Raw genomic sequence first — 57,671 nt, forward strand, 5'->3', positions numbered from 1 at the left:
AAGATGCGGGTTGGGCACCATGGACAAAATATTGCCACGCGCTTTCTGGTTCTCTTCTTCATTGGTCGTGACGCAACCGGTCATGTAATAGCTGAAAGAGATGTAATCAACCGTGTTCTGCAGGTCGCGTTTATCGGCATCAGTGATGGTGATCGAAATATCGCGGTCGGCAAAAAAGCGTTTCATGTAGGCCGGATAGGCTCCGCGCACTTGTACATCGCCAAAGAACAGCCATTCACGATTCTGTTGCAGCGTCTCCAGCACATCCGCCGGGCGACAGCTCAATGGGTAGAGCAATGCCCCCAGCAGCATGTTGCCGATTTTTCCGTCCTGGACGATTTCGTGGCACGCTTTCACCGCACGTCCACTCGCCACTAGTTGATGATGAATAGCCTGATAAATAGCTTGCTGTTTGCTCTCTTCCGGCAAACCCACGCCGGTAAACGGCGCGTGTAACGACATATTGATTTCATTAAAAGTGAGCCACAGCTTCACTTTATGCTGGAAGCGGGTAAACACCGCGCGCGCATAGCGTTCGAAACAATCAATAGTGATGCGATTGCCCCAGCCACCGTATTGCTTGATCAATCCGTAGGGCATTTCGTAATGCGACAGCGTCACTAATGGCGTGATGTTATATTTCGCCATCTCGTCAAACAGGCGATCGTAAAATGCCAGACCCTCTTCATTCGGCTCAGCTTCATCACCCTGAGGGAAAATACGCGTCCAGGCGATTGAGGTCCGTAGCACGGTAAAACCCATCTCAGCGAACAGCTTAATGTCTTCCGGGAAGCGATGATAAAAATCAATCGCGGTGTCCTTGATGCCAAAATCATCACCGCTGCGCTCCACGCGCGCACCGAATATCCCTTTAGGTTGCAGATCTGAGGTCGACAGCCCTTTGCCGCCCGCCTGCCAGGCACCTTCAACCTGATTGGCAGCAACAGCGCCACCCCATAAGAATGCGTCTGGGAAACGTGTAGTCATTTTCTTGCTCCTTGGTTATTTCAGTACGGCCAGCAACGGCGAGCCTTCACTCACCGCTCGGTTGTTAAGGGTCAACACATCAATGAAGTCATCACTGTTACTCACCAACACCGGCGTGGTGAGATCGTATCCCGCGGCTTTGATTGCCTTGATATCGAACTCCAGCAGTACGTCGCCTATTTTCACCTGCTGATCGTTTTTGACCTGCGGATGAAAATACTGTCCGTCGAGTTTTACGGTATCGAGCCCAACGTGAATCAGCACCTCTGCGCCTTGAGCGGACGTCAGACCAATCGCATGACCGGTTCGAAACATCGATGACACCACGCCATCTACTGGTGATACGACGCGCCCGACTTGTGGAATGATGGCTGCGCCTTTACCCAGTAAGCCGCTGGAGAAGGTTTCATCTTTTACGTTGTTCAGCGGAATAACCTCGCCCGTTATCGGGCTGAGCACGCTTTCACGGCGCGTCAGTGGCGTTGCCGCGGGCACAACGGTAGGTTCCGGGACGGTGACTGTCGGCATCGAGTCTTGCATTCCGAACAGATAGGTCGTCAGGCAGGCAAACAACAAGGCAACCGCCGCGCCGCCGAAGGCGGCCAGTACGCTAGCGTCAATACCGCTGCCGGGCACAACCTGGATAAAGGTGAAGATGCTGGGAAAGCCGAACGAATAAATGGTGGTGTGCCAGAAGCCGAGAATGGCAGCGCCCAAGGCCCCACCAATACAGCCAAAAATAAACGGACGACGACGCGGCAAAGTGACGCCATAAACGGCGGGTTCCGTAATGCCGAAAATACTGGCAGTGAAAGCTGAGCCTGCCATTGCTTTGAGTTTCACCTCACGGGTGCGCAGGAAAATGCCCAGCGTGGCACCGGCCTGACCCAACACCGCGGGCATCAACAACGGCAACAGCGTGTCGTGACCAAAATTGGCCAGGTTGTTGAGCATGATCGGCACCAATCCCCAATGCAGACCAAAAATCACGCACACCTGCCAGATGGCTCCCATTACCGCGCCAGCCATCATTGGGCTGAGACTGTAAATCCATAAATAGCCTTCTGCCAGCATGCGGCTCAACCACGTAGCGGCTGGGCCAATGGCGAGGAAGGTTAACGGTACCGTGATCAGCAAGCAGACCAGCGGCGTGGTGAAGTTTCGTACCGCACTCGGTGATCGCGGATGGACCCAACGCTCAACCCGACTGGAGACCCATGCGGCGAAAATAATCGGAATCACCGATGAGCTGTAATTGAGGATCTCTAATGGAATGCCAACAAAAGTGAGTGGCTGACCTGCCTGCTGCTGTTGCAATGCTTCCAGAATCAGCGGATGCACCAGCGCCGCGGCAATCGCCATACTGACAAAAGGATTGCCGCCGAATTTTTTCCCAGCGCTGTAACCCAGTAGAATCGGCAAGAAGTAGAAAAGGCCATCACTGGCGACAAACAGCACTTTGTAACTGCCGCCGCTTACCTCCATCACACCTAACACTAACGCCAGCGCCAGCAGGCCTTTAATGATGCCCGTGGCGATCATCACACCGATAAACGGGGTAAAAATCCCGGAAACCAGATCGATAAAGCGGGCAAACAGGTTTTGCGGTGCACCATCTTCGGCATCAGGTTGATTATCCAGTGCATAGCGCGTAATCAGCGCACGATATACTTCTGCCACCTGGTTGCCTATCACCACTTGATACTGACCGCCACTTTCCACCACCATGATCACGCCGGGATTGTTTTTCAGCGTCGCCGTGTGCGCTTTTTGGCTCTCTTTCAACTTGAAACGCAAGCGGGTCGCACAGTGCATCACACTAAGGATATTCTCTTTGCCACCCACGCCTGCGACGATGTCATCTGCCAGTTCCTGATACTGCATCACTCTTTCTCCTGCAAAACGCCCCGAATTTCATGCAAAAAAAAACCTGAGGCGCGCCCTCTCACATCGAGAGAGGGCGCGCCTCAGGTTTTGCCTGCCGAACAGTAACAATCCTTAACGCTGGCTATCTTGCTTAGCTGCAATAAAAAGTAGCAAGGAGTTTTCTAAAAAATGCACTGAAAAATGTGAGATACATCAACTCTCATTCAGGAGTGAAGCAAATAACCGGCACGCTGCAACGCTGATAGCGCCAGTGCAGTGAGTAATACGCCGATAACGATTAAGAACTTATAACTCATTGCCTGAAGCAGCAAAATACCGAGCACACCACCGGCGAGAAAGGCCAGCACGGTGAAAAAGTGCAGCTTAAGACGCTCAATATAGAGTGGTGCGTCCTTAGGGGATTCCTTACGGCGCAACACATCCAGCAACATCGCCAATTCAATGCCAATATCCGTTGCCGTACCGGATACATGGGTGGTGCGGACACGTGCATTGGATATGCGTGTTACCACAGCATTTTGCAATCCCATCAGAAAGCTCAGACTTAAAATCAGTAAAACACCAGATTCACTGAACCGAAACCAGCTTTCAACCACGCCAAGTGCTAATAGTGCCACCCCTTCCAGCAGAATATTGATGGCGTAAATACCCTGAATTTTCCGCCTCCGCCCCGAGTTAATGATCATCGTTGATACCGACGAACCCGCAATAAACAGCAGCACGATCAGCAGAAAAAACAGGCCGACGTGGAAATTTGCTTTTGCCAGATGGTCGGAGAGAGAGGAGACGTTGCCGGTCATGTTGGCGGAGAAAAAACCCACCGTCTCAAATGCAGCAGTATTAAGCGCACCCGCTACCGCCGCTAGCGTACAAGCCAGACGAATATCAGTATTAAATGTACGCGTGCTCTCAGAAGTGATCAGCATGACAATTCCCGGCCCTGGTAAAAGAGGATATTTTCCTCCTGCGAACGGAAATTCTCAAGCTTCAGGGATACATGCTTTTTTCTCGATGAGACTAACGGTGTGCGCGGCAGATTTTTCAAAAGAAAAGGTCATCGCGATATTTAAACAATTCCAGATCGCTGTTGATACCCAGTTTTTTCATTCCTGCTTGTTTGTGCCCACTGATGGTCTTGCGGCTGCGCTTGAGTTTTTCTGCGATTTCGCTATTTCTCATGCCATCAAGAATGCAACGAATCACCTCCGCTTCACGTGGAGAAAGCATGCTATCCAGTCGTGATATCAAAAGATCATTCTTCTCTGCTGCCGGCATATCTAATACAGTTCCGTCGCATTTACGCATTGGAATTTTGGCTAATTCGATCCCAATGTGTTCCGGGATAAAGCGCTGACCACGACACACCACACGCAATGCCTGTAAATAGGTTTTCGCGTCTTCTCTCTTAGAAAGGTAGCCTTTTATGCCGCGCTGAAATGCAGCACGTATCACTGCCAGATTTTCCATAGAGGAGTAGAGAAGAATATTTAAATGAGGGTGATGCGTGAGAATCATTTTAATCAGTGATAAACCATCCAGTTCATCGTGCCCAAGAATATAATCCAGCACCAACACATCAACCTGATGCTGCTGCAACCAGTGCAACAGGTCCCGGCTATGGCCAAAACTCCCTACGATCTGCATATCATGTTGGTTACTGACTGCCATCTCCAGAGATAACCGAATCATTGGATGGTCATCCAGCAGCACCACTGCCATTTTTTCACCTACCGGATAGCTCATCACATTCACCCCGTCAAAGACCTGTTAAACGGCAAATGATCCTGATTTATGCTCAACGCGCATAGCGCGGTATCCGCACATTCTGAGTCAGCACTTTCCTTTTAACAGGTAGGGATTCACTGACTGAGCGGAAATCAGTAAAGGCACAGAACATAACCAAAGATTGATTATTATAAAATATTCCGATTAAAACCATATTTCATCAAACAATCATGAAACTGAACATTATTACCGCAATGCAACTTTAAGGAAATGGAGCGTTTATAATGACTGATGGTTTTATTGTTAAGATTAAGACGCTTCGCGATTTCTCGCTGACTGCTGTATTGTGAAAACCACTTCAACATATTGAATTCCTGCGGTGACAATGAAGAATCCCCTCCTCTAAAACGGATATTCCCGTTGTTCTCACCTGACAGGTTCAAACCCTGAATGATCTTTTTCAAAGCAATAGCTTTAGACAAAATAATGACAGAAGACAGGCCGTTAGCAAAAAAGTTGAGCAATGCTGAATCCGTTATTTCTGTCAAAATCACCACGTTAACATGAGGATACAACGCCTGTAGCAGACGCAGGAAGACATAAGTGGCCTCTACATCATCAACCTCGGTTTTGAGTTCAAGAATTAACGCATCAACATGCTGATATATGAGCACCTGCTTCGCTTCACTAATAGAAACACAAGCCAGTAACTGATGCCCCTTGTCATTCAGCAATGCTGATAATCCCTGCGAAGCCCAATAGTTTGCATCGATATTTAAAATATTCATGATGATTATCAGAAGAGTAAAAAAAACATTAAATCGTGAACACTGTTTTTTTTAAATCGGAGAGTAACGTTTTTTTTGTACGATAAAGCTTACAAATCAAAAATTGCGTTGCCGCTCACTGGCGCAGCGGCAGCAACACACTAAAATTATGGCGTGACTAGCTAGTCCTCAAATCTCTTGGAACATTGATACGAGGTCTTCCTATGAAACAACAGAGCTACAGAGGCGGTGCAGGGAATTTTGCTAACGATCCTGCTCGTGCGAGAGAAGCGGGCAAAGCAGGAGGCAAAGCCAGCGGAGGCAACTTCAGAAACGATCCTGAACGCGCCGTTGAAGCGGGTCGGAAAGGAGGCAAAATAAGTCGCCGTCCTCCAACGAAGTCTGAATAAAGCGCTTTAGGATGTTATCGGCCAGGGACTGGCTTCTCCCTTTTAACGAATAAAACTCCCCTGACAATCTCGTCATCCCGTTTGCTATTAACCTTGCCATGTCTTCGGCGTGGTTGTTCCTGCCAATTTTTTCTTTGCACAATGCAAAAATGCACGTAACCTATATACAAAACATATGTGTTTCATATACGGACTGGATAATGGGTATCGTTAAAATATCGGACCTGATGCATGAGAATCTCCGCGTTGCCAGCACCGCGCTGAGCCGTTCGATCAATGCGCAGGCTGAACACTGGATGAAAATCGGTATGCTGGCCGAACTTTATCCCCATCTGAGTCATCATGAGTTGACGCGCCTGCTGATGCGCGTCGAACGCGACGGCGGCGCTGATTTAGCGCAGTTGCTCGACCAGCCTACTTACACTTCGCAAGGAATCGCGCAATGAGCATCAAAATACACACCGCTGCAGAAATCGAACTGGCACGTGCCGCCGGACAGGCCGCAGCAAAAGTGCTTGAAATTATCACCCCTCACGTCAAACCGGGCGTGACCACCGATGAACTGGACGCCATTTGCCACGACTATATCGTTAATGAGCTGAAAGTCGTGCCCGCGAACATTGGCTATCACGGCTATACCCGAACCACCTGTACCTCGGTGAATCACGTGGTGTGTCATGGTATTCCTGGCGATAAAAAACTGAAGCAAGGCGACATCGTAAATATTGACGTCGCCATTATCAAAGACGGTTGGTACGGTGACACCAGCCGCATGTATTACGTCGGTGAGCCCTCCGTTCGCGCGAAACGCCTGGTCGAAATCACCTACGAATCGATGGTGGCGGGCATTAAGGTGGTGAAACCCGGTGCCACGTTGGGTGATATTGGTGCCGCCATTCAGCAAGTGGCGGAGAAAGCCGGCTTCTCGGTGGTTCGTGAATATTGCGGTCACGGTGTCGGTCAGGTTTATCATGATGAACCACAAATTCTGCACCATGGTACACCGGGCACCGGCCTCGAACTGAAAGCCGGTATGATTTTCACCATCGAACCGATGATTAACGCAGGCAAAGCGGGCACAAGCGTGCTGTCTGATGGCTGGACGGTGGTGACCAAAGATCGTTCGTTGTCTGCACAGTGGGAACACACCGTCGCTGTCACCGAAACGGGGTTTGATTTGTTAACCCCCTGGCCAGAGGGAACAGGCGATTACGCGGCAATTTAAAAGCCTTTGCTAACAGTGACGCGTCTACAATTACCCGCTGTGTTCTTGTAAGATGCGCACCATTATTTTCTGCGTTCAGGGATTCAAGCTTATGCGTGAACAAGCTATTTTTGCCGGCGGCTGTTTTTGGTGTACCGAAGCGATTTTCCAGTCCATTGATGGCGTGTTAAGCGTGGAGAGTGGTTATATCGGTGGCCATCTGCCTTCGCCGACTTATGACCAGGTTTACAGTGACACCACCGGTCATGCGGAAGCGGTTAAAATCGAATTTGATCCGGCGATTGTCAGTTACGACGACTTACTCGATATCCATTTTGCCACCCATGACGCGACGCAGGAAAATATCAAAGATGGCGTCGTCCGCTCCCGGTATCGTTCCTCCTTGTTCCCCACCAGCGATGCGCAGCGCATCGCCGCAGAACAAGGCATTGCCCGCGCAGCAGCCGAACTCGGGAAACCGCTGGTGACGCGCCTGGAACCCTTGGCAGAGTGGTATGCGGCGGAAGATTATCACCAGAATTTCTGGGAAAAAGAGGGTCAAGAAAACGCCTTCTGCATGATGAACATTCCGGCAAAGCTGCAAAAATTGCGTAATAAGTTCCCGAAGCAGGCCACTGACGCTTAACGCCCCATCTGATCAATCACCAGCGTGATGCGCTGAATCACGTTCTGCGCCGCCCGTGACAACTGACGCGACGGCGCAGTACAGAGTGCCAGCGTCAGCGGGCGCATCACGCTGTTTTTTAAGCGGCACAAAACAGAGCTGCTTCTCTTGTACTTCCGTCATCACATCCAACAAACTCAGCACGCATACCCCCGTGCCCTGCGCCACCAAACTTCGAATCAACCGAATATCATTGCAGGCGATACTGTTATCCGGTGCCATGCCCTGTTTTCGGTACAACGCCGCCACACGCTCACGCACCACCAGTGAATCACCGGGAATGATGTGACGTTCCGTGCTCAGCTGGCTTAGTGACAGCGAACCTTGTTTGCTCAGCGGATGGGAAGGTGCCATCACTATGCCCATCTCCAGTTCGGCAAACGCCAGCACATCCAACCCACTCTGTCCCGCCGGGTCGAGAATGAGACCAAAATCGATCGCCGACTGGCGGATCAATTGACTAATGGCATGGCTGTTATCCACGGTGAGTTCAAGCCGGAGCCACTGGTGCTCACGTGCAATGTCACCGATCGCATCTGCTACCGGTCCTTTGGTCAGTGATTGCACCAAACCCGCGCTGACATTGCCGCGTTTTAAACCCTGAATATCGTCGAAGCGTTGCCGCGTAACGCGAAATTCCCGCTGCCAGCGCATCACATCGTCGTACAGCAACTCTCCGGCAGTAGTCATGCGCAGCCCTTCTGGCAAGCGTTCAAACAGCGGCGTGCCAAAGCTTTCCTCGGCCTGCAATATCTGCCGGTTAATCGCCGATGCTGAGACATGCAGTTTCTCCGCGGCTTTACGCAAACTTCCACTGCGCGCGACTTCCGCAAAATAGATTGAAAAACGTGAAAACGGACTCATGCGCCACCTGTACTGATTTTTGCAACAGTTTAGTGAATTCTTGCTGATGGATTTGTACAGGACTAATTATTCACAATGTCCTGACAAAAATGAAGTCTTTCAGCAGCGCCTTTTGTGAGCCACTAACAGGAACATCGCCATGCATACACCGACTCCTCCTGCACACTGTACCTTCGAGCCCGATGACTGGCTGCGCCTGGCGCGTCAGTGGCACCCTGTGGCGCGTTCTTGCGATATCACTGGCGCGCCGGGTAAAGCTGTCCTGCTGGACGAACAATTAGTGGTCTATCGGATTCATGGCAAAGTCGTGGTTGCGCGGGACGTCTGCCCGCATCGCGGCGTTCCATTAACACTCGGCTTTCATGATGAAGAGGGCGTGGTTTGCCCTTATCACGGCTTGCGCTTTGGTGAAGATGGGCGTTGCAATCGCATCCCCTCCAGCCCAGGCCAGCCGATTCCTGCCAAGCTCAATTTGATCAGTTATCAAGTAGAAGAGCGCTTCGGGTTGGTCTGGGTGTGCATCGCGCCCGATACGGATAATCCGTCACCTTTGCCGAGTATGCCTCACTGGGATGACGTCGGTTTTCAGCAGATTAACTGCCCCGGTTTTGAAGTAGATGGGTTCGCTGGCCGTCAGGTGGAAGGTTTCCTGGATGTGGCACATTTTGCGTGGGTGCACACTGAAACCTTTGCCGACCCCAATAATCAGGTCGTGCCGGCTTATAACCCCGTTGAAACCGACACCGGTTTTGCCGTGGATTACTGGAGCTCTGTGAGCAACTTTGCCGCCGACAGTCCGCAGCAAGCCCCTGAAGGATTTGAATGGTTGCGTCATTTTGAAATGCATCTGCCCTTTACCGCCACACTCACCATCCATTTTCCCGGTGAATCACGGTTGGTGATCATGAATGCGGCTTCTCCGGTATCTGCCCGGAAAACACGGATGTTTGCCCCCATCGCGCGTAATTTCGATCTGCACGTGCCAGTGGAAGACGTGCACGCCTTCAATCTAAAGGTGTTTGAAGAAGACCGTTTGATGGTCGAAACGCAAAAACCGGAACGTTTGCCATTGGATCTGGCGCTGGAAGCGCACATTCCGGCAGACCGCAGTTCCATCGCCTATCGTCGTGGCCTGAAACGCATGGGCTTTGGTGAATTCTTCCTGGTGTAGTGGAGGCGGCCATGAAAACAGAATTGAAGGTTATAGTGGATGGTATCTACCGTCAGGGTCGTCATAACCTGAGCGTCAATCTGGTCGCGGAAAATGGTCAGCCACTGCCCGAATGGCAGCCGGGTGCACATATTGATGTTCATTTACGTGATGGTTTGGTTCGTCAATACTCGCTGACCGGTCAAAGCCGCATACGCAGCCATTATCAAATCTGTATTGCGCGCGATCGTCAGTCACGTGGTGGATCGCGTTACGTGCATGACTCGCTGAGGCCGGGGCAGGTGCTGAGTATCTCGGCACCCCGCAATCTGTTTCCCCTGCAACCCGCAGGCAAAGTGATATTGATGGCCGCCGGTATTGGCATCACGCCGTTGTATGCCATGGCGGAAGCGCTGGAGCTGTCGGGCGTGCCCTTTGTGTTGCACTACTATGTGAAACAGCGTGGCGATGAAGCCTTTCTGGCGCAGCTATCAAAGTCCTTTGCGCACGGTTTTTGTGAAATCTGGTACAGCAGTGAAGGCCACAGTCCACGCGACCACCTTCCCGCCGAGTTGCTGACGTTCGCTGAGGATACCCATCTCTATTTGTGCGGTCCGCAAGTGTTCATGACGCAGGTTTCGCAGCAGGCCACAGCTCGCGGTTGGCGCAGTGAGAATATTCACACCGAAGCGTTTAAGCCAGCGCTTCCCACATCAATGTCTATTGATGAAGGTTTCACTGTCACGATTGCCCGTACCGGGCAGCAATGCATCATTTCCCCTGATCAAACCATCGCCCGTGTGCTGCTGGAAAACGGTGTCGATGTGCCGCTCTCGTGTGAAATGGGCATGTGCGGCGCGTGCCTGACGCGTGTCACTGAAGGCGAGATCGATCACCGCGATACCGTTCAGTCTGACGCCGAAAAATCCGGCGCTGAGCAGTACATTGCATTGTGCTGCTCACGCAGTAAGTCAGCGAACCTGGTGATCGATTTGTGACTTATTTAGTGCGCCACATGCGATACTGGCCCCAGAACCCAACTTCGGTGGCGTATTCCTGTGGCGTGCCATCTGCAATGATGTCGAGTGATTTGCGCATGCCCAGGCTCATCACGGAACAGTCATTGCTGACGCGTAATTTGTGCAAACCATTTTCCAGATAGGTAGTGACGAACTGATTTTGACGCAGCATCGCGACATCGTGACCATCTACATTCACGACAAATTTGCATGTCCCGCCGCTGGCACTGCCAATAAATTGTTTTAAGCGCGTGACGGTAACTGGTGTTTGTTTCTTACTGGCATCCGGTGTCACCAGTTGCTGATTAATGATGGTATCCGCTGATCCATAAGGTCTGGCACATCCCACCAACGTTAGAACGGCTAAAGCTAACAACACCTTTTTCATTATTATTTCCCTTAATTATGCTGCTCCATGCAGCATCAGGCATTATCGGCTATCGACTCAAGATCTTCAGTTATCGCGGCAAGGGTATAATGCGACCCATTCAAGCAGAGAAGTGGATAGGTATGTTGGTGCGTATTGATAAGTGGCCTTTCTTTTCTGTGCGGGCTCTGCCGCCACTACTGCCCCCTCTGGGCCGTCCTCGCGCCGCTAAAGCGGTACCTTCGACTTCCACGTCGTGCCGGACGGACCGTTCGCGGATGACCATCCATGGTCGGCCGCGAACTGCCCCACGCCTCCCCGCGTGCGGCTCCTGGCCCAACGTAAAAGTCTCAGCGCTGCGGATAACCCTGAGGGGGCAGCAGAGGCGTCAGAGCTTCAGACTTCGTGCCCTTTTTGACAAGTCGCACTGAAGCTAATGAGCCGTCTGGAGCCGCACCGGGGCTGGCATTTCGCAGCGCTGAGCTGAGCGAGTATGCCAGGAGAGCCCGCAGGACGCGGGCGAAAGGTGGCGCTGGAACATGGATGTTCCATCGGCACCGGTCCGTAAGGCAGACGAGTGAAGTGAAGGCACCGCGTAGCGGCGCGAGGACCGCCAGCCCCGGTGCGGCCCCAGACGGCGTTATCGTCAGTCGCTTAACGGACAAGCATTACGGCAAGATCACGTGTTTCGCAGAGTAAAATCGCTGACGCTTTGCACCATATTGGCTGCTTGCTCGCTCAACATGGCCGAAGCTGCCAGCGACTGCTCGACCAGAGAGGCATTCTGCTGAGTGGTGATGTCGATTTGGCTGATCGCGGTATTAATCTGGCTGATACCGTCAGCCTGTTCAGTGCTGGCCTGGTTAATTTGTGACAACACTTCTTTCATGTTCACCACGTTCGACATCTTCTTCTGCATTTGCTGAATGGCATAAATTATTTCTCCCATTTAGCGAAGCGATAAGACTGCCTTAGTAGGCTCCCCTATTAACCTATGGAGGACAAGTAAACACACCAGCGAACTCAAGCTGCTTTACTTTTAAGATTAATAACAGACAAGCTACCGCTTCGCTTATATTCCCCTACAACTTACTTTACTAGCACTATGAAATGAGATAACAATAATTTATCTTAATCTCGCACATCAAAAACAGGCTTTAATTGACTCATAGTTAAACAACAAAACCCGAGATATTAAAACTTAAGATTAATCCTGGCTTGATTATGGTAAAAACAACACTACATTTATTTTTGCTTTACGTTGGTATGAATATAACGAGGAGAACGCATGACGGACCCTAACAAGCATCCTGAAGAGGAAGAGAAAAAGACGCAACGTCGTGGGGGCACAGGGAACTTCGCCGAGGATAAGGAACGCGCAGCTGAAGCAGGCCGCAAGGGAGGCCAGGTGAGCGGCGGCAATTTTAAAAATGATCCTAACCGTGCCGTAGAGGCCGGCAGGAAAGGAGGAAAGATCAGCCGCCGTAAATAACACGCTATCTGAGATAATACAGGGTTAGTCTGGCTAACCTTCTTCACAACACTCTCCTGTCGTGTATTAGCGCTTCGCTTAAGTGCAAGATTAGCTTCGCCAGGAGAGTTATTCCCATCGATCCCATCAAAAAATCGATCATTTCTTGATCGATTTCTCACTAATTACCGCTTCGCTTATTAATGATTTTCTCTTTATTTATTAATGATTATTTAAAATTCCTGATTAAATAAGCAATCAATAATTAACCAACATATTTGTACAGACACCAACAAACTGTACACCTTAAAGGTAATTACAGTGTCGGTAGTTTAAATAATTACTAAACTGCAATAGTAAAATCAGCAGAACAGCACTCCCCTGCAGCCAACAAAAAAGGCTGCCACCTCCAGAGAGATGGCAGCCTTTATCAGTTAACTCACTCAGTGTGATGCCATCTGCTCCGGGAGTGCCAGTTGAGCACGTGCTTTGGCAACCTCTTCAACGCTCACCGGTTTAGCTGCGTTCCCCCAGCTATTGCGTAAATACGTCGCTGCCGCCGCCACCTGCTCGTCAGAGAGCTTCCAGGCGAAGGACGGCATCGCACCGCTGGTAGGGTTACCGGCCGTCACTGCGCCGCGACCACCCTGCAATACCGTGGTGATAATAGAAGAGGTGTCATCGGCTAACAGCCCAGGATTGCCCGCCAGGCTTGCTGCCAGATTAGGGATCCCTTTACCGTCGCTGTTGTGACAGGCGGTACAGTTGGCCGAGTAGACGTTCTCCCCCATCTTCATCTGCGCATTATCCAGAGAGAGTGGCTGAGGCAATGTGGTGGTAGATGCAGGCACCTGTTTCAGATACACCGCGATCGCCCTGAGATCATCATCCGTCAGGTGCTGCGTTGAATTGGTCACCGCTTCAGCCATGGGTCCTGACGCAACGGCAACGTGGTTACTGCCGAGCCTGAGGTAGTCCACCACCTGTTGCTCGGACCAGCTACCGATGCCGGTATGCGGATTTGGCGTGATATCAGGCGCATGCCACTCGCCCAGATTGCCGCCCTGCAGATAATCGCTACTGTCGCCACCAATCAGGTTTTTCGCCGTATGGCAGGCAGCACAGTGTTCTGGCCCTTCAACCAGATACGCACCGCGGTTCCATTGCGCCGACTGGCTGTTATCCATCTGGAATCCAGCGTTTTTGAAGAACAACAGGTTCCAGCCCATCATGGCCAGGCGAATGTTATACGGGAAGCCCAGATTCGTTTCCGGCACCTGATAATGGACTGGCTTCACCGAACGCATATACATCCACAGATCATGCATATCCTGATCGGTCAGCTTCACGTAAGCGTTGTATGGCATCGCAGGATAAAGATGTTCGCCCTCTTTACCTTTACCGTGACGCACCGCGCGGAAGAAATCACGTTCTGTCCAGCTACCGATCCCGGTCTCGCTATCCGGCGTAATGTTGCTGGCATAAATGCCACCAAACGGGGTGCTTATCTTATAACCCCCAGCCAATGGCAACTTGCTCTCCGGCATGGTATGGCAGGCGGTACAGTCGCTGGCGATGGCGACGTAGCGTCCACGTTCAATAGCGGCACTATCTGCTGCCGTGGGCGGCTGGCTGGTCAATATCTTGTCGCTGGCGACGTTATCTGCTGAGGTATCGCCGTTGACCCACAGCATACCCGCTGCGACAGCCGCAGCCACCACCGCCACGCCCGCAATCAGTTTGGTCTTTTTCATCTCACACCTTTACCAACGGACCTGGATTTTTCAGGTATTGCTCAATAATGGCTTTCGCCGTCCACAAGCTCAGTGCTCCAATCGTGCCGGTCGGGTTATATCCGGCATTGTTGGGGAATGAAGAGGCCCCAAGCACAAACACGTTGTGGGTATCCCAGCACTGCTGGTAGCGGTTGAGCACTGACGTTTTCGGATCGGTTCCCATCACCGCACCACCAATGGTGTGGTCGCTGGCAAAGTTGTAAGGCGAGTACGCGCCGGTGGCTGAGTTTGTGCCTAATACCAACTCCGCGCCCATCGCTTTACCTATCTCGACGCTTTTCTCTTCGATAAATTTCGCTGATTTGCGGTCGTTATCGTTGTAGTCAAAGGTGACGCGCAGCAAGGCATTGCCGTTGTCATCTTTGTATTCCGGGTCGAGGTCGAGGTAATAATCTTCGTGCGAGTAGCTGGTGCCCTGGCCGAATATAAAAGTGGTGTTCTGGAAAGCGTGGGTATAGGCCTTCTTCCAGTCTTTACCCCAACGTGGAGAGCCTGGCGGCAGTGCATCTGCGTTACCAATCGGACGCGCCCCGCGCGCAACCACCAGAATGCCTGCACCACCGATAAAGCCAAGGCCGGTATGGTCAAAGTTGTCGCCATTCCAGTCATCAACCTGTGATGAGAGCGCACCGGCGCCGATGTACTGGTTCAGGTTCTCATCTTTAAAGTGGATCGCTGCGCCAGAGACGGTCTGGAAGCTGTAGGCACGTCCCACTACCCCCGTTTTGGTCACCGGATTGTAAGGCACACCAATTTTCGACAGCAGCAACAGTCGTACGTTTTGCATCTGGAATGCCGACAGGATGACGATATCTGCAGGCTGTACCCACTCTTTTTGTTTTTATCGAGATAGGTCACCCCGGTCGCGGTTTGACCATCTTCCGCTTTATTCACACGCACCACGGCAGAATCCGTTAATACGGTGAAATTCTCACGCTGCATCAACGCCGGGATGACGCAGGCGTTCGGACTGGATTTGGAAAAGTTACCGCAGCCGTAATAAAGGCAGTAACCGCAATAGGTGCAAGGACCCATGCGTACACCGAGCGGATTAACATAAGCGCGTGACGCCTGGCCTGCGGGCACCATAAAGGGATTGAGGCCTATCTTCTTCGCGCCTTCTGCGAAGATATCTGTCAGACGCATGCTTTCCAGCGCGGGTAAGGGATACTCGCTGCTGCGGTTTCCTTCAAACGGGTTGCCGCCAGGCACGGTTTCGCCGTTTAACTTACCTGCCTTGCCCGACACTCCCGCGATTTTCTCGAAGCGGTCGTAGAAAGGCTCCAGCTCGTCATAGGTCACCCCCCAGTCCTGCAGGATCACGCCTTTGGCGATCTGCTGCTTGCCATAACGCTTTATTGTCTGGGTGTAAGGCTCAAAATCAAAGGGGGTGAAACGCCATGCCATGCCCGCCCAGTGCGTACCGGAACCCCCTACGTTGTAACCCAGCTCATTCAGGTTCCACTCACGGGTAGGGAGAGCGGTCTGCGTAGTGTTGTTTCGGAAAGTGGTGGTTTCAACGGCGGGGGGCAGCAGCATGCTGCGACGCGTATCCCAGCGCAGTTCATCGGTATCGACCGACGGCGGAAAATCAGTGGCGGTTTCAAACCACGGGCCACGTTCAATGGCAACGACATTCAGACCGGCGCGCGTCAGCTCTTCGGCAATCAAAGAGCCGCACCACCCCAGGCCGACAATGGCGACATCAGCTTTTGGACGGACGTTATTCATGTTTTTATTGCTCAGCTAAGGCGAAAAAATTAAAGGGTGTTATCAATCAGGCTGGTTGGGATGATGTTGAGCTTTTGCCCTTTTTTCGGTAGCAGGTCACGGAAATCGTAACGCGCGCCGGGGAAGCCAATCATTTTCCAACTGGTCATGTCTTTGTTGCCGCCGTATATCGGGTCAGCAAGGAAACCTTCACGCACGTTCTGTAGCAGCAATTCAAAGAACACCTTGGTTTCCACCTCTTCACCCAGATTAAGGCTGTTGTTCTCCATGGCGGTCAGTACCTGATCCTGCTGTTCGCCACTCAGCGACAGAAAGTTTTTGCCATAGTGTTGCTGCATAGCGTTGTCCAGTGCGGCAATGCCAAGGCGATAGCGTTGCGCAGGCGTCAGCGGAGATTGCGGCCCTTGTTCTGGCGTACCTTTGACAAACTTACCCAAACGATAGATAGCGACCGCATTGCCGTAATCACCGGCTAGCTGACGGTCGATAAAGATGGCACAGCCGGCCTCTTTGCCACTGAGGCTGGTTTCATCGGCCGGAATAAAACGTTCGGCAATAGCACCAACGGTGTCGAATTCATGTTGAGTAAGATATTGCAGGCCGCCTTTGCGGGGTGGTGCGGGTGGCGTCTGGACTTTGCCGGGTTCCCAAGGCTGACCGCCATTGACCTCTTCAGCCTTAGTCAGCGTCGGGATCGAGGAAGCCACGCCCAATGCGGTCATGGAGGTGAGGAATTCTCTGCGTTTCATATTTTCCCTGCTTTCACATTGCAAACCGGGCCAAATATCAGACGTATTTGTGCCTGGCATTGAGCCATATCAATAAGGATTAATGGATTAATTAGGACGTTGCCCAGTGGGCTTTTATTAGATTAACAACGAGGTAAGTTTTTACATTCAAATCACGGAATTAATTAAATCTTAACAACGCAGCAAAGAGTAATGACTCCCCCTGCGCTTTAAAAGGTTTTTATTGATGGTTTCCCATCATTTATTTTCATCATCCATCCATTCAGAAGCGGTAGAGTATCGTTTCGCCTCGCAACAATTAACATCTTGCCAGCGACGAGCAGTTACGCATAATACGGCACACGCAAACGCCATACTGTGATGCGAAACGCACTGAGTGTGGTTTAAATATTAGACATCTTGCTGGGGCACTGACTTAAAATGAAAAAACTCACCCTGATAAAGGTTGCTGAACTGGCCGGGGTAGGGATTGCCACAGTGGATCGCGTGCTGAATGAGCGTGGCGGTGTTCGTCCTGAGACGGTGCGCAAGGTGTTGCGCGCAGCACGGCAGGCAGGCTTACAGCGTTTATTGCCCGATGACACCCAGCACCCATGGCAAATCGAGGTGTTCCTCAGCAGTAATGGCACCTGGTTTTTTCAACAACTGGCGGATGAGTTTGCCAACATCGCCGACCGTCTTGGCTACCGGAAAATTAAATTATTCCGTACTCTGGTGAGCGAAAACCCACCCGATAAACTCGCCGAAAAGATAAAAAAAAGCAGTGAATTGCGGGACGGTATTATTGTTTATGGTCATGACTATCCGGTTATTCATGAAGCATTGGCGTATTGCAAGGATAGAGGTGTTCCTGTGATTTCGCTGGTTTCCGACTTAGCCGATTCTCATCGATTCTGTCATGTTGGAATAAATCAGTATCAGGCGGGGCGCACCGCCGGTTTATTAATGAGCCAAACCATGCCAAATGCAGGCGACGTCATCATGGTTAGTGGCCGTTTTGATTTTAGTGCCCATATTCAACGTATTTCTGGCTTCCGTGATGCCATTACGCAACGTGCCCCTTGGCTGCGTTTACGCGAAGTGTTGGCCGGTGAAGATGAGCGGCATAAAATACGCGCTCTGCTCAATCAGGCATTACATCAATCCGATAATGTCGTGGGATTATATAATTCAGGCGATAATAACAGCGATATCAGTGCCGTATTGCATCAGCATCAGTTAACCGGGCGCTGCTGTTATATCACACACGAACTGTATGATGTGACCCGGCAACTTCTGCAAACTGGCGCGCTCTCCTACACATTAGATCAGAATGCACGTCAACATGCTGTGCTAGCGACCGATCTGCTCATTCGCTATCTCGAACAGGGGTTTATTCCCGATCTGTATCAAGACGGGCGCGTGGAACTGCGCATTGTGACTGCAGAAAATCTGGATTGATGCTGAAGCCTTAACGCGAACAAAGATAACCAGCTTTCAAGATTGGCGTGTTGTTATCAGCCGGGAATGAAGGTCATGTTCAGATATTCATTCAATACGCATAATTATTCTGCACACAGGGTCCTCTGGCGGTTTACACTGATGCTCTTAATGGCGTGCAGAGGATGCAAACGTGCTTTCAAAGATCCCCGATTATGAAACCGACCGCGAAGGCTACATGGAATTTATGACGCGCAGCAACGCGCTACGCATGGAGTTGCTGGTCCTGTCGGAGAAGTTCATTGAGGTCCATGGCTCTTACGAGGCCGGGATGGCTGAAATGGGTGAATGGCTGCTGAACTACGCGGAGAGCGCAATGATCCAAAAGGTGAGCCTAGGCCCTATTAGCAAAGCGTGGTTACTGGAAGAGTTAAAAGGGCGCTAATAATTCCCTGGCGAAAATATAATTCAAAGTAATCAATCCGCCTTGAATGTGACAAATTAATGTCAGAAATAAAACTTGAGCCATCACCATTCAGAATAATGAAAAACAACATAATATCATGATAAATAACAACTAAAACAAAAATCACAAGTTTTTAAGTTTCATTTATATGACTATTTTTTGACATTACTGTCATAAAACTTTCATAAATTTTCTATATGTTAGCCGCACAAAGCGTTGTGCTTATGCTGCTTTAGCGATCTATAGGAAATTTTCACTAATGAGCGATTACGTTACGCCTCAAGCTTTACATGTTGCCGCTACCCCCTTGTCTTCAGCTCTCCCTGTCCATACCAAAAACAGTAAAAAGCCGCTTTTGCTTTTTGGCATGGTATTGCTGGCTGGCGTGTTGTTTGCCGCCAGCCAACTCCTTGGTGATATTCAACAAACCGGGGCTGACTCCAGCCGTTCGCTGCCTTTAATTCTGCTGGGTTTTGCCCTGCTGGCGGCACTGGGTTTTGAGTTCGTCAATGGTTTCCACGATACGGCTAATGCTGTTGCCACGGTGATTTATACCCGCTCTCTCTCGCCGACGGTCGCGGTAGTGTGGTCAGGAATTTTCAATTTCCTCGGCGTTTTATGCTCCTCTGGTGCGGTGGCCTTCGGCATTATCTCGCTATTGCCGATTGAACTGGTTATGCAGTCCGGCAGCAGTGAAAGCTTTGTGATGATCTACGCGCTATTGTTCTCCGCGATTATCTGGAACCTCGCCACATGGTGGTTAGGTCTGCCCGCCTCCTCTTCACATACCTTGATCGGCTCAATTATTGGGGTAGGCATCGCGAATGCGGTGATGCACGGACGCAGCGCATTGAGTGGAGTGAACTGGAGCCAGGCGATGAATATTGGCAATGCCTTGATTCTTTCCCCGATTGTCGGCTTCGTCTGTGCTGCTCTGCTACTGGTTCTAATGAAGCGCATGGTAAAAAAACCAGCGCTGTATAGCACCAGTCAGCAAGAAGGCGCACCGCCGATGTGGATCCGTGGACTGATGGTGCTCTCCTGCACCGGCGTCTCCTTTGCACATGGTTCAAACGATGGTCAGAAAGGCATGGGATTGATGATGCTGATTCTGGTAGCTGCCCTGCCCGTCACCTACTCGCTAAATCGTACTCTGCCTCCATCTGATATTCCGCAGCTTATTACCCTCGCGGAAAACAGCCAGGCACAGTTAATGCAATACACATCGGTCGCCGCTCCGGCTCAACCTGAAGAGGTGTTGACCACCTTCCTGCGCACCAGAGAGCGTGATGCCAAGGTGATTGCTGCACTGGCACAGGTCAGCGGGAATATTGGCACGACGCTAAAACACTATGGCGCATTGCAGTCTATTCCTGCAGAGCAGAAACCCGAGGTGCGTAATCAGATGTATCTGGCGGCCGAAACCATCAAGCATCTGCAAGCCGATCACACCCTGGTTTTACCCGTCGCAACACAGCAAAACCTTCAGGCGCTGAAAAACACCCTGAATGGTGCCACGCAATTTATCCCGACCTGGGTGAAAGTCGCCGTGGCGATCGCTCTGGGACTGGGCACTATGGTGGGCTGGCGTCGTATTGTCACGACGCTTGGAGAGAAGATTGGCAAAAGCCAACTCAACTATGCGCAGGGCATCAGTGCTCAGATGGTGGCGATGGGCACTATTGGCGCAGCTGATGCGTTTGGATTGCCGGTATCAACGACCCACGTACTCTCTTCTGGCATCGCGGGCACCATGGCGGCGAATCGCAGCGGATTACAGTTCGGCACACTGCGCAATATGGTGCTGGCTTGGGTGCTCACACTGCCTGCCGCCGCGCTGCTCTCTGCCGCGCTCTATTGGATAATGACTTCACTGTAACGCGCATTTTGACAGGGATATGACAATGTCTGCACACGAAATAAACCATAACGATAATATTGACGCGCGTTTTTTACAGGAGTGCTACGACAGCTACGAAGAGTCACTGGAGCTGGAGTTAATGGAGTTTGGCCTTGCGGCTAATAATGATCCGCAAGAGATGGCCTGGCGACGCCGCTATTTTACCGAGCTACTGCATTTGCAGGGTGAACTGGTGAAACTGCAAAACTGGGTCATCCGTACGGGGCATCGTTTAGTGGTGATTTTTGAAGGCCGTGATGCGGCTGGCAAAGGTGGGGTGATCAAGCGCATTATGCAGCGCCTCAACCCGCGCTACTGCCGTGTGGCCGCCCTTCCCGCCCCGAACGAACGAGAGAAAACGCAATGGTATTTTCAGCGTTACGTGTCGCACTTGCCGTCGGCCGGTGAAATCGTGCTGTTCGATCGCAGCTGGTACAACCGTGCGGGTGTGGAAAAGGTGATGGGGTTTTGCAGCGAGAGCGAAGTAGAAGAGTTCTATCACAGCGCGCCAGAATTTGAGCGCATGCTGGTGCGCAGCGGTATTCAAATCGTCAAATACTGGATTTCAATTACGGATGAGGAGCAGGAGATGCGCTTCCTCAGCCGTATTCACGATCCATTAAAACAGTGGAAACTGAGTCCGATGGATCTGGAGAGTCGTCGTCGCTGGGAGGATTACACCGCCGCCAAAGAGATGATGCTGGAGCGTACTAACATTGAGGAAGCGCGCTGGTGGGTGGTAAAAGGTGTGGATAAGAAAAAAGCCCGTCTGAACTGCATCCGCCACCTATTGCAGCAGGTGCCGTATGAAGCGGCCGAAGGCGAACACATTTCGCTGCCTTCTCGTATTCATCATGCCGATTATGCGCGCCATCCGGTTCCGGAGAGCATGATGGTGCCGGAGAGTTACTGATCTCAGCAAGGCGACCATACGGTCGCCCTACGCCAGCCTCACCCCATCACCAACCCGCCATCTACATACAATGTCTGCCCGGTGACAAACTCGCTCCAGTCCGAGGCTAAAAACAGCACCGGACCGGCGACATCACCCGGTTCGGCAATACGGCGCAGTGGCGTTTGGGCGGTGATAAAATCGCGTACCTCTTCCCGCGTCGCGCGGCTGGCATCGGTCGGATATACCAAACCCGGTGCGACACAGTTGACGCGAATGCCGAGCGGCCCCAACTCTGCGGCCAACGAACGGCTGAACCCGATCAAGGCGGATTTGGCTGTCACATAGTCGTGGTACGGCACCGAAGGACGGGCAACCAGATCGCTCGACAGGTTGACGATGCTGCCGCGTGCCCGCGCACGCATAAGTGGCAATGCGGCCTGGCAGACGTTATAGGCCGCCCCGACTGCACCCTCAAACTGGCTCTGGTAGCCCTGCCATGAGGTTTCCCAAAAGCGCTGGCGATTGTCGGTATCAAACACATAAGGAGCAAACGCATTATTGATCACCGCATCCAGACGCCCCGTGGTATTGACGATTTTCTCCATCATCGCCGCCACCTGCTCAGGTGACGTCACATCCGCACGGATCGCCACAGCCGCACCGCCCAAGGCTTCACAGCTTTTTACCACTTCGGCTGCGGCCTCCTCACTGTGTAGGTAATTCACCACCACCAGCGCGCCCTCAGCGGCAAAGGCTTTGGCGATCGCCGCACCAATGCCTCGGCTGGCGCCCGTGACCAAAACCGTGCGATCAGCAAATTTCATAGATTACCTCCTGTAGAAAAACACCTTCAGTCAGCGTAAGGCGCGAATTTTTCTGCCGCCTGTTCCGCTGCGTGTTCAATTTCGGTCATGGTGACAAGATCCAGCAGGCTAAAGCGCCCATCGTGGTGCCAGCCTGCCGCGGGCGACGTCATTGCACCAAAGGCGGTGATACGCGTTACGCCCACTTTCCCCAGTCGCGAAGACAAGCGAAACAGTGCATCCGGTTCAGCCGCCACTGCAGCCGTCTGCAAATAGATTTTTTGCCGGGCAATCAGTGGAATCGCGTCTTCAATGTCATCCACGGCAATCACTTTCAACGTTCGCCCAAGCGCCGTGGGTGAGAGCGCTTCACCTACATCCACACACACCACAGCCCAGCTATCGGTTGCTTCGCCATACAAGGTGCGATCGCCCTGCAATGCGCGGATCTCTTCGGTGCTGCGCCAAGTGGCGAAGTGATGGGCCTCAGCCTGCGAAAGTATTCGACGTGGATATTTACGTGCCAGAACCTGCAACTCATGGGCGAGATAAGCAGCAAACTCCTGCGGTGAGACACGTCCACCGCGCTCCACAAACAGCATTTGCGGTGAATAACATCCGGCCTGGTCATAGCGCATCATGTCGAATGCGGCGCGGCGCGCCAGTTCCGTGCCCTGCCGCACATCCAGCGCCGACCGCGCCACCAAGCCAATGCTGATTTTGTGGCCGTGCGGCAGAAAACGGGTGGTGACCGGAAGCTGCTGCTGAATCGCTCTAAGCGTTGGATTGCCGCCGTAAGCCATTACCATATCGGGCTGCTGGAACCACGCTGCTTCTGCCGTGCTGTCGCCGCCCTTCCACCACACCACCGCCAGGCACTCACCCAGTTGCGGGTCGATGTCGGCCAGCAGTTGGGCAAACCATCCCGCCATCATCGGTTCTGCGCCGGGCAGCTTGCCGACCGTGCCCGCTTTGACCAGCAAACCGCAAATCAAACTCCACAGCGGCAACCCCGGCACATTACCTGCCCAGATATGCAGCAATAATTCAGGTCCAAACGCGCGCGCAAAGCCACCGTTGGGGCGCGGCTGGAAATCATCCAGTATGTGCGGGTCAGTAAAGTCCTCCGCCAGGAACCGTTTCAACTGTGGCTGGCGAAAGGTTTTGAGATAGCCAGTCAGCCCGGTGCGGATCATCTCGGCATCAAAACCGGTGACGATGGGCAGTAACGCTTCCGCTTTGCTACGCAGTGAATGGTTGCGGTCCAGCAGACGCGAAATCGCTTCATCCACGATGGCGACAATCCTGGTCACACTAAGCGTGCTCAGATAGTCACGCGCATGGCGGCGGATATGGCCGCTCAACTTCTCGATTTGCGCCGCGTTAAGCTCCGGCACGGCGACATCCAGCTGTTTACCATGATGGGTGAAGCTCAGTGTATGCCACTGCACCTCGGACGATGTGAAGCCGCTCGGCAGGTAACCCGCGATCTCTTTCACAGGGCACCTTGCGTGGCTGCGAGAAATTCGGCCATCGCCAGTGAGCACCCTTTTGCATCCGCGCCAGTCACCCTTCCCAGTAACTGGAAACCGCCTGCTACGGCAACGCCTGCGTCTTCGGTCAGTAGAGCCGACACCGAATTGAAATGGGCCAGATCGTGATGCACCAGCACGCCGATTTCACCCTCGGGCACATCCTCACCCGTAAGGGGATTGACCACCCGCGTACGGATCCAGTGCGGGCCTGATTTTATCGACGGGCATTCAACATTGCCGTTGTCATAAAACTGGCTGCTGAGTTCAGTCATGCCATACATGTTGATGCACTGTTCACGCGGTACGCCCAACGCTTTGTTCAGCGCGTTGTAAAAATCGTCGGCTTCGACCTCGCGTGACTGCCCTTTAAATCCGCCGGTGTCGAGTATCCGGCTGCCCTCGGGCAAGGAAAAACAGCGCCCCTGACGTTGCAACTCATCCATCAGATGCACAAAGCTGTAGCTGGCCCCCAGCAGAGCATAAGGCTCACCGCAGATCTCGGCCTGATCGAGTGCGGCAAACAAACGCGCCCAGTCAATGCCACTGTCATTCAACATCACTGCACTGTCGGGTGTGCCGAAGGTGTGTTTTGCCAGCGTCAGGTAATGCGCCAGTGAGGAGTTCGGCAATGCGCTGCTATCGGGGAATAAGACGCCCATGCGGATACGTTCCCGGCCTGCCATAAATCGCTGGCGGAAATTGAGCGTCATGGAGCATTTCCATACATCCAGCGTGGGATGATAACTGCGCCCTTTCACCGTGCCAGTGGTGCCACTGGTCATAAATATCGCCTCCACGTCATCCGTGGCATGGCAACTCAGCGTGAGATTTTTAAAAGCCGTGATTGGGATAGCGGGGATGGCGCGCCAGTGTTTTACCGTGAATGGTGTACGTCCACGCTGAATGGCAAAGCGGCGGTAAGGTGGATTGTGCTCAAACTGATAAGCAAAGATAGCGAGTGCCAGACGGTTGAAATCGTCATCGCTGGTGTCCTGACGAGACAGAAAGGTCAGTAGCGCATCGATAAGTGCAGCTTCGGTCATGGATTCCACCTACTGTGATTGTGCGAGGCCTCTATCAGGCAAAGCCTGGTGAGGATGTTCTGTCCGCTACAAAGCACAAAGATGGAATCAGGGCGTGGAAGTGCCCTGTGTCCCGCATCCCTACGCCGGTATTAGCCGGATCAGGTTCGGAGGGTCACTACGTTGCCAGCGACAAATCGCCAGCGGGTAGAATCTCAGCCCGCTACTCGGGCACCCCTTGGAACAAGCGGCAGTCTAGGATGTTGCTCGCTCAGGTGTCAAGCCAGCAGAAAAAGGACAGCACCCACGAGCGCAGGTGCTGTTGATGTTTACGCGGTTCTGAATTTGCGGGTTAACGGCTTCTCGATTTCAACAATCAGGAACATCACAAATCCAATGATGAAGGTGATCACCCAATAGCGGAATGGAAGTCCGGTGGTGCCAAACAGCATCTGCATAAAGGGCGCGTAGATGATCAGGAGTTGCAGCATTAACAGCACCGCACTGACAATCCAGATCCCTTTGTTCATCAGTAAGCCTTTAGTCAACGAGAAGCCATCGGAGACGCGGCAGTTGAGCATATAGAACCACTGTGCGGTCACCAGCGTTTGCAGTAACACGGTACGGATAAACTCAGGGGAATAGCCACGCGGCTGTAACCAGGCTTCTAGCACAAAGGCGCTGACGGCGATCATCGAACCGACAAAAATCACGCGCCAGACCGCAAAACCGTCCATCACGTGCAGCTTAGGATCGCGTGGTGGGCGGCGCATGATGTTCTTCTCTCCCGCCTCAAAAGCCAGGCCAAAGGAGAGCGTGGCGGACGTCGCCATGTTCATCCACAGAATCAGTACCGGCGTGAGAGGAATCAGGTTCCCCGCCAACAGCGCGATAATGATCAGCAAGCCCTGTGCAAGGTTAGTGGGCATGATAAACAGGATGGTTTTTTTCAGGTTATCGTACACCCGACGCCCTTCTCGCACCGCGCTGGCAATGGTGGCAAAGTTATCATCGGTTAACACCATATCGGCAGCTTCTTTAGTGACTTCGGTGCCTTTAATCCCCATTGCCACGCCAACATCGGCTTGTTTCAGCGCTGGCGCATCATTCACGCCGTCCCCGGTCATCCCGACCACCTCTTTTCTACTCTGCAGCGCCTGCACCAGACGGAACTTATCCTCGGGGCTGGTGCGGGCAAAAATATCGTAGGTCTGCGCCGCTTCGCTCAATTGGTGATCGTCCATCACTTCTAACTCACGCCCGGTAATGGCGCTGTTGGCATTGCCGATACCCAGCATCTGACCAATACTCATCGCCGTTTGCGGGTGGTCACCGGTGATCATTTTGACGCGGATACCGGCTTGCAGGCAGTCGCGAATCGCGGTGATCGCTTCAGGGCGCGGTGGGTCCATCATCCCGGCGATGCCCAGCAAGATCACCCCCTGCTGCAGGTCAGCGTGATCTAACTCTGTTTGCCCCGGTGACGCAGGTTTCCATGCTGCCGCCACCATGCGCAGACCTTCCCGCGCATATTCCTCGATTTTGGCCTCCCACCACGGGAGATCTAGCGGCTGCAATCCCGTTTCCGTTTGCTGCTGCTGGCACAGCCTGAACAGGACATCCGGTGCGCCAGTAATCAGCACCCGCTCCTCATCACCAATGCGATACAGCGTCGACATGTATTTGTATTGCGAATCAAAGGGAATTTTACTGCGCAGTTCAGTGGTCACCACCGGCAGTTGCCCCTTAGCCGCCAACACTTTTAACGCGCCTTCCGTCGGGCCGCCGGTGATTTTCCAGAACCCGCTGTCATCCTTAATCAGTTGGCTGTCATTGCACAGATCGATGGTGCGCAGATAGCGCCCCAGCAATGAGTCTTCAGTGACCGTAACAGGGACTGCATCATCTGATTTGTGAATCGCCCCTACCGGTTCATAGCTGTCACCCTCTACCCGGTAGATATGATCGACGGTGATCACCGCTTTGACCGTCATCTCATTCATGGTCAGGGTGCCGGTTTTATCTGAGCAGACCACCGTCATGGCACCCAGGGTTTCCACCGTCGGCAGTTTACGGATGATCGCCTTCTGCTTCGCCATCACTTGCACACCGAGCGAAAGGATGATGGAGATAATCGCGGGTAATCCTTCTGGAACGGACGCTACTGCCAGGCTTATCAGTGAGAGCATCAGTTCAGAAACCGGCATATCCCGGAACAGCAAACTAAAGACGAACAGTGCTGCCATCATGACCAGGATGAGCACGAAAATGGCTTTACCCAGCTTATCCATCTGTACCATCAAAGGTGTACGATGTTTTTCGATGTCGGACATCATCTGGTTGATGTGCCCTAACTCGGTTTCCCCCCCGGTCGCGACCACCAGTCCCCTGCCTCCGCCCGAACTCACTGTGGTCCCCGAAAACAGCAGGTTGGTGCGATCGCCTAAGGGTAGATCGCCGCTCAACGCCTCGGTGCCTTTCTCTACGACCGTAGACTCCCCGGTTAGGATCGCCTCCTCCACCCGCAAATTATGGGCTTCAATAACGCGCAGATCGGCTGGAATACGGTCACCGGCGCGGATCACCACCACATCGCCAGGCACCAGTGCCGTGGTGGCTACGGTTTCATGCTGGCCCGCGCGCACCACCACCGTTTCACTGGAGAGCATATTGCGAATACTTTGTAGCGACTTTGCCGCGTTACTCTCCTGGATATGGCCAATCAAAGCATTGACCACAGCTACACCCAGTATCACGGACATATCGACCCATTGCCCCATCACGGCTTTCAGCAACGCGGCAGCCAGCAGGACATAGATTAGGACATCGTTAAAGTGGGCGAGAAAACGTAGCCATGCTGGCTTGCCGGGTTTCTGCGGCAGCGCATTTTCACCATATTGTAGTAGGCGGGCTGCAGCCTCCGCACTGCTAATACCCTCAATTGAACTCTCTGTCTTCCCTAGCGTTTCATCGACCGAGAGTTGATAGTACGCACTGTCCGATTTAGCCATATTATTCATCGCTTTCTCCTCAAATCCTGTTTCGGAAATCAAGGCGGTGATATCCCGTTATTAACAGAACCACGTCGAATACAAAGACAAACTTCCGCAAATTGCCTGAGATGAGCCCCGTTTATAACTGAAAGATATGCAATTAGTCGCTACTCACAGCAAGTGAGCAGGGGAATAATCTATACAATCATATTATCAAGTTGAAAATTAGACGTTATAAACGTAGCACAGGGCCATTCAACTTATTCGCCTATCAATCAAAAACAGTAAGAAAAACACCAAATAAAAAGAAGCGCCATTATTAACCTAAAGATTAATAAGCTATTTTGACTTACAACAAACTAAACAAAGTGAATTGTTAACATTTTCACCCTCCATGGCCAGACCTGTTTTTATTTCGTTAACCAGGTTATAAACACCACTTAATTAAACAAAATCAGAACAAAACACCAAAAATATCGGAAACGTTATTGCGCTTATCAAACTTTACAAACTTTGATCTCTACGACTATGCTCATCCATAGCAAAAACAATCTCATAAACCTCTCACTCTGTTTATAACTGTGGCGCTGTTTGATGGCGATCAAGGTTAATGGAGGCAACGATGCCGGACTATAGTCTGCTCCGTCTAAGTCTGTATGTTGTGTTAGCGATTATCACCTGTTCTGCCGTCGGACTTTTCACTTACGCGGTGGTTTCCATGTTGGGCGAATAAATGAGGCGCTAATAATAACGCAAAAAATTACATCGTTATTGCAAAGGGGAACTCTGTGATGCGTTATTTTTATCTGATTGCCGTTGTTATTTTAATAACAACAGGTTGCGATCAAAAAAACAGGAAGTTGCACCGCTGCCTCGCATGGTGAAAGTGGTTGAGGTGGTGGCTTCAGGTCAATCTCAACAGCGTATTTTTCCTGCCCGCATTGAGTCGGGTGATTCCACTGACGTATCGTTCAAGCGCGGTGGACAAATTGATGCGCTGGAAGTGCGTCAGGGCAGTAGCGTGACTCAGGGTCAGGTGCTTGCCAGGTTGGTGTCACGTGAAGCACAGCAGCGAGTGAATGAACGCCAGACTGCAGCGACTTTAGCGCAACGACAGTTTGCCCGCTTTCAAACCCTCTCAGGCCGTCAGGCCATCTCTCAGGCTGAAATGGACGTGCAGCGCGCTAATCGTGATGCCGCCAATGCCGCACTGCAAATCGCTCGTGAAGAACTAAGTCAGATGACGCTCACCGCACCGTTCAGTGGCACTGCGGCAACGGTCAATGTGCGGAATCACCAGGTGGTCGCTGCCGGGCAAACTATTGCCACCCTGACACGCACTGACTTGCTCGATGTGGTGTTCAATGTGCCGGAAAACCTGTTTACCTCTCTCGACATCCGTAATATGGCTTACCGTCCCGTGGTGCGGATAAACACCCTGCCCGATCGCCAGTTTCAGGCTGAATACAAAGAACACACCGGCAGCAGTAGCAGTAATACCTTGACCTGGCAGGTGATTCTTACCATGCCGCGTCCTGCCGACTTCCCTGCTGTCGGTGGCGTTAGCGGCACTGTCACCATCAATCTCGCGAATCTTCCGGCTAACGTAAATCACGAGTCACTTGTGGTTCCGGTAGAAGCGGTCTTTAACCCGGACAGCAGCCAGCGGAATGAACCCCATGTTTGGGTGGTGCAAGGCAGCGGCGATCAATTTCATCTCGAAGATCGTAAAGTTTCCGTCGGTGAGGTCACCGATCAGGGGGTGGTAATCACCTCTGGATTACACGCAGGCGAACGCGTGGTCGCGGCGGGCGTTAATGAATTACACGCTCAACAAGCGGTACGCATCTGGACGCGTGAGCGGGGTCTGTAATGGATATTTCCCGACAGTTTATAGATAACCCGATTCGTGTCTGGCTGGCGATTTTACTGCTGGGCGTCGGGTGGATTTTTGCCCTGCTGAATATTGGTCGCCTGGAAGATCCGGCGTTCACCATCAAGACCGCCGTGGTGGTGACACAGTACCCTGGCGCCTCTGCGCAGCAGGTGGAAGAAGAGGTCACGCTGCCGCTGGAAAATGCCCTGCAGCAGTTGCCATATCTGGACAACGTCAGCTCCATCTCCTCCAACGGTCTGTCGCAAATCACCGTGAATATTGCCTCACGCTACCACTCCAATGAATTGCCACAAATCTGGGATGAACTCCGGCGGCGCGTAGGGGATGCTGCACGCTTCTTCCCGCCCGGCGTGGCTGCCCCATTCGTTAATGATGATTTTGGCGATGTGTTTGGCTTTTTCTTTGCCATTTCCGGTGACAATTTTAGCAATCCTGAGCTGGTGCAGTACGCCGAGCAGCTTCGGCGAGAACTGGTGCTGGTGCCTGGCGTCGGCAAGGTCACCCTCGGCGGAGTGATTCCCCAGCAGATCAATGTCGATGTTTCGCTGACGAAAATGGCGGCGCGCGGCATTACCCTGACGCAGCTTTCCAGCGCATTGAGCCGCTTGAATGTGGTTTCCAGCGCCGGGGAGATCAAGTCCGGCACCGAATCGATTCGCCTGCATCCTACTGGAGAGTTTCAAAGTCTCGATGAATTAAGCGATCTGTTGATCAGCCCGGTCGGTGCAACAGCGACCACCCGCTTACGCGATATCGCCACCCTGTCACGTGGACTCAGCGAGTCGCCTACCAGCATCTATCACGCCAGCGGAAAACCCGCAGTCACCATGGGCGTCTCCTTCATTCCTGGCGTTAACGTGATTGATGTCGGGCATGCGCTGGAAGCCAAAATGCAGCAAATGTCAGCCGAAAAACCGGCTGGCATCCAGATCAATATGTTCTACGACCAGGCCGCCGAAGTGGCGCACTCCGTTAATGGCTTTATCACCAACTTCCTGATGGCACTGGCGATTGTGGTCGGGGTGCTGCTGATCTTCATGGGAGTACGCAGCGGCATCATTATCGCCCTCTCTTTGGCGTTGAATGTGCTGGGTACGCTGTTGATCATGTACTTGTGGGGCATTGAGTTGCAGCGTATTTCACTCGGTGCGCTGATTATCGCTCTCAGCATGTTGGTGGATAATGCGATTGTGATCGTTGAAGGGGTACTGATTGCGCGTCAGCAGGGGTCATCGCTGGTTTCGTCGATGAACTTTGTCATCCGCCGTTCTGCCTTTCCCCTGTTAGGCGCCACCATCATTGCGATTTTGGCCTTTGCGCCGATTGGCCTGTCGCAAGACTCCACCGGTGAGTATTGTAAATCGCTGTTCCAGGTGTTGCTGATCTCGTTAATGTTGAGTTGGTTCTCCGCCCTCACCATCACGCCGGTACTGATCAAATGGTGGCTGTTTAAAGCCGGGAGCGATGGCAGCACGCAAATGGCTAAATCGCCGTATGACGGCGGCTTCTATCAACTGTATCAGCGCACACTGAAAGCGCTGTTAAGCCAAAAAACGCTGACGTTATCCGTGATGGCGGTGCTGCTGGCACTTTCGATCTGGGGCTTTGGTTCAGTACGACAAAACTTCTTCCCCTCATCAAACACGCCGATCTTCTTTGTTGATCTCTGGCTGCCGTATGGCACGGACATCAAGTCCACCGAACAAATGGCCAGCGATATTGAAAAGTCGATCACCGATCAGCCCGGCGTGGTGTCAACGGTGACCACCATCGGCCAAGGCAGCATGCGCTTTATCCTTACCTATAACGGGCAGCGCCAGTACAGCAACTACGCTCAAATCATGGTGCGCATGGACGATCAGCGGAAAATTGCGGCGCTGGCACGCAGCATTGATGCGAATATCGCCCGGCAATATCCGCAGGTGAATGCCAGTACTAAGCGCGTGATGTTTGGCCCCTCTGGCGGCAGTGCGATTGAGGTGCGCATTAAAGGCCCCGATCCTGACCGGATGAGACTGATTGCCAGCCAGGTCGGCGATATTCTGTCTCAGGATCCCGCTACCGATAGCGTGCGTAATGACTGGCAAAACCGCAGCAAAGTGATTCGTCCGCAGTTTAACACCGCGCTGGGGCGTGAGTTGGGTGTGGATAAACAAGAGATCGATACCGCCCTGCAGATGAATTTTACCGGCAGTCGCGTAGGCCTTTATCGCGAAGGCGCAGATCTGTTGCCGGTGATCGTTCGTCCACCGGCCAGCGAACGCCAGGATGCGAACCATCTTAACAATGTGCTGGTGTGGAGCCAGAGCCAGCAGCACTATATTCCGCTTAGCAACGTGGTCAGTGACTTCAAGCTGGAGTGGGAAGATCCGCTGATTTTACGCCGCGACCGCAGTCGCGTACTGACGGTGCAGACCGATCCTAACCCGCTGAGCAGCGATACTTCCGGTGACATTCTGGCGCGGGTGAAGCCGCAGATTGATCAGATCCCTCTGCCACATGGTTACAGTATTGAGTGGGGAGGCGACGCAGAAAGCTCCAGCGATGCCCAGCAAGGGGTATTCACGACATTACCTATCGGCTATCTGGTGATGTTTGTCATTACAGTGCTGATGTTCAGCTCACTGAAAAATGCCGTTGCTATCTGGCTGACAGTGCCGCTGGCGCTGATCGGCGTGACGCCAGGCTTTTTAATCACCGGCATTCCGTTTGGCTTTATGGCCCTGATTGGTTTACTTAGCCTCAGCGGTATGTTGATCCGCAACGGTATTGTGCTGGTTGAGGAGATTGAGCAGCAGAAACAGGCGAAACCGCAACACGAAGCCATTCTCTACGCTGCTACCTCGCGTTTACGGCCGATTTTGCTGACTGCCTTTACCACGGTGCTGGGCCTTGCGCCGCTGCTGCGCGATGTGTTCTTCCAGAGCATGGCGGTGGTGATTATGTTTGGTCTGGGCTTTGCCACCGTGCTCACCTTGCTGGTATTGCCGGTGATTTACGCCTGCTTCCATCGACCCACCTCTGGCGTCTCGCCATGAATGTCACCGGGCTCAATGTGATTAAAACCATGGGCTGCATGGCGGCGGTGACCTTTTTCACCCTGTATAACACCTGGGATCGCTACGATTATGATTACCACTGGATTCTGGCCTTTCTGACGTTTATCTCCACCATCGCCACCCCGCTGTTTTTTGTGGTGGCCGGCATTATGGATGCACGCGCCGAGCAGGACCTGCGCTGGCAACTGACGAAAATCAGGAATGTGGTGATCGTTTTTCTTTTCTGGATGACGGTGTATTACCTATGGGAGCCTTATCAACGCGGCTACCTGATTCAGCCCTGGTTTGTGTTTTCTTTTGTCGTGATTTACAGCTTTCACCCGCTGGTCGCCTGGCTCAGTCTGCATCGCATCACCTTTGCCGGTCTGGTGCTGACCCTGTTGCTGTTCTCTTATGGCTATGATCTGCTTGCGGTACTGTATCCCGAAGTCAGCCTGTTTCGCCTCGAGCCGCAGTATCGCATCTGGACCTGGTTGCTGTTTTATCTGACGGGGCAGTTATTATGCGAGCCCGTTATTGCCGAATGGCTCAACCGGCGGAATGTGACGCGTGCGGCAGCGATTGCGTTGCCCTTCATCTACCTGTTTACCTGGCTCTACGAGCAACACTTTTTCTTTGCGCTGTTTAAGGCCGACCGAAATGCCTTTCTTCTGACCGGCTCACAAATCTATTTGCTGGTGGTGGTCCTGGTGGTGGCCGCCAGCCGCGTGCGCTTCCGTCGCAATGTGGTGTTCAAGGAGACGGTGCTCGCTACCATCAGCAAAACCATGACCGGCGTGTACATTCTTCACTATTCCGTCTTTGATCTCATCACGGCATGGATCCCAATCAACTCGCTGGCAACCAAACTGGCGCTGCTGGTCGTCACCTTCGCAGCCTCGGTGCTGATCTCACAACTGATCCTGGCCAGTTCCTGGCTTAAAAAAGTCATCACCCTTTAAGGCAGCGCAGCAGGTCGCTTTGCTGACTACAGACAATGCGGGCATTAATTTGCGCCATCATCACGTCAAAGAACGGATTAGATGTGTTGCGCATCAGCGTATCCAGCCCCACCGTTAGGCTGGAGGTCTCTCCACGCAGTGAGATAGTCCCCAGGCTGATGCCATAGCGGTTTTTCTCTGTTGGCTCGCGTCCATACAACGAATCGGTTAACGGGAAGGGCACCGCGATGTGCGACAGCGAATACATATCCTGCGGCCATGCGATGTGCAGGGGTTGCGTGACCTCCGTGCTTTGGTCAGCCGCGGTGGTGCGCGCCACCGTCTCATAGGTGGTGGCTGACGCATTGGTGATCACCGTGGTCGCGTAGTGGCGCGGGGCAGCAGGCAACAACGTGTTCACCGCCGAGTAGAGTGAAGGTCGGAATAAGGCGCGTAAATTGGCCGCCTGATTGATATCAAAAATCACCAGCTTGCTGCCGTTGTCAGGCAAATATTGGTAGAGCGCGTTGACGACCGCACGCGTGCTGACGGTGGAATCCAGCACCGACTGGAATGTCAGTATGGGGGGTAAGTGGCTTAATTGTCCTGTGCGAGACAGCTGTACAATCTGATCCTGCAGCGCCTGGGTTAACAGCCATGACTGGCGTGCCGCCCGCACCGGGAAAGAGTTGTATTTGAAAGGGTTATACTCTGGCACGATATTCAGCCACGCCGCCTTGGCAAACACCGGGAACACCGCGGGCCAACCGGCCAGCCCGGCAAAGCGCGCATAGGCGGTGACGCCGATCATCGGTGACAGCAACACGATCTGCTGCGGTTTACGCAACTGGCTGTCCTGCTGGCTGTCGAGGGCATATTTCATCGCCAGCGCCCCCCCATTCGAGTAGCCCACCAGATGCAAGGGAACCTGCGTGCCGGCCAGCCGTGTGGCTTCACGCACTGCTAATCGTGTCACGGCCAGCCAGCTTTGCCAGTCTACTTTGGTCAACGAACCCGGTGCCGTGCCGTGTCCTGGCAGTCGCGGTACAACGGCGATAAACCCTTGTTGCTGATAGGCCTGCGCCAGATAGCGCACGCTGTAAGGTGAGTCAGTTAAGCCATGCATCAGGACAACCGCGCCCTTCACCGTGCCCATGGGTTGCAGCACAAAGGAGCGGTTCCAGTCGGTCTGGAATCCTTCAGGATTAACCGGGCTGTGCGGGTTAAAACGGTTAAGCGAGGTTTTCTCCTCATCGCTGAGTGTATCGCTCACTTCGCTTTTCAAATCGCGGAAAATGATATCTTCCTGTGCCAGATAATCGGCGAAGCTGGCATGATCAATACGGTCTGCGGTCATTTCATCCGCGGACCAGGTATGCCAGCGATGCAGTGGCGGCCCTTGTTCAGACTGATAGCCGCGTATCAGCAAAAACATCAGCAGCAGAGCCAGAAGACCCACGATCAGGCGCTTAAACCCTTTTATCAGGGTGTCAGAAGCCATAGCGGAACCAGGCGAACAGCACATTACCGTTGTTGTAGGACCCCGGAATGTAGGTGAACTGCACATTTAAGCGTTTATACCCGGCTGAGAACAGGGGCAGAACAATCGGCAGCGGCACATAGTTGGCAAAGTCATCGCGTGCGGTGACGCCCGCCGTCAGTCCCAGCCCCAGGCGGAAATCGCGGGCCTGATCGAGATACCAGCCCTTCTCCCAACCGTATCCAATGATCGGCTGCCATTTATTGTGTGAATCTTTGAAGGCCATGGCGTAGAGCGCACTCCAGTCGCCGTCTTCGTTGTAACGTGAGACGCCCAGTCCCCCACCCCAAGGTGATTCGTTGTAGTTGTCGGTTTTCTCTTTGTCGTAAGCAAAACGGGCATGCCAACTAATAAACGGGAGATAGAGGTCGGTATATTGCGGTTGCTCCCAGGTTTGTGAAACGTCCTGTTTGAGCCATTCCCAGCCATCACTTAGCGTGCCAGCTGCACCGGCGGGTAAAACCCATAAACTCAACGTAAAAAGGAATAAGGTCAGAAAACTACGCATGGGACATCCTTCTGCAAAAGCACCGATGATAGTGGTCAAGAGAAACAGCCAGCGTGATCTGTATGCCCATTCTGGGCAGCAATTCAGTCAATATTATAGTTGTTTAACAGGGGTTGAGTTCTCTGCATCTCATCGGACATCTCGTGGTCCCCGCGAGACAGGCCAATCAAACATTACCCCGAGTATTAAATAATCCTCTCTTAGACTTATTACCCCTGAAATATTCGAGTAATATTGGTCTTATATTAGGCCCACGATGTCAGCGATTTAATAAGAGTATAAATGCGTAAAAGTGTTCTCTCCGATAGTACGCCGCGCCTGTTAAATACCTCATTGGGTAGAAGCATGGCGGTATTTTTACTGCTGGTCAGCCTGCTGGTGATTGCCATCAATGCCTGGTCCCTCTGGCACTCCTGGCAGCAGCATCTCACGGAAAAAGAAGAAGACGCGCGCAACCTCTCCTTGTCACTGGCGAAACAGGCGGAGGATGCCTTTCTGCAAGTGGATATTACGCTGGCAGATGCGGTGCGGCAGCTACGACAAAACGGTAACGAGTTTGCCGCCACACCCCAGTTTTTACACCAGATTAAAGATCAGCAAAGTAAGTTGCCGCAATTGCACGGCCTGTTTGTTTACGACACGGCGGGCCATTGGGTGGCGTCATCCGGTAACTTTGTGCCGACTAATGCCAGTAATGCCGATCGCGATTATTTTATCTGGCACCAGACGCATGACAGCCTGGATATTCACATCAGCCATGTGATTCGCAGTCGTTCAACAGGTGACTTAGTGATACCAGTATCGGTTCGTTTGAACGACAGTGCGGGTAAATTTGCCGGCGTGGCTTTGGCAACGGTGAAGGTGGACTATTTCCGTCAGTATTACAGCTATTACACGCTCGGTGAGAAAGATGCTCTCGGGCTGATTCTCGCGGATGCCACGGCACTCTATATTCGCCCCTTCCCCGACAGCTATATTGGCCGCACTCTCTCCGCCAGTCCGTTGTTTAAAACGGAGCTTAAAGCCGCCTCCAGCGGCAGCGCAACGTGGAAATCAACGCTGGATGGTGTGGAGCGTGTGTTCGGCTATGCTCGTCTGGAACGCTATCCGTTGATCGTCACCGCGGGTTATGACCTGAGCCGACTGCGCATGGAGTGGTTAACAGCTAACCTCACCAACGTGCTGCTGAATATTGTTTTGCTATTTACCATCGCTGGCATGGGCCTGTTTGTATTACGCCAGGTCGGCACCAATGTGCGCAACCAGATTGAACTGACCCATGTGCGTGACGAACTGACCACCATCAACCATACCTTGCAGTCGCTGGCCTTGGTGGATGGCCTCACCGGCCTTGCTAACCGTCGTCAGTTTGATGCCCTGCTGGAACAAGCGCTGCTGCGATCGGAAAAGACCAGCGATCCGTTATCGCTGGTGATGATCGATATCGACTATTTCAAACGCTATAACGATACCTATGGTCACGTGGCGGGGGATGAATGCCTGCAAGACGTCGCGCTGGCATTAAAAGACAGCGTGCATTATCACGGTGATGTAGTGGCGCGTTATGGCGGTGAAGAGTTCGCCATTATTCTGCCCTGCACCTCACCACTGGAGGCGCAAAAAGTCGCTGAACGCGCCGTGAGCCTTGTTGCGGAAACGGGTATCGCGCATGAAAGCACCGAACTTACGACTGGCGTGGTCACCGTCAGCGCGGGCTACAGCACCCTGACCTCCACAGGCCAGCCTGGTGAGGCGGAACAGTTGAAACTGGATGCCGATAAAGCACTTTATCAGGCAAAACGCGGCGGGCGTAATCGTGCGATGGCGTAGTCATGGTGTTTATTCGTTTTGCGGCAGCGACAGCAACTGGCGCGGTAGTTGTGTCAGTCGTTCTGCGCCCTGTGGAGTCACGCGCACCGTTTCGCTAAAGGCCAGGCTCTGCGCGGAAATATACATGTGGAACACCATATCTTCCTCCAGTAACCACTCGGCTTTCGCATGGAAGCTACAGGAAAAATCGCTCGGGCGCGGCGTGCGGGTATACAGCCCCAGCGCATAGCCGGTGATGTTGGGATAGTCAGCACGCAATCCGCTGTTCAGTACTGCTTCACGCGCAATCGCATCCACTTCACAGGCGCTCACTCCCGGCTTCATTGCCGCCAGTTGGCGGTCCTGAATGGCAATCAGTAACCGCGCCAGTTCCGCCCGCTGAGGCGAAATCTCTCCGACAATAAACGGCCGCATCAGCCGCGCACTGTAGTGCTGCACTTTGGGGATCAGCTCTACGTGCAGTACATCACCGCGCTGTAAACGCTGTTCGTGCCCAGTGGCGTGCAGGAAACCATTATCACCGCTGGCGATAACAATCGGTCCCGTTTCCCCGGTATCGGCACCCAATTGCAGAAACTGTCCGGCAGCCAGCGCTGCGACATCGCGCACGCGCCAGCCCTCAAGTGCCTGGTTACCAATGCTCTCCAGCGTGACATCTGCTATTGCCGCTGCCTGACGTAAGGCCGCTAATTCTGCCGGGAATTTTACACTGCGTAGCCGGTCGCTGACGCCGTTGAGATCGCGCCACTCTACCTGCGGAAGATGACGTGACAGCTGCTGCCAGCTGTGCACGGTCATACCGTAGGAGTGGAAATCCGCCCCAATGCGACTCTGTTGATAACCACGCCGCACCAGACTCTGTGCCACTGCCAGCCAGGGATCAGCATCGTCGCGATAGCTCTCTACCACCAGCTGCGGTGACTGGCTGCGGCACGGTGCCTCATCCAACTGGCGCAGCACCATCCAAGGCTCCCCTTGCAGAGGAACCATGCAGGCGCGATACAGGGTTTCAGACACGGTGTAGCCCGTCAGCCAGGCCAGCAGTTCACCATGATCAACGATCATCACCTCGACGTTGGCCTGCTGCATGGCAGCGCGCAGGCGACTCAGCGCGGCAGTCATCATCAGTTGCTCTCTACTGGTTGGCAGATTTCAAGGATGGCGAGTAAATAGATGCGCACCATATCGAGGAATTCGGTGATCTCGACGCGCTCATCCGGCATGGTGTTGTATTTACCGCCTGGGCCACAGACGATGCCTTCCATTCCCGCATGTTGATAGAAATGCGCCGCATCGGTGCCAAAGAAAGCCGGTGGGGTGATCACACCCGTCGGTTGTTCGGTGCCGCGCACGGTTTTCCAGCCGCGATTGACCGCTTTGACAATCGGTGACTCTGGCGAGACCTCAAACGGCAACATGGTGGGTTTGTCGCGGATACCATCATCATATAACTCGGCTTTCAAGCCAGGATAACGTTGGCAGAGCGTATCCAGCAGCGCTTGCAGATCCGCCAGCACACCTTCCACTGTTTGGCCTGGCGCAAAGCGTGCCGATCCTTTCAAACGCACGAAGTCAGCCACCTGCGGCGGTCGCCACTCCTCCAGTTCACGCCCCAGGGCGCCATGCACGGTACCAATGTGCCCGCGGTTCACCTTCAGGTGCTCGTCACTTTTCGCACCACTGAAAACCATGCCGTTGATTTGTGGGATCAGCTCCACGGCGGCGCTGATCGCATCCACGGCCTCTTCACGCTTCGACAGATGACGCGTATCGCCCGTCAACTCGATGGTGAACATCAACGAACCGGCATGCATAGTGAGTGCCTGCAGATCGGTGGGTTCCGCATTGATAAAGTAGTCGGCACGCACGCCCTGCTCAATCGCCGCCAGGGTGCCAATACCGCCCTGCAGCTCGCCGACCACATAGGTTAGAATCACATCGCCTTTCAGCTTCACTCCCGCATCGATCAGGGTTTTCAGCGCACAGAAATAGGCCGCATCGCCTGCTTTCATGTTGGAGACGCCAATACCGTAGATAAACTGGTCGTCAATTTTTCCCGCCCAGGGATCGACCGTCCAGCCTTCGGTAACAGGGTTGGTATCCAGATGCCCGTTAAACAGCAGGCTGTTGCCGCCACCGCTGCCCACCAGCCGTCCGATGGCGTTGAGGCGATCGCCGGGTACCTTCTGCAATTCACTTTCCAGTCCCAACTGCGCCATCTGCTCGGCCATATATTTGGCTAACTCGCGCTCGCCGTCAGTGGCGCTGTAACTTTTGTGTTGCACCATTTTCGCCAGAAAAGAGAGACAAAACTCGCGATCAATATGATGAATTAACTGTTCAGGATTCATGCGTTTCTCGTTAAGCAACGGATTGGGATAAGTCGGGAACATGCACCGCTTCAAGCAGAGCACGGGTGTAAGGATGTTGCGCCAGCGCGGTCATGTTCTCACCGGGCAGCACTTCCACCACATCACCGCGATACATCACCGCCACGCGATGGGCGATTTGACGGATCAGGTTGAGGTCGTGGGTAATAAACAGGTAAGCCGTGCCGTAGCGGCGGCGCAGCTCCAGTAGCAGCTCAATAATGGTGGCCTGTACCGACACATCGAGCGCGGCAGTGATCTCATCACAAATGACTAAATCCGGCGGATGAGCAAAGGCGCGCGCGATGGCCACGCGCTGTTTCTGCCCGCCCGACAGCGCATGCGGATAGCGCGAAGCAAATTCTGCTGGCAGGCGCACCTCTTCCAGCAAGCGTGCCACCGCTTGCGCTTCGGTTTCACCCGATGGCAGACCGTACAAACGCAGCGGACGCGCAATGATCTCGCCGATGGTCATGCGCGGATTGAGTGAGGCATCCGGATGCTGGAAAATCATCTGCACGCGGCGGCGATACTCCTTATCCATCTGCGCACGGCCCTGCAATGCGTAGCCGCAGAAATCCAGTTCACCGCTGAACGGCACTAACCCAGTAATGGCTTTGCCCAGTGAGGACTTACCCGAACCCGACTCCCCCACCACACCCAAAATTTCGCCCTGATGCACGGTCAGCGCCACCGAGTTGGCCGCGCGCGTGGTATTGGCCTCGCGCTTCAGCAGGCGATCGAGAAAGCCCTGTTGGCCGTAATCGATGGTGAGATTGTCCAGCGTCAGCAACGGCTGCGAACCAGCGGTATCCGCGATCAGCCGCTGTTGAGGATTGGGCACCGCCGCAATCAATTTGCGGGTGTAGCTGTTTTGTGGTGCGCTAAACAGGCTGTGAGTATCAGCCTGCTCCACGATGCGCCCCTTATCCAGAACGCAGACCCGGTCGGCCACTTTCGCCACCAGCGCCAGATCATGAGAAATATAGAGAGAAGCCACCCCGGTCTCCTCGCGCAGACGTTCGTAGAGATCGAGGATTTGTGCCGAACTGATCACGTCCAGCGCCGTGGTCGGCTCGTCAAAAATCATGCAATCCGGCTGACAGGCAAAAGCGGTGGCGATCAAAATACGCTGCTTCTCGCCCCCCGATACCTGATGCGGATAACGGCGCATCATGCGCGCCGGATGCTTTAGTTCAACATCATGTAGCAGTGACTCACCCAACTCCTGCGCTTCTCGCGCGTTTAAGCCGCGATGACGGCGCAACACTTCCGTCACCTGCTCACCGAGCGTCAACGTCGGGTTGAGCGAGGCGCTGGGATCCTGAAAAATCATCCCCAGTTTTGCGCCACGCAGTGCCATCAGTTTCGGGGCCGGCAAACTCAGCAGGCTCTCATCGTTGAGGCGAATATCGCCCCATTTTTCCTGCGCATTACTTGCCAGCCAGCGCATGATCGCCCAGCCCAACGTGGTCTTGCCGGAACCGGATTCACCGACTAAACCCAGTACTTCACCCGGCATCACCTGCAGGCTGATGTCACGCAGTACCGGCAGTGCCTGGCCATTTTGCAACGCGTAATCCAGGCTGTAATTTTCCACCGACAGCACCGGTGCAGGTTTCACGTTCATCCGTGGCTCCTTGGGTTGAGCACGTCTCGCAGCCCGTCACCCAGCAAATTAAAACCAATCGCCACCAGCGCAATAGCTAAGCCGGGGATCATCATCATCCACGGGGCGCTGAAGAAGTAGGTTCGCGCCTCTGACACCATCAACCCCCACTCCGGCTCGGGAGGTTGCGCGCCTAAGCCGAGGAAACTCAATGTGGCAAACAGCATGATGGCAAACGCAACGCGGATAGTGGCTTCAACGATGATGGGGGCAAGAATATTCGGCAGCATCTCGCGTAGAATGATGTAGTGCCCGGCTTCGCCACGGGCAATCGCCGCATTGATGTAATCCTGCTGACGCGCCGCCAGTGCCACACTGCGAGAGATGCGCACCATGCCCGGCACAAAGGCAATGGTGATCGCCAACACCGCATTCATGCTGCTCTGCCCCAGGGTACTGACAATCAGCAACGCGAACAGCAGGCTGGGGATCGCCATCACCGCATCCATGGTGCGCATCATAAATTCATCGATCTTGCCGCCGAGGTAGGCACTCGCCGTACCCAGCACCGAGCCAATCACCATCGCTAACGCGGTCGCCAGCAGCGACAGCAAAATCGTGGAACGTGCACCTACCATCACCCGGCTGAAAATATCGCGCCCCATCTGGTCGGTGCCAAACCAGTGCTCTGCACTTGGCGGCTTGTAGCGCGTCAGAATCGAAATCGACTCCGGATCAAAGGGAGCAATATGCGCCCCACCCACCACCATCAGCAATGCCAGCAGGATAATCAGTACGCCCACCGCCCCCTGTGGCGATCGCAGTAACCGTTTTACAATCTCAGGCATAGGAAATTCGCTTATCCAAAGTCACGTAGGCCAAATCTGCCAGGAAGTTCACCACCGAATAGGTCGCGGCCAAAATCATCACGCCCGCCTGAATAGTGGGAAGATCGCGCGCCTGTACCGCCACGATCAGCTCGCGGCCAATCCCAGGAATGGCGAATATCTCTTCCACCACCACAATCCCACCGAGCAGGTAGCCCACATCTAACGCCACTATGGTGATGGTCGGCAGCAAGCCGTTACGCAGTGCATGACGCCAGAGAATGCGCCGACGCGATAACCCCTTCAGCCAGGCGGCGCGGATGTAATCGGTATGCAGCACGTCCACCATTTCTGAACGCACCATGCGGGAGACGTGCGCCACCAAAATCAACGCGACGGTGAGCGAAGGCAGGATCAGGTGCTGGACGCCGCTGACGAAGTTCTCACTCAGCGGCACATAGCCGGTAGCAGGCAAGATCTGCCAGACATCGGCAAACAGCAGTAGCACCAGCGTGGCGGTGACAAATTCAGGGAAAGAGATGCCTATGTAGGAGATCACGCTAACCAACACATCGGCGGTCTTGCCGCGGCGCACCGCCGCCCAGATCCCTAGCGGGATGGCGATCACCAGCATCAATACCAGCGCACAGGCCGCCAGCAACAGCGAACGAGAAAGCGCCGTTAGCAATGTCGGCCCTACCGCCAGGCCATTGCGCATTGAGACGCCAAAATTGCCTTGCAATGCCTGCGTCAACCAGTGCCAGTATTGCAGCCAGGCGGGTGCGTCCAGCCCTAAACGTTCACGCACAGCGGCGAGTGCCTCCGGCGTGGCGTTTTGGCCGAGCAAGGTGACAGCGGCATCCGCTGGCAGCAGCTGCGTGATGCCAAACACCAGCAATGACACCACCAGCAAGGTGTAGATCATCAACAACAGACGTTTAAGCAGATAGCTCGCGGTCACGGTCTCTCCTTAAACAGCGCGTTTTGGCGCTTTGTCGGTCAGCCAGGTGTGATCAAGGCGGAACACCGCACCGCGTGGATGCAAGTGATAGCCCGCAACGTGATCACGGCTGGCGGCCAGCAGATCGAAGAAGGTTGGGATCAGCGACGGCACTTCGTCATGCATCAACTGCTGCGCCTTGCCGTAGAGTGTGGTGCGCTGCGCATCGTCATGGGTTTCACGTGCGGCATTCACGGCGCTATCAAAATCGGCGTTGTTCCAGCGCGTTTCATTCCAGGATGCGGTTGAGGTGTAGAGCAGTGAAAACACCGCATCTGGCGTCGGCTGCATGTTGTAAAAGCCAACGTAGAAGTTGCCCTTTTTCCACACCTGATCGAGATAGGTGCTGTGCGCCATGGTTTGCACCTCAATGCGGAAACCGCCCTGCTTAGCCATTTCACGCAGCGCGATACCCAATTGCGTTCGGGTCGCCGGTTTGTCCGATGCGATCAGCGTGAGGTCGATACCCTTGGGATAGCCTGCTTCGGCCAGCAGCGCTTTGGCTTTGCTGTAATCCACCGCTTTCTTTGCCAGGTTGGCAAAGTATGGATAAGCCGCGTTGATCGGCGTGTCATTACCCGGTGAGCCGAGGCCATCGGCAACAAAATCCACCGACGCCTGGCGATCCACACAAAGTGCCAGCGCCTGACGCACGCGCACATCGTTAAAGGGTTTTTGATCGCAGCCCATGTTCACGTTGAGGAACTGGCCGGAAGCAACGCGCAGTGGCAAAACACCGGATGACTTGGAAAGACGCGCGAACTCACTCGATTGCGCGCTCAACATCAAATCGGTATCGCCCGAGATCAGTGCTGAACTCTCTGCGATACCATCGGGATACACCACCACTTCGACACCATCAAGATACGGGCGCGTCGGATCGTAGTAATGCGGATTACGCTTCACCACAATCTTGCGTTCAGGATCGTAAGAAACCAGCATGAACGGACCCGCGCCCAACGAGGCTTTGCTCAACTTATCAAACTGCCCTTGGGCAATGCTGGCGGGGATGATTTTGGCATCGGGATAGGCCAGCATCACCGGCAAATCCGCGTAGGGAGCGTCGGTTTCAATCAATACGGTGTTGTCATCTTTGGCACTTACTGCTTTGATCGGGCCGATGTTGTGTAACGCCGGTGAAGCATTTTTCGGATCAAGCAGAGCTTGCAGGCTGGCCACCACATCCGCAGAGGTTAAGGGGCTGCCGTCGCTAAATTTGAGGTTGGGCCGCAGGGTAAAAGTCCACTGCTTGAGATCGTCACTTGCCTGCCAAGATTGCGCCAAATCGGCTTCGGCTTTCATCTCTTGTGTCAGGCGGGTCAGGCCGCTGTACAGCAACTCCGCCACCAGATACTCCGGGTTGACGCGTACCTGATGCGGATTCAGCACGCTAACGGCCTGATCGACACTGATACGCAGCACGCCGCCTTTACGCGGTGTGCCGCCTGGCGTGGCACTGGCGACCTGCGCGGCATGGGCCGAGAACGACCAGGGCAGCATGGCTGCACCGGTCAGAGCGGTTGAGCTGGCGATAAACTGTCTGCGGTTTAACCCTTTCATTGCGCACATCTTCTCTTCCTCGTTAATGAGTTAAATACCCTGGGTTGGCTGAAAATCATCGGCGAGATACGCCAAAATGGACTGCGAAAGTGCGATCACATCTGCCATCGTTGTGAACTCATCGGCGGCATGAATGCGGTTATCGGGGCGGGCTAAGCCGCCGAGTAAAATCTCTTGAATACCGGCCTGTTGTACCCAGCCCATGTCAGAACTGGTGGACGAACCCCAGGGTTTAAACGCCTCACGGGGGAAGCCGAAACCTTGTGTAAGTGCGGCCTGCCAGCGCGGCCAGTGTGGGCCGTAAGGATCGGCAACCGGGGCGAGATGACCAATCAACTGCAAGCTGACATCCAGTGCGCGGCTGCCATCCATCGCCTGATCGATGCACTGCGTGAGTTCCTGCCAGACATCGTCAAATGCTTCTTCCGGCGCATAGCGGCGATTGATCAGCAGTTCAAACCGTTCCGGGATGGTGGAGCCTTTGCTGCCGCCGTGGGCAGAGGCCAGGGTCAGCAGTGAGGTGAGTGGTTGCCCCTGATAATGCGGCGGTGATGGCATCACTGAGGTGCGCTGTTCCACTTCACCTTTGAGTTGGTACAGGGCGTTCATCAAGGGGAGTGCCGCTTCGATAGCATTGATACCCAGCAGCGGATCGCCGGAGTGCGCTGAGCGCCCGGTGATCACCACTTTAAGATCGATGCTGCCAAAACAGCCCGCCCAAATGCGCGGCACCGCACCGCCGTTGAAGCTCAGCAAGTGCCCGGAGAACAGCTGCTGTTCCGCCAGGTAACGAATGCCGGGATAGAGGCCGCCCTCTTCATCGGTGCACAGCAAGAAAACCGGGTTGAAGCGCAACGGCAGATTACAGGCCTGCGCTGCGCGCACCGCTGCCATCGCCGCCACGATGGTGCCTTTCATGTCTGCCGCACCACGTCCATACAGCTTGCCTTCTGCCACCGTGAGCGCCAGTGGCGGAAAACGCCAGCCATCACCGGCAGGTACGGTATCGGTATGGAAGTAGAGATTGCAGTTTTCTGCCGCCCCGCTGTTGAGTGTCGCAAGGACGTTCACTCGATCGCCCTGCGCGCTACCATCCGGTGCCTGCCACAGATGTTCGGGCACGGAAATACGCTGGCAACTGAAATTCATCGGCGTTAGCAACTGCATCATCAGGTCAGCAAATTGCCCGTATCCGTTGCCCGGTGGGAAGCAGGTATCCACCGCTAACATGCGCCGCATATCGTCAGTGATTTGATCGGCATCACCCGCTATTTTTTCTATCGCACTGTTAAGGCAAGAATTTCGCAACATAGGATGTTCGTCTGTTGTATTTCTATATAGTTTATAGATAATGCAATTTAACGACGCAGGTCAATCGGTAATCAGAAACATGCAAAAAAACTATGACGCAGGCGACACACCGCAATTCACTCGGCTCAGTGAAGGCGAAGGCGCACCGCTGTATGAAGTGGTGAAGCGGCATATCAGTGAATCCATCCTGCAAGGTGAGTTACCCGCTGGCACCATTTTGCCGAGCGAAAATAGCCTGGCAGCGAAGTTTGGTGTGTCGGTGGGCACGGTGCGCAAAGCGCTGGCCGCGCTGACCACGGAAGGGATGCTGATGCGGCGACGGAAAACGGGCACGGTGGTCACTGGCTGGGCGCCATTGCACAATCTCAGTCACTTCTTCCAGTATTTCCGCTTGCACGATAAGGCAGGCGGGCTGCTGCAATCTGAAACCACATTGCTGGATTATCAGATCGGTCAAGCCACGCAGGTTGAAGCGGAGAAACTACAAATTGTGGAGGGTGATGAAGTGATTCGCCTGAAACGACAGCGTCGGGTAAAAGGAATGGCTGCCATGCATGAACGTCTGGTGTTGCCAGCCGCGCGTCTGCCCGATTTTCCACCCGCCGACCAGTTGCCACCGCTGTTGTACCGGTATCTGTTTGAGCACTACGATTTGCGCGTCGCCGCAGTACGTGAACAGATCACCGCACAGCTCGCTGATGAGGAAGATGCCGCCTTGCTGGAACTGACGTTACCGCAAGCCGTTATGGTGATTGATGAAGTGTCATTTGACCAGAGCGCAATCCCGGTGATACTGGCGCACCATCGATTCAGTACCGAGCACTTTATGTATGTGAACGAGGTGCGTTAAAAACACGTCACGCCCTGCTCTCTCACAGGGCGTGAGACATATCAGCGTTATTTGGCCGCTGCTGCCGCTTCTTTCACCCAACCGTCAAAAGTGGCCTGATGGGCGTGGATCCAGCCATCAACGTGGCGCTGAATATCGTCGCTCGAAGATTCACCCGCGTGCATACGTTGATTCTGCGCGTTCACGTCAGCCAGTGACAGTTTGACGATTGCGAACAATTTGGCGGCTGCCGGATTTTTCTCCGCCCAGGCTTTATTAGCGACAACATGTTCGTTGTTCGGCTTAAAACCATAATTCTTGCCATTCGTCAGCGCTGTATTTTCATTTTTCTGTGAGCCCGGTGTGGCAGAGAAGGGAACCGTAAGCCACACCACATCTCTACCCGGTTTTAATTCATCGCTGACCCAGTAAGGCGTCCAGGTGAAATAGAGCACCGGCTTGCCGGTTTTATAGCGCGTCAGGGTATCAGCAATAATGGCAGAATAATTTCCCTGATTCTGCTGCACGGTATTACTTAGGCCATAAGCGGCGATTTGCGCGCTAATTACCTGTCCACATACCCAGCCAGGATTACAACCGGCCAGATCGGCTTTGCCATCGCCATTGGCGTCAAACAACTTCGCCAGTTTCGGATCTTTCAGCTGCGAAATATCCGTGATGTGGTATTTGTCCGCGGTTTTTTTATCAATCAGATAACCCTGCGCTGCACCGCTGATATAGGTGCCCTGCCGATAAAATTTCGCGTCGCCACCCGCTGCGTTATACATATCTTTTTGCAGGGGTTCCCAGTTCACCGCCATGTAGGTGGCATCTCCGGAGGCAATCGCCGTATAGGCCACGTTGTAATCGACCTCTTCCGTGGGCTTAACTTCATAACCTAGCTTTTCTAACGCTCTGTTAATCAATTCAGTTTGAAACGATTCTTCTGGCAAGGTGCTCTGCACCGGCGAGACAGTGACGCCTTTGCCCGGTAATTCGGCAGCACACACTGCAGATGAACTGATTAACGCAGCGAGAGAAACAACAAGCAGACTTTTCCTGGTCATAATGGAAACCTTATTATTTTTTAATGCCAATAAATGGCGTAAGAATATCTCTGCAATTAAGAGATAAAAGAGGGAATAACTGAGAGTTGAAGGCTACTGCTGGAGATAATGGCGCGCGTAACGGAGACGGGTGTTGTAAGTGGTGAAAAACGATAAGTCAGCATTCATCATTATGATATTGGGTGACAGACCTTGCTTCTGTTTTCAGGCCTGCGACATACACTCCGGTGAATTAATCGTGAACTTACCATACCACAATATTTCGAGGCCGCAACCTTTGAGCCAAATTTTATTGGCGACCTGTCAGGCCGCCAACTTTTTCATATTTTTCGATGCCGCCGCTGTGGCATCCGTTATTTAGAACGGACCCCAGTTAATCGCCACGCCGATCAATAAGGTCACCACGCAAATCGCAAACCAGATAGCGACCACGGGTGCAACGAACTTGATCCATTTCCCGAACGAGATATTCGCCGTTGCCAGCGCCGCCATCAGTACGCCAGACGTCGGGCTAATTGAGTTCACAATTCCCTCACCCAGCAACACCGTTTGCACCGTGACCTGACGCGTCAGCCCAAGATTATCGCCTAACGGTGAGAAGATCGGAATCAGCAGAGCTGACTCGCCCGAGCCCGATGAAATGCCGAAATGCATCAGCGCAGCACTAATAAACATCCCCACCGCCGCAATGGCAGGTGGCACCGGCGCCAGCAGATCAGACAGGAAGCCAACGATAGGATCGAGGATATTACCCTGTTGCAACACCACGGAGATCGCGCCCGCCATCCCGACGATAAAGCCGCCTTTCACCAACTGAGAACAACCGCTCAGGAAGGTATTGGCAATGGCAGAACCCGACATACGGCCAATCAACCCCACCAGAATCGACAAAATGATGAACATTGCTGACATCTCATTGGTCGCCCAGTGCAGTTGCACCGTTCCCACCATAAACAGCAGCAGCGTTAAGGCACAGGTCGCCAGAATCAATTTATGACGACCGGTAATCGCCATTACCGGGGCATTTTCAACCTGGATATCCGCGCGCACATGGCCATTTTTGCGCAGTCGCTTAACGGTAAAGATTAAATAAATCGCTACCGTCAACACAAACAGCAGGTTGGTGATGCCGCGCAATAACATGCCGGAGAACAGTGGCAACTGCGCCAGATGCTGGGTCAGTCCCGTGGTCGCTGGACCTAAGAACGCGACGTTAAAGCCTGCCGCACAGGTCAGGTAAACCAATGCCATACCAATCACTGGCGGCAAACCAAGTGAACGCGCCACCAGCAGACCAATCGGCACAAAGGCCACTACCGAGTTTTGTACCACGCCAGTACTGCCTAGGATGGCAAAAATCACCCCAAAGATCAGAATCAGACGGGTGTCGCTGATTTTGGTGCTGCGTGACAGCGAGTTCAGTGCGGTAGCAATCGCGCCTGTGGCTTCAATCACCGCCAGCAAACCGCCGGTAAACAGGATGAGGAAAATGATTGGTGCTGCTTTAATCACGCCCTGCACAATAGCCATAAAGATTTCGCCGGGATACACACCCGTGCGCGCCACTTCATGCAAGCTTCCCTTAATGGCAAATGTCACACCGTTGCGGGTTTCGTGATCAAACTTGCCTGCCGGGATAATCCAGGTGGCGACAGCCGCCAGCACCAGAATAATAAACAGCAGCAGGTAAGGACTTTGCTCGCTCTTGGCGGGTGTGGGTTGGGTGCCCGCGTGTTTCTCTACATTAACCTGTGACATCGGCATCCCCCAGAATCAAACCCGCCACCAGCGCCGCACGCGCAGGAATATCCGCAATCTGAATATGCTCATGACGCGCATGAATGCCCGCGCCCGTCGCGCCTAGACCGTCCAGCGTTGGAATCCCTAAAGCGGCAGTAAAGTTACCGTCACTGCCACCGCCAACCGATTTGCCTTCCACCGTGAAACCAAGCTGTTGAGCAACGGACTGAGCACGCTGCATCAACACCAATGACTCCGCATTCTGACGCATCGGCGGACGAGACTGTGCACCCGTGACTTCGAGCTTGATGCCCGGCAGATGCGGCTGCAGTTGGGTAATTTCAGCATGAATACGTTGTGCTTCTTCTTCGCTGGTGACGCGAGTATCAATGCCCAGCACCGCTTTATCGGCCACCACATTAACGCGATTGCCGCCCTGCGCGATCCCCACGTTAACGGTAGTACCGCGATCTGGCGCATTCAGCCCATGCAAGAACAGCACCTGATGTGCCATCTCCTGCACCGCACTAATACCCTCTTCCGGGTTATTACCTGCATGCGCGGCTAAGCCAGTAATGGCGACCTGATATTGCCCGGTGCCTTTACGCGCCACTTTCAGCGCACCGCTGCCCGCCACCGCAGGCTCAACCACCAGCACTTGCGCTGAACCCATAGCGTGATGGGACAGCCAGTCGCTGGAGCTGGGGCTGCCCACTTCTTCGTCGCTGCCACACAGGAAAACAATGCGCTTACCTGCCAGCAGGTCCTGCTGTTGTAAGGCACGCACCGCCCAGATGGCCTGCACCAGCCCGGCTTTCATATCCAGCACGCCAGGTCCGTAAAGCTTGCCCTCTTCCTCGCGAATAGCCAGCTCGCCCTCATCCCAGACGGTATCAAAATGACCCAGCACCACAGTCTGCTCACTGCCCGTGCCAAGGGTAAACTTCAGGTGGTTACCGTACTTTTCCTGTACATCAATCTCAGCGTTCACACCCAGACGTTCAGCAAAAATCGCCTGTAGTACCTCGCCGCAGCGATCCACTGCGGCCTTGTTCATTGACGGAGATTCTGCTGCCACCAAGGTTTTGATATCCGAGAGAATTTCGCCTGAATGCTGTTGCAAATAACTTATTATATTTTTCATTACTTCTGTCCTCACCAAGTGAATCCCGAGTATGAGGACAAAATTAGGCTTAAAAAATGGGGTTTAAACGCTATTATTGTTGACCTGAGATCAACAGATAATCAAAACCTATGACGATGCTGCTCTATTCTGACAAAACCATAAGATACCTGTATGAGGTGGGTATTCACGGCGGCATTCGCCGTGCTGCGGAGGCGCTGGACGTTGATCCCGCCGCCATTAGCCGTCAGCTTTCACAACTGGCGCGTGAGATGCGCTTACCGCTGTTGGAGCGACGCGGTCGGAATGTGGTACTGACCGAGGCGGGAAAGTTGCTCGCCGAGGACTACGCGCAGACACATCAACGCCGAAGCCAGCTGGAAAGACGCTTACGCGATTTACGCCACAAGCGCGGCGGTTCAATCACCATGCGCGTCGGGCAAGGCATGGTGGATGAGGTGGTGAAGTACGTGCTTCAGCCCTTCTCGCAAAACTATCCTGAAGTGTTTATCGATATTTTGTCCGGTGACATGCAGACCACCGTCAGTCTGATCACCCGTGGTGAAGTGGATATGGCGGTGGGATTTGGTCCAGTTGGACCACCGGGCGTGAAATGCCATAGCTTTCATCGCGGCCCCATCTGCGCCATCGTGCATCGTGAACATCCGATCGCCTTGTATGAAAAGGTGGATGTCGCCGATCTCGCCGAGTATCCGCTGATTGGCATGGATAAAGACTTTGGCATCCAGAGTTATATGAATGTGATGTTTAACCAGGAAGGGTTGGTGTTCGCCCCGGCGTATAGCTGCAATCTGTTTACCAGCGCGATTGCATTAAGCCAGGCGGGGATGGGGATTGCTTTTATGACCGCCAAAGTCGTGGAAGATGGCCTGGCCTCCCGCAACCTGGTGGCCGTCCCTGTTAACCACCGCATCGCCCGTGAAAGCCAGTGCCATCTGTTACGCAGCGCAGACCACCGCTTCACGCCTGCGGCACAACATTTGTGGCAGTTACTGTGCCAGTTTTTTGAGCAGACAGCGTCAGATGAAATGGCGAGTCTGTGATAGCTCGCGTATGAATTTTTTCTGCACACGGTCAAGATAGGTTCGCAATAAAATCAAAAAATCGAAGGCAACGCGATCCTGGAATGAAAAAAGTATTAAAAGCTCATTATCTCGACAATGTGGTAACCCTCACACCGCAAGTCTCTGCCCTTAAAGTCACTGGTCAGCCGGTATTTTTCAACAAAGCAGATGTACTCATACGGCCAACCTGGCGTTCACTTCTGGCCCTCGACAAGGCTGGAAGTGATTTTTTGGCGGAACGGGACGTAATTCTTCAAGATGATCATTTTTGAATACGGTTGGCCGCAGCAAACTGTAAATTATTGCTGTATGCCAGTGCGCATAAATGCGTACCAATGTCGTTGGGTTGTCATTCATGGCGACCGAAAACGTGTGCAGGCAAGACAGCGGCGAAGCAAATAGATAGCGGCCGCTTAAATCTTTTTACCTAAACAAACGGATTCCACGCGCCCAACATAAGGGCCATAATTTTCAACCTGTTGAAAACCATGCTTGAGATAAAAATCCACCGCGCGCTTATTGATAACACGGGTTGATAGCCGGATTTCTCGATAACCCACCTTTGCTGCCCATGTTTGCAGATACGCCAGAATCGCAGCACCCACGCCAGATACGCTGCGGTCTGAATACATGCGTTTCAGTTCGGCTGCGTCTTGCGACAGGGGTCTCAGTGAACCACATCCCACCGCTCTGCCCTGTTCATCTTTTGCCAGCACCCAGACAGCACGTTCTGCCTCAAGTGCTTCAGCACTGAAGTGGCTTTTGCCGTTATTCCCGGTGATAGCAGCCAATTGAGCAGAGAGTTGTTCGATAAGGTGTTGTGATTCAGGAGCAAAGGGATCGGCGGGTTCGATGGTTATCATTACTGGAACATCCTTTTTGGTTGCCATAAATGACGACCCTACCACGACAATGCACAGGTGCGCATTCATGCGCACCAGGATAATAATGCATTTTAGGCTTAAGTGAGTGGCCTTAAAGACGAATTGCGAGAGATTACTTCTGTTGCTGAAGTTTCGCCTCATCCTCTTTCTTCTTTTTACTGGCCATATGATGACCCACCGCACAGCCCGCAACTGCACCCATCACGGCGTGGTGTGCAACATGCCCGGCAGCGGCACCGACTACCGCGCCCTTGAGACAACCTTCCGCTTGAGCCTGAGAGCTGAATGCCAAAAGCAGCCCTAAAGTAACCACAACCATCGACAGATTTTTCATCACACTTACTTTCCGAAAATGAATAAGGCTGAATAAATTACCGTTAAGTCAGAACAAATGCGTTCAGATTTCACTGCCAAAATGAAGAGATTAAGGGCCGTTTAACAACGGTTGTGGATAGTGCCCAGCACGCTTTCTAGCAGAGCTTGTGGCATGTGGGCAGTGACTTTTCAGCCACCGCCATTGAACAGGCACTGGTGCTTATGATTTCTTCTTCCCTTTGGGCTTCGCCGCGGACACCACCTTGGCCGCTTTAGCCGCCGGCGGCGGCTCACTGGCACCGGTTTCTTCTATAAACTTGTCATAATATTCCCGTGACAGTTTACGGATCGCCTTGCCGATATTGGCGTAATCATATTCATTCAGGTTTGCCAGCGACACACGCCAGGATGGATGCGGTGTGCCGAAACCTTTGCCGGGTAACAGGATAACTCCGGTTTCCTCAGCCAGACGGAACAGTGCCTGATTCGGTTTCATGCGGCCCATCATCCATTTCACAAAATCGGCCCCGTACATCTCCTCTGCCAACTCTTCTAAATCCAGCAAATGGTAGTAGCGGACAGAGTTGCGGTCATCAGGCATCGGTAAGCCCAACTCGCGATACAACGCTTCTTGACGACGCAACACAATTCGCTTCATTTCGGCTTTGTAGGCGGCTGGTTCATCCATCAGGCAGAAGAGTGAGAACAAGGTCATCTGCGCCTGGACGGGTGTGGAGAGTCCCGCGGTGTGGTTAAGCGCAACTGTGCGGCTGTCCGCGACTAAGCGATCAATGAATTTCAGACTGCGCGGGGCGGTAGTGATCGAGGTGTATCGGTGATCCAGCTGTTTTTTCTTCGCTTCGGGCAAATCAGCGATCGCAGCATCAATAATATTATCTTCATGCGTCGCCACCACCCCCATACGCCAGCCTGTGGCACCAAAATACTTGGAGAATGAATAGACCAAAATGGTGTTATACGGGCAGATAGCAAACAACGACACGAAGTTATCCGCAAAGGTCGCATACACATCATCGGTCAAAATAATCAGGTCCGGGCGTTTCTTCACAATATCTGCAATATAGCGCAAGGTATCGTCATCAATTTTAACCGACGGCGGGTTGCTAGGATTGACCAGGAAAAAAGCTTTTACTTTGGGATCTAATAATTTGTCCAGCTCAGCATGGGTAAACTGCCATTTATTAGACTGTGGCGCATCAATATGTATCGTCTTGAGGTTGTAATCGCTGAGTTCAGGGATCTCAATATAAGGGGTGAAGATCGGCATACCCAAGGCAATCGTGTCGCCTTCACTGATCACATGGTTGGCTTTTAGGCTGGCAAACAGATACGTCATGGCCGCCGTCCCGCCTTCAAGCGCATACATATCAAAGTTACCGACAAAAGGATAAGTGCCGATCATTTCTGAGTGAATATATTTTCCGATAATCACTTCACTCAATTTCAGCATGCGATCTGGCACCGGGTAATTACATCCCAAAATGGCTTCACACATTTCGTAGATAAAATCGCCTGCATTGAGTCCCATCTGATCGCGTACGTAGGAGACGGCGGCTTCGATAAAACGCACACCTTCTACTGACTCATGTTGTTTGGCAAATAACTCGAAGCGGGCTTCAATTCCCTCGCGCTGCGGGAATCCGCCCACATGCTCCATATATCGGTAAGAGCGTTCGGCTTCGGTCATAGCAAATAAACCAAACTGGAAAAAACCATGTCGTGGCGTGGTGGCGAGAAAGTTTGGATTACCGCGCCCGGCATTCAACATCAACTGATTACTCTGTACCGCCTGCTGCATCAACGCATCTTTCAGCTCAAACGGACTCAACAGCGCAACCTTTTCCGGATCGTTAAAATTCATGTCACTTCTCCTTGCTGCATCATTGATAAAGCACATTGCCACTCCGATTTAATCCGGAGATGACGACAGATTGTGAACACTACTTCTCTACACCAGTGCGACGACCAGCGGCCCCAACAGCGTTAAAAACACATTGGCTAATGCATAGGTAATCGCGAATGGAACCGTCGGAATGGTATTTTCGGCTTTATCCAGAATCTCACCAAACGCAGGGTTAGCACTGCGGGTGCCACTCAGAGCGCCCGCAAAGACGGCTGTGTTGTCATAGCGCAGAACATATCGGCCAAATAACATGGTGAGCACTAACGGCAGGATGGTCACAACCACCCCAATGATGAGGATCTTCAGCCCTTGGCTTTCAACGGTTTGCACCGCCTGTAAACCCGATGAAATTCCCACAACGACCACAAAGGCGGCCAGCCCGAGATCTTTTAATATCTGAACGGCACCAGAAGGCATGTAGCCGAAAGACTGACGACGAGAGCGGAACCAGCCAAACAACAAACCTGAGAGCAATGCCCCGCCTCCGCTGCCCAACGTCAGCGGAATCGAACCAATTTTCGCGGTGAGCATGCCAATCAGCAAACCCACCACCAAACCCGCCCCCATATACACAAAGTCTGTCTTCGCGCTGGGCACAATGGCATGCCCGGCTTGCTCTACCACCCGTTTAACATCGTTCTCTGCACCAAACACCGTCACCACATCCCCCAGCATGATGAGCGTCTCAGCCGCCAGCGGTAGTGCCTTCCCTTGCCGGGTAATTTGCGAGACATACACCCCATGGCGCACTTCTTTGGCGACAGCCTCTCGGATATCGCCAAAAGTGCGGCTATCGAGTTGTTTGTTGGTGATCACCACATCGCGTTTTTGCATGGTCAGCTCCATGCCCTCTTCTTCCTGCAACTCCTTACCTAAACGACTGGCAACATTGACCACCGCAGCGCGTCGGCCAACCACCAGTACAATATCGCCAGCCTGAAGGGGCATGTCCGGTGTAGGCACCATCACCTGTTTTCCCCTTTTCACGCGCTCGATGGTCACCGGAATGTCTGTCGCGCTCTCAATCGCCTGGACAGTCGAAGCGGGGTTGGCCGTTAACTGAAAAATCCTGCCGACCAATTCTGGCGCTGCAGCTTCTTGCCCCGGCCCATAAACGCGCACGCCTGTCTGCAAGGCGCTTTCGGCTTTTAAGGCATCCTCTTTAATGCTGCGTCCCATAAATTTGGGCAACAAATTGACGCACACCAATATCGCGCCAAACGATCCAAACACGTAGGTCACGGCGTAACCAATCGCCACATTCCCTTGTAAACGCGCAACCTCGTCGGCTCCCAATCCCAGTTTGGCGATAGCATCACCTGCGGTGCCAATAATCGCCGACTGTGTCAGTGCACCGGCAGCAACGCCCGCAGCCAGACCTTTATCCAACCCGAAACCTTTGGCTAGCAGCACCACCGTGAGCAATCCGGTGATGGCAAGTACTGCAGCAAGGATGATCTCTTTGATCGATTGTTTACCGAGCGACCTGAAAAAATCGGGTCCGCTTTCGTAACCTACCGCATAGATAAACAGGGCGAACATTACCGACTTCACACCAGCATCTATCTCTACGCCAACCTGACTCACTAAAACCGCAACCAGCAGCGAGCCCGCTACACCACCCAACTGAAATTTACCGAACTTGATTTTCCCGATGTAATAACCGGCCGCTATCGATAAAAACAACGCAATCTCGGGTGATTTCTGGAACAAATCGTGTAACCAGTTCATGTGCGCACCTCAGGTTCAGAAAGAACAAGACGAACAGCTAACCAGGCTGAAGCGAACTGGCCAGCCCGACGATTAACGGCCCCATAAGGGGCAATACGACGTTGGATATCGCATAGGTAATGGTGTAACCGAGCAGCGGCGTGGTGTTGCCGCAGGCATTTTGAATGGCGCTCAGTGCTGGGGTACTACACTGTTGCCCAGCGATAGCGCCCAATAGCACCGGCGCATTAAGCTTGAGCCAACGATGGCCAATCAGTAGCGAAATGGATGCTGGAATCACGGCAATCGCGATGCCAAGCAAAGGAAGTGTCAGCCCGTACTGCATGATCAATGCCAGCGCTTGAGGTCCGGATGAGAGCCCCACTCCAGCAATGAATCCCGCCAGTCCAAGGTCTTTGAGTAACAACAACGCATCAGTATTCACTCCGTGCCGATCCGCCCGTTTGGCGTGATACCAGCCCAGCACCAAGCCCACAATTAATACCCCACCGCCGGTTCCCGCCGAAAATGGAATACCACCGACAGTGAGCGTGAAGCTGCCAAGCCAGGTTCCCAGTGCGATCGCCACACCAGCAATACCAAGATTGCTTGAGAGTTTGTCGGGGAGTCTTTTACCGATGTGACTCAGCAACGGAGCGGATGCGCGACCATGCGCGGAACTGGCATCGTAAATCTGTAATACGTCGTTTAATTGCACG

General features: G+C 53.3%; 47 protein-coding genes, 3 pseudogenes and 1 riboswitch (1 of these 51 running past the window's edge). Of the genes and pseudogenes, 18 read left to right on the plus strand and 32 right to left on the minus strand.

Going from position 1 to position 57,671, the window contains the following annotated elements; genetic code table 11:
• The 5 genes from PSSD_RS11420 to PSSD_RS11440 all read right to left on the minus strand — a co-directional run.
• The coding region (locus tag PSSD_RS11420; protein ID WP_058972322.1) for a glycoside hydrolase family 1 protein at nucleotides 1-987 on the minus strand (987 nt) is incomplete at its 3' end.
• A 15-nt stretch (nucleotides 988-1,002) separates the two neighbouring features.
• The gene (bglF, locus tag PSSD_RS11425) at nucleotides 1,003-2,871 is read right to left on the minus strand and encodes a PTS beta-glucoside transporter subunit IIABC (protein ID WP_058972323.1); all 1,869 of its coding nucleotides are present in this window, start codon (nucleotides 2,869-2,871) and stop codon (nucleotides 1,003-1,005) included.
• 206 nt (nucleotides 2,872-3,077) lie between these two features.
• Nucleotides 3,078-3,800 (minus strand): YoaK family protein, encoded by a 723-nt coding sequence (locus tag PSSD_RS11430; protein ID WP_039337230.1) that lies wholly within the window; start codon nucleotides 3,798-3,800, stop codon nucleotides 3,078-3,080.
• A 115-nt stretch (nucleotides 3,801-3,915) separates the two neighbouring features.
• Nucleotides 3,916-4,617 (minus strand): response regulator, encoded by a 702-nt coding sequence (locus PSSD_RS11435; protein WP_058972324.1) that lies wholly within the window; start codon nucleotides 4,615-4,617, stop codon nucleotides 3,916-3,918.
• 170 nt (nucleotides 4,618-4,787) lie between these two features.
• Nucleotides 4,788-5,387, minus strand: coding sequence for a helix-turn-helix transcriptional regulator (locus PSSD_RS11440; RefSeq protein ID WP_058972325.1), 600 nt, complete (start codon nucleotides 5,385-5,387; stop codon nucleotides 4,788-4,790).
• Between the two features lie 203 nt (nucleotides 5,388-5,590).
• Here PSSD_RS11440 and PSSD_RS26560 point away from each other — a divergent pair, with 203 nt between their 5' ends.
• The 4 genes from PSSD_RS26560 (at nucleotide 5,591) to msrA (ending at nucleotide 7,626) form a co-directional block, all read left to right on the plus strand.
• Complete coding sequence (locus PSSD_RS26560) at nucleotides 5,591-5,776, plus strand: con-10 family general stress protein (RefSeq protein ID WP_072016973.1); 186 nt, start codon at nucleotides 5,591-5,593, stop codon at nucleotides 5,774-5,776.
• Nucleotides 5,777-5,976: 200 nt separating this feature from the next.
• Nucleotides 5,977-6,222, plus strand: coding sequence for a ParD-like family protein (locus PSSD_RS11450; RefSeq protein ID WP_039337220.1), 246 nt, complete (start codon nucleotides 5,977-5,979; stop codon nucleotides 6,220-6,222).
• On the plus strand, nucleotides 6,219-7,001 hold the full coding sequence (gene map / locus PSSD_RS11455; protein ID WP_058972326.1) for a type I methionyl aminopeptidase: 783 nt from the start codon (nucleotides 6,219-6,221) through the stop codon (nucleotides 6,999-7,001). Before PSSD_RS11450 ends, map begins: the two co-directional genes overlap by 4 nt.
• Nucleotides 7,002-7,092: 91 nt before the next feature.
• Nucleotides 7,093-7,626 carry a peptide-methionine (S)-S-oxide reductase MsrA gene (gene msrA / locus PSSD_RS11460; RefSeq protein WP_039337215.1) on the plus strand — a complete coding sequence of 178 codons (534 nt, stop codon included), beginning with the start codon at nucleotides 7,093-7,095 and terminating at the stop codon, nucleotides 7,624-7,626.
• On the opposite strand, the pseudogene PSSD_RS11465 reads toward msrA, so the two are convergent.
• Nucleotides 7,623-8,529 (minus strand): annotated as a pseudogene (locus PSSD_RS11465) (LysR family transcriptional regulator). The gene msrA and the pseudogene PSSD_RS11465 sit on opposite strands and share 4 nt — an antisense overlap.
• A gap of 139 nt (nucleotides 8,530-8,668) precedes the next feature.
• Here PSSD_RS11465 and hpxD point away from each other — a divergent pair.
• Entirely contained in the window at nucleotides 8,669-9,700 is a 1,032-nt protein-coding gene (hpxD, locus tag PSSD_RS11470) for a molybdenum cofactor-independent xanthine hydroxylase subunit HpxD (protein ID WP_058972327.1), read from the plus strand.
• Between the two features lie 11 nt (nucleotides 9,701-9,711).
• Nucleotides 9,712-10,677, plus strand: coding sequence for a PDR/VanB family oxidoreductase (locus PSSD_RS11475; protein ID WP_058972328.1), 966 nt, complete (start codon nucleotides 9,712-9,714; stop codon nucleotides 10,675-10,677).
• A gap of 1 nt (nucleotide 10,678) precedes the next feature.
• Here PSSD_RS11475 and PSSD_RS11480 read toward each other — a convergent pair whose 3' ends face one another.
• Entirely contained in the window at nucleotides 10,679-11,086 is a 408-nt protein-coding gene (locus PSSD_RS11480; RefSeq protein WP_058972329.1) for a hypothetical protein, read from the minus strand.
• A gap of 658 nt (nucleotides 11,087-11,744) precedes the next feature.
• Nucleotides 11,745-12,014, minus strand: coding sequence for a hypothetical protein (locus PSSD_RS11485; protein WP_039337490.1), 270 nt, complete (start codon nucleotides 12,012-12,014; stop codon nucleotides 11,745-11,747).
• A gap of 339 nt (nucleotides 12,015-12,353) precedes the next feature.
• Between PSSD_RS11485 and PSSD_RS11490 the strand changes: the two genes are divergently transcribed.
• Nucleotides 12,354-12,557: a con-10 family general stress protein gene (locus PSSD_RS11490; RefSeq protein ID WP_034822638.1), complete on the plus strand. Its 204-nt coding sequence runs from the start codon at nucleotides 12,354-12,356 to the stop codon at nucleotides 12,555-12,557.
• Between the two features lie 422 nt (nucleotides 12,558-12,979).
• Here the strand turns inward: PSSD_RS11490 and PSSD_RS11495 are convergent, their stop codons facing one another.
• From PSSD_RS11495 to PSSD_RS11505, 3 genes and pseudogenes are all read right to left on the minus strand, one after another.
• Complete coding sequence (locus PSSD_RS11495; RefSeq protein WP_058972330.1) at nucleotides 12,980-14,290, minus strand: c-type cytochrome; 1,311 nt, start codon at nucleotides 14,288-14,290, stop codon at nucleotides 12,980-12,982.
• A gap of 1 nt (nucleotide 14,291) precedes the next feature.
• Nucleotides 14,292-16,063, minus strand: a pseudogene (locus PSSD_RS11500) (GMC family oxidoreductase).
• A 29-nt stretch (nucleotides 16,064-16,092) separates the two neighbouring features.
• Nucleotides 16,093-16,812, minus strand: a complete 720-nt coding sequence (locus PSSD_RS11505) for a gluconate 2-dehydrogenase subunit 3 family protein (protein WP_058972331.1) — start codon at nucleotides 16,810-16,812, stop codon at nucleotides 16,093-16,095.
• Between the two features lie 420 nt (nucleotides 16,813-17,232).
• Here PSSD_RS11505 and PSSD_RS11510 point away from each other — a divergent pair, with 420 nt between their 5' ends.
• From PSSD_RS11510 to ppk2, 4 genes are all read left to right on the plus strand, one after another.
• Nucleotides 17,233-18,252 carry a LacI family DNA-binding transcriptional regulator gene (locus tag PSSD_RS11510; protein WP_039326920.1) on the plus strand — a complete coding sequence of 340 codons (1,020 nt, stop codon included), beginning with the start codon at nucleotides 17,233-17,235 and terminating at the stop codon, nucleotides 18,250-18,252.
• Nucleotides 18,253-18,424: 172 nt separating this feature from the next.
• Nucleotides 18,425-18,676: a hypothetical protein gene (locus PSSD_RS11515; protein ID WP_058972332.1), complete on the plus strand. Its 252-nt coding sequence runs from the start codon at nucleotides 18,425-18,427 to the stop codon at nucleotides 18,674-18,676.
• A 280-nt stretch (nucleotides 18,677-18,956) separates the two neighbouring features.
• Nucleotides 18,957-20,576 carry an inorganic phosphate transporter gene (locus tag PSSD_RS11520; RefSeq protein WP_058972333.1) on the plus strand — a complete coding sequence of 540 codons (1,620 nt, stop codon included), beginning with the start codon at nucleotides 18,957-18,959 and terminating at the stop codon, nucleotides 20,574-20,576.
• 25 nt (nucleotides 20,577-20,601) lie between these two features.
• Nucleotides 20,602-21,510 carry a polyphosphate kinase 2 gene (gene ppk2, locus PSSD_RS11525; RefSeq protein ID WP_058972334.1) on the plus strand — a complete coding sequence of 303 codons (909 nt, stop codon included), beginning with the start codon at nucleotides 20,602-20,604 and terminating at the stop codon, nucleotides 21,508-21,510.
• A gap of 38 nt (nucleotides 21,511-21,548) precedes the next feature.
• On the opposite strand, the gene PSSD_RS11530 is transcribed toward ppk2, so the two are convergent.
• The 4 genes from PSSD_RS11530 to PSSD_RS11545 all read right to left on the minus strand — a co-directional run bounded on the left by PSSD_RS11530 (nucleotide 21,549) and on the right by PSSD_RS11545 (nucleotide 27,863).
• Nucleotides 21,549-22,316, minus strand: a complete 768-nt coding sequence (locus tag PSSD_RS11530; protein WP_039326907.1) for a 3-oxoacyl-ACP reductase — start codon at nucleotides 22,314-22,316, stop codon at nucleotides 21,549-21,551.
• Nucleotides 22,317-22,342: 26 nt separating this feature from the next.
• Nucleotides 22,343-23,794 (minus strand): acyl-CoA reductase, encoded by a 1,452-nt coding sequence (locus PSSD_RS11535; protein WP_058972335.1) that lies wholly within the window; start codon nucleotides 23,792-23,794, stop codon nucleotides 22,343-22,345.
• Nucleotides 23,791-24,873, minus strand: coding sequence for a LuxE/PaaK family acyltransferase (locus PSSD_RS11540; protein ID WP_058972336.1), 1,083 nt, complete (start codon nucleotides 24,871-24,873; stop codon nucleotides 23,791-23,793). The genes PSSD_RS11535 and PSSD_RS11540 overlap by 4 nt, the downstream gene beginning before the upstream one ends.
• 100 nt (nucleotides 24,874-24,973) lie before the next feature.
• Nucleotides 24,974-25,101: riboswitch (TPP riboswitch) on the minus strand.
• An 80-nt stretch (nucleotides 25,102-25,181) separates the two neighbouring features.
• A complete protein-coding gene (locus PSSD_RS11545; protein WP_058972352.1) occupies nucleotides 25,182-27,863 on the minus strand; it encodes a cation-transporting P-type ATPase in 2,682 nt (893 codons plus the stop codon).
• 770 nt (nucleotides 27,864-28,633) lie between these two features.
• Here PSSD_RS11545 and PSSD_RS11550 point away from each other — a divergent pair.
• From PSSD_RS11550 to PSSD_RS11560, 3 genes and pseudogenes are all read left to right on the plus strand, one after another.
• Nucleotides 28,634-29,718: pseudogene (locus PSSD_RS11550) on the plus strand (efflux RND transporter periplasmic adaptor subunit).
• Nucleotides 29,718-32,780, plus strand: coding sequence for an efflux RND transporter permease subunit (locus tag PSSD_RS11555; RefSeq protein ID WP_058972338.1), 3,063 nt, complete (start codon nucleotides 29,718-29,720; stop codon nucleotides 32,778-32,780). The pseudogene PSSD_RS11550 and the gene PSSD_RS11555 overlap by 1 nt, the downstream one beginning before the upstream one ends.
• A complete protein-coding gene (locus PSSD_RS11560; protein WP_039326891.1) occupies nucleotides 32,777-33,742 on the plus strand; it encodes an acyltransferase in 966 nt (321 codons plus the stop codon). Before PSSD_RS11555 ends, PSSD_RS11560 begins: the two co-directional genes overlap by 4 nt.
• Here PSSD_RS11560 and PSSD_RS11565 read toward each other — a convergent pair.
• Entirely contained in the window at nucleotides 33,732-35,222 is a 1,491-nt protein-coding gene (locus PSSD_RS11565; RefSeq protein WP_058972339.1) for an alpha/beta hydrolase, read from the minus strand. The genes PSSD_RS11560 and PSSD_RS11565 overlap by 11 nt on opposite strands.
• A complete protein-coding gene (pagP, locus tag PSSD_RS11570) occupies nucleotides 35,212-35,769 on the minus strand; it encodes a lipid IV(A) palmitoyltransferase PagP (protein WP_082672304.1) in 558 nt (185 codons plus the stop codon). Before pagP ends, PSSD_RS11565 begins: the two co-directional genes overlap by 11 nt.
• Before the next feature lie 345 nt (nucleotides 35,770-36,114).
• On the opposite strand from pagP, the gene PSSD_RS11575 reads away from it, so the two are divergent.
• Complete coding sequence (locus tag PSSD_RS11575; protein WP_058972340.1) at nucleotides 36,115-37,599, plus strand: sensor domain-containing diguanylate cyclase; 1,485 nt, start codon at nucleotides 36,115-36,117, stop codon at nucleotides 37,597-37,599.
• A gap of 9 nt (nucleotides 37,600-37,608) precedes the next feature.
• Here the strand turns inward: PSSD_RS11575 and PSSD_RS11580 are convergent, their stop codons facing one another.
• The 7 genes from PSSD_RS11580 to PSSD_RS11610 are packed head-to-tail and all read right to left on the minus strand — an operon-like array spanning nucleotide 37,609 to nucleotide 46,275.
• A complete protein-coding gene (locus PSSD_RS11580) occupies nucleotides 37,609-38,724 on the minus strand; it encodes a M24 family metallopeptidase (protein ID WP_058972341.1) in 1,116 nt (371 codons plus the stop codon).
• The gene (locus PSSD_RS11585) at nucleotides 38,724-39,950 is read right to left on the minus strand and encodes a M20 family metallopeptidase (protein ID WP_039326934.1); all 1,227 of its coding nucleotides are present in this window, start codon (nucleotides 39,948-39,950) and stop codon (nucleotides 38,724-38,726) included. The genes PSSD_RS11580 and PSSD_RS11585 overlap by 1 nt, the downstream gene beginning before the upstream one ends.
• A 10-nt stretch (nucleotides 39,951-39,960) precedes the next feature.
• Complete coding sequence (locus PSSD_RS11590; RefSeq protein ID WP_058972342.1) at nucleotides 39,961-41,598, minus strand: dipeptide ABC transporter ATP-binding protein; 1,638 nt, start codon at nucleotides 41,596-41,598, stop codon at nucleotides 39,961-39,963.
• Nucleotides 41,595-42,425: an ABC transporter permease gene (locus PSSD_RS11595; RefSeq protein WP_058972343.1), complete on the minus strand. Its 831-nt coding sequence runs from the start codon at nucleotides 42,423-42,425 to the stop codon at nucleotides 41,595-41,597. Before PSSD_RS11595 ends, PSSD_RS11590 begins: the two co-directional genes overlap by 4 nt.
• The gene (locus PSSD_RS11600) at nucleotides 42,418-43,365 is read right to left on the minus strand and encodes an ABC transporter permease (RefSeq protein ID WP_039326871.1); all 948 of its coding nucleotides are present in this window, start codon (nucleotides 43,363-43,365) and stop codon (nucleotides 42,418-42,420) included. The genes PSSD_RS11595 and PSSD_RS11600 overlap by 8 nt, the downstream gene beginning before the upstream one ends.
• Nucleotides 43,366-43,374: 9 nt before the next feature.
• A complete protein-coding gene (locus PSSD_RS11605) occupies nucleotides 43,375-44,973 on the minus strand; it encodes an ABC transporter substrate-binding protein (protein ID WP_058972344.1) in 1,599 nt (532 codons plus the stop codon).
• A 21-nt stretch (nucleotides 44,974-44,994) separates the two neighbouring features.
• Entirely contained in the window at nucleotides 44,995-46,275 is a 1,281-nt protein-coding gene (locus PSSD_RS11610) for a M20 family metallopeptidase (RefSeq protein ID WP_058972345.1), read from the minus strand.
• A gap of 79 nt (nucleotides 46,276-46,354) precedes the next feature.
• Between PSSD_RS11610 and PSSD_RS11615 the strand changes: the two genes are divergently transcribed.
• The gene (locus PSSD_RS11615) at nucleotides 46,355-47,125 is read left to right on the plus strand and encodes a GntR family transcriptional regulator (RefSeq protein ID WP_058972346.1); all 771 of its coding nucleotides are present in this window, start codon (nucleotides 46,355-46,357) and stop codon (nucleotides 47,123-47,125) included.
• A gap of 47 nt (nucleotides 47,126-47,172) precedes the next feature.
• Here the strand turns inward: PSSD_RS11615 and proX are convergent, their stop codons facing one another.
• From proX to PSSD_RS11630, 3 genes are all read right to left on the minus strand, one after another.
• Nucleotides 47,173-48,171, minus strand: coding sequence for a glycine betaine/L-proline ABC transporter substrate-binding protein ProX (gene proX / locus PSSD_RS11620; protein ID WP_039326860.1), 999 nt, complete (start codon nucleotides 48,169-48,171; stop codon nucleotides 47,173-47,175).
• A gap of 357 nt (nucleotides 48,172-48,528) precedes the next feature.
• On the minus strand, nucleotides 48,529-49,929 hold the full coding sequence (locus tag PSSD_RS11625) for a YfcC family protein (protein WP_082672305.1): 1,401 nt from the start codon (nucleotides 49,927-49,929) through the stop codon (nucleotides 48,529-48,531).
• Nucleotides 49,916-51,055: a M20 family metallopeptidase gene (locus tag PSSD_RS11630; RefSeq protein WP_039330132.1), complete on the minus strand. Its 1,140-nt coding sequence runs from the start codon at nucleotides 51,053-51,055 to the stop codon at nucleotides 49,916-49,918. The genes PSSD_RS11625 and PSSD_RS11630 overlap by 14 nt, the downstream gene beginning before the upstream one ends.
• Nucleotides 51,056-51,165: 110 nt before the next feature.
• Between PSSD_RS11630 and PSSD_RS11635 the strand changes: the two genes are divergently transcribed.
• Together PSSD_RS11635 and PSSD_RS11640 are read left to right on the plus strand one after the other, a co-directional pair.
• Complete coding sequence (locus tag PSSD_RS11635) at nucleotides 51,166-52,098, plus strand: LysR family transcriptional regulator (RefSeq protein WP_039330136.1); 933 nt, start codon at nucleotides 51,166-51,168, stop codon at nucleotides 52,096-52,098.
• Between the two features lie 83 nt (nucleotides 52,099-52,181).
• Nucleotides 52,182-52,391, plus strand: coding sequence for a hypothetical protein (locus PSSD_RS11640; protein ID WP_058972348.1), 210 nt, complete (start codon nucleotides 52,182-52,184; stop codon nucleotides 52,389-52,391).
• Nucleotides 52,392-52,532: 141 nt separating this feature from the next.
• Here PSSD_RS11640 and PSSD_RS11645 read toward each other — a convergent pair whose 3' ends face one another.
• From PSSD_RS11645 to aspT (PSSD_RS11665), 5 genes are all read right to left on the minus strand, one after another.
• Nucleotides 52,533-53,009 carry a GNAT family N-acetyltransferase gene (locus PSSD_RS11645; protein WP_235589215.1) on the minus strand — a complete coding sequence of 159 codons (477 nt, stop codon included), beginning with the start codon at nucleotides 53,007-53,009 and terminating at the stop codon, nucleotides 52,533-52,535.
• Between the two features lie 106 nt (nucleotides 53,010-53,115).
• The gene (locus PSSD_RS11650) at nucleotides 53,116-53,337 is read right to left on the minus strand and encodes a hypothetical protein (protein WP_039330142.1); all 222 of its coding nucleotides are present in this window, start codon (nucleotides 53,335-53,337) and stop codon (nucleotides 53,116-53,118) included.
• A 201-nt stretch (nucleotides 53,338-53,538) separates the two neighbouring features.
• A complete protein-coding gene (locus tag PSSD_RS11655; RefSeq protein ID WP_039330144.1) occupies nucleotides 53,539-55,200 on the minus strand; it encodes a bifunctional aspartate transaminase/aspartate 4-decarboxylase in 1,662 nt (553 codons plus the stop codon).
• 87 nt (nucleotides 55,201-55,287) lie between these two features.
• Nucleotides 55,288-56,973, minus strand: a complete 1,686-nt coding sequence (gene aspT / locus PSSD_RS11660; protein WP_058972350.1) for an aspartate-alanine antiporter — start codon at nucleotides 56,971-56,973, stop codon at nucleotides 55,288-55,290.
• Between the two features lie 37 nt (nucleotides 56,974-57,010).
• Nucleotides 57,011-57,671 carry the 3' portion of an aspartate-alanine antiporter gene (gene aspT, locus PSSD_RS11665; RefSeq protein WP_058972351.1) on the minus strand. 1,040 nt of this gene lie beyond the right edge of the window, so the window shows 661 of its 1,701 coding nt (coding positions 1,041-1,701); its start codon lies beyond the right edge, outside the window — the gene reads right to left on this strand; its stop codon occupies nucleotides 57,011-57,013.

It is taken from the genome of Type-D symbiont of Plautia stali (genome assembly GCF_001485335.1).
Taxonomy (GTDB): Bacteria; Pseudomonadota; Gammaproteobacteria; order Enterobacterales; family Enterobacteriaceae; genus Pantoea; species Pantoea vagans_C.

Coding starts and splice junctions, on each gene's coding strand:
- bglF (WP_058972323.1), bottom strand. CDS start 2,871: ATGCAGTATCAGGAACTGGCAGATGACATCGTCGCAGGCGTGGGTGGC.
- PSSD_RS11430 (WP_039337230.1), bottom strand. CDS start 3,800: ATGCTGATCACTTCTGAGAGCACGCGTACATTTAATACTGATATTCGT.
- PSSD_RS11435 (WP_058972324.1), bottom strand. CDS start 4,617: ATGAGCTATCCGGTAGGTGAAAAAATGGCAGTGGTGCTGCTGGATGAC.
- PSSD_RS11440 (WP_058972325.1), bottom strand. CDS start 5,387: ATGAATATTTTAAATATCGATGCAAACTATTGGGCTTCGCAGGGATTA.
- PSSD_RS26560 (WP_072016973.1), top strand. CDS start 5,591: ATGAAACAACAGAGCTACAGAGGCGGTGCAGGGAATTTTGCTAACGAT.
- PSSD_RS11450 (WP_039337220.1), top strand. CDS start 5,977: ATGGGTATCGTTAAAATATCGGACCTGATGCATGAGAATCTCCGCGTT.
- map (WP_058972326.1), top strand. CDS start 6,219: ATGAGCATCAAAATACACACCGCTGCAGAAATCGAACTGGCACGTGCC.
- msrA (WP_039337215.1), top strand. CDS start 7,093: ATGCGTGAACAAGCTATTTTTGCCGGCGGCTGTTTTTGGTGTACCGAA.
- hpxD (WP_058972327.1), top strand. CDS start 8,669: ATGCATACACCGACTCCTCCTGCACACTGTACCTTCGAGCCCGATGAC.
- PSSD_RS11475 (WP_058972328.1), top strand. CDS start 9,712: ATGAAAACAGAATTGAAGGTTATAGTGGATGGTATCTACCGTCAGGGT.
- PSSD_RS11480 (WP_058972329.1), bottom strand. CDS start 11,086: ATGAAAAAGGTGTTGTTAGCTTTAGCCGTTCTAACGTTGGTGGGATGT.
- PSSD_RS11485 (WP_039337490.1), bottom strand. CDS start 12,014: ATGGGAGAAATAATTTATGCCATTCAGCAAATGCAGAAGAAGATGTCG.
- PSSD_RS11490 (WP_034822638.1), top strand. CDS start 12,354: ATGACGGACCCTAACAAGCATCCTGAAGAGGAAGAGAAAAAGACGCAA.
- PSSD_RS11495 (WP_058972330.1), bottom strand. CDS start 14,290: ATGAAAAAGACCAAACTGATTGCGGGCGTGGCGGTGGTGGCTGCGGCT.
- PSSD_RS11505 (WP_058972331.1), bottom strand. CDS start 16,812: ATGAAACGCAGAGAATTCCTCACCTCCATGACCGCATTGGGCGTGGCT.
- PSSD_RS11510 (WP_039326920.1), top strand. CDS start 17,233: ATGAAAAAACTCACCCTGATAAAGGTTGCTGAACTGGCCGGGGTAGGG.
- PSSD_RS11520 (WP_058972333.1), top strand. CDS start 18,957: ATGAGCGATTACGTTACGCCTCAAGCTTTACATGTTGCCGCTACCCCC.
- ppk2 (WP_058972334.1), top strand. CDS start 20,602: ATGTCTGCACACGAAATAAACCATAACGATAATATTGACGCGCGTTTT.
- PSSD_RS11530 (WP_039326907.1), bottom strand. CDS start 22,316: ATGAAATTTGCTGATCGCACGGTTTTGGTCACGGGCGCCAGCCGAGGC.
- PSSD_RS11540 (WP_058972336.1), bottom strand. CDS start 24,873: ATGACCGAAGCTGCACTTATCGATGCGCTACTGACCTTTCTGTCTCGT.
- PSSD_RS11545 (WP_058972352.1), bottom strand. CDS start 27,863: ATGGCTAAATCGGACAGTGCGTACTATCAACTCTCGGTCGATGAAACG.
- PSSD_RS11555 (WP_058972338.1), top strand. CDS start 29,718: ATGGATATTTCCCGACAGTTTATAGATAACCCGATTCGTGTCTGGCTG.
- PSSD_RS11560 (WP_039326891.1), top strand. CDS start 32,777: ATGAATGTCACCGGGCTCAATGTGATTAAAACCATGGGCTGCATGGCG.
- PSSD_RS11565 (WP_058972339.1), bottom strand. CDS start 35,222: ATGGCTTCTGACACCCTGATAAAAGGGTTTAAGCGCCTGATCGTGGGT.
- pagP (WP_082672304.1), bottom strand. CDS start 35,769: ATGCGTAGTTTTCTGACCTTATTCCTTTTTACGTTGAGTTTATGGGTT.
- PSSD_RS11575 (WP_058972340.1), top strand. CDS start 36,115: ATGGCGGTATTTTTACTGCTGGTCAGCCTGCTGGTGATTGCCATCAAT.
- PSSD_RS11580 (WP_058972341.1), bottom strand. CDS start 38,724: ATGATGACTGCCGCGCTGAGTCGCCTGCGCGCTGCCATGCAGCAGGCC.
- PSSD_RS11585 (WP_039326934.1), bottom strand. CDS start 39,950: ATGAATCCTGAACAGTTAATTCATCATATTGATCGCGAGTTTTGTCTC.
- PSSD_RS11590 (WP_058972342.1), bottom strand. CDS start 41,598: ATGAACGTGAAACCTGCACCGGTGCTGTCGGTGGAAAATTACAGCCTG.
- PSSD_RS11595 (WP_058972343.1), bottom strand. CDS start 42,425: ATGCCTGAGATTGTAAAACGGTTACTGCGATCGCCACAGGGGGCGGTG.
- PSSD_RS11605 (WP_058972344.1), bottom strand. CDS start 44,973: ATGTGCGCAATGAAAGGGTTAAACCGCAGACAGTTTATCGCCAGCTCA.
- PSSD_RS11610 (WP_058972345.1), bottom strand. CDS start 46,275: ATGTTGCGAAATTCTTGCCTTAACAGTGCGATAGAAAAAATAGCGGGT.
- PSSD_RS11615 (WP_058972346.1), top strand. CDS start 46,355: ATGCAAAAAAACTATGACGCAGGCGACACACCGCAATTCACTCGGCTC.
- proX (WP_039326860.1), bottom strand. CDS start 48,171: ATGACCAGGAAAAGTCTGCTTGTTGTTTCTCTCGCTGCGTTAATCAGT.
- PSSD_RS11625 (WP_082672305.1), bottom strand. CDS start 49,929: ATGTCACAGGTTAATGTAGAGAAACACGCGGGCACCCAACCCACACCC.
- PSSD_RS11630 (WP_039330132.1), bottom strand. CDS start 51,055: ATGAAAAATATAATAAGTTATTTGCAACAGCATTCAGGCGAAATTCTC.
- PSSD_RS11635 (WP_039330136.1), top strand. CDS start 51,166: ATGACGATGCTGCTCTATTCTGACAAAACCATAAGATACCTGTATGAG.
- PSSD_RS11640 (WP_058972348.1), top strand. CDS start 52,182: ATGAAAAAAGTATTAAAAGCTCATTATCTCGACAATGTGGTAACCCTC.
- PSSD_RS11645 (WP_235589215.1), bottom strand. CDS start 53,009: ATGGCAACCAAAAAGGATGTTCCAGTAATGATAACCATCGAACCCGCC.
- PSSD_RS11650 (WP_039330142.1), bottom strand. CDS start 53,337: ATGAAAAATCTGTCGATGGTTGTGGTTACTTTAGGGCTGCTTTTGGCA.
- PSSD_RS11655 (WP_039330144.1), bottom strand. CDS start 55,200: ATGAATTTTAACGATCCGGAAAAGGTTGCGCTGTTGAGTCCGTTTGAG.
- aspT (WP_058972350.1), bottom strand. CDS start 56,973: ATGAACTGGTTACACGATTTGTTCCAGAAATCACCCGAGATTGCGTTG.